Consider the following 53,932-nt stretch of genomic DNA (forward strand, 5'->3'; position numbering starts at 1 on the left):
GGAGGGGACGCCGCCGCGGGCGACGCGGGCGACGAGGCGCCCGTCAACATCAACACGGCCGACGTGGCCGAGCTCGACGAACTGCCGGGGGTGGGGGAGGCCACCGCGGCGGCAATCGTCGAGGACCGGGAGCGCAACGGCCCCTTTGCCGCGCCGGAGGACCTCATGAGGGTCTCGGGCATCGGAGAGAAGAAGTTCGAGAAGCTCGAGGGGCTCATCTGTGTCTGAGGGGGACGTGCGCGCCCGGCGCCCCGACCGCCCCCTGCTGCCGCCGGTCTTCTGGGCGCTCGTGGCCGTGATCGCCTGCACGCGCACGGCGCTGTCGACGGGGGCCGACCCCACCCTGCTCGTCGCGGCCGTGCCGGCCGCGGCCGCCCTCGGCGCCGTCGCGGTGCTCGCGCTCCGCCGCACGCGGCTTGCCGGCCTCATCCCGCTCGCCATGGTCCTGGCCTCCGCCGTCGCGTGCTCCTGTGCGGTCTCCGCCCGCGAGCTCGCGCGGCAGGAGGGGCTTGCGGACGCGCTTGCGTCAAGCTCGGTGCTGAGCTGGGAGCTGCGGCTCGAGGGCGACATGAGCGAAGGGGCGAGCGGGTGGCGCGGCCGCGCGCGGGCGCTGCTCGAGGGGGAGGACCGGGGGGCGGTCTGGATCCTTTCGGATGAGAGGGCGACGGCGGGGGAGACGCTCCGCTGCGTCGGGCGCTTCTCGCCGAACGGGGACGACGACTGGGGCATGTCATCGCGCGCCCAGGGGCTGGCCGGGACCGTGCGCGTGGTGCGCCTGCTCGGGCGCAGGCCGGCCGAGGGGCCGCTCGGGGCGGTGCTCGGGGCGCGGTCTGCGGTGCTCGCCACCTTCGAGGGGGAGGGCTCGGACGCCCGCGCGCTCCTTGCCGGCGCGGTCTGCGGCTCCACGGAGGCGATGGCCTCGCGCGGGCTCGACGAGCTCTTCGCGCGCTGCGGCGTCTCCCACCTCGTGGCGGTCTCCGGCGGGCACCTTGTGCTCGTGGCGGGGGTCGTCGGCGCCGCGCTCTCCCGCGCCCGGCTGCGCCCGGCCGCGCGCGCCGCCGCGCTGCTGGCGGTGACGGGGGCCTTCGTCGTCTTCTGCGGGGCGCCGGCCTCCGCGGTCCGCGCGTGGGCCATGTCGCTCGTCGCGCGGCTCTCCGCCCTTGCGGGCCGCCGCTCGCACCCGCTCTCCGCCGCGAGTGCCGCGGGGCTTGCCATGGCGCTCGCGGACCCCGGCGTGACCGGGCAGCTCGGCTACCTGCTCTCGGTGCTCTGCGTCTGCGGCATCTGCGCCCTCGGCGGCTGGGCGCGCTACGCGGTGCGCACGCTCCTGCCGGGCCCTCCCGCGCCGCGCGGCCGGGCGGGGAGGGCGCTTGCGGGCCTTGCGGACTCCTCCCGGGAGGCGCTCGCGCTCACCCTCGTCTCCCAGCTCGTGACGGCACCCGTCACCTGCGCGACCTTCTCCCAGCTCTCCGTCGTGGCACCGCTCGCCAACGTGGCGCTCGCCCCGCTCTTCTCGCTGCTGCTGGGGGCGGGGCTTCTGGCGGCCGCGCTCGCCTGGGCGCCGGCCGCCCAGGCGGTGGCGCTCACGGCCTGCGACGTGGTCGGGGAGGCGGTCGTGGCGCTCGCCCGCGCGCTCGCCTCGCTGCCGCTCGCGTCGGTCGCGGTGAGCGTGGACGAGGGCGTGGCGCTCGCGGTTCTCGCGGTCCTTCTCGCCGCGTTTCTGCTGTGGTGGCCGGCCGTCTCGCGCCGTGGGCTCGCCGTCGCGCTCGGCCTCGGCTGTGCGTGCGCGCTCGCCTGGGTGCTGCACTGGCGGCTCCTCGCCCCGGCCTGCGTGCGCGTGCTCGACGTGGGCCAGGGGGACGCGATTCTCGTGACGGACGGGGCGTCCGCGGTGCTCATCGACACGGGGCCGGGCGACGCCGTGGTGGGGGCCCTCGCGCGCAGCAACGTCTTCCACCTCGACGCCGTGGTGCTGACGCACCTGCACGACGACCACGCGGGAGGGCTCGCCGAGGCGCTCGCCGTCACGGGCGCGCCGCTCGTGCTCGTGCCGGAGGGGGTCGCCGCCCCCGAGGCGCCGGGCGCGGAGGTGGGCGAGATCTCCCATGGCGACGAGCTGCGCGTAGGGCGCTTCACGCTCCGGGCGGTCTCCCCGACGGGGCCGGTCGACGGGATGGACAACGAGGACTCCCTCGAGCTCCTGCTGTCCTTCGACGACGGGTCGCGCACGCTCACCGGGCTGCTCGCCGGGGACGCCGAGGCGCCCGAGACCGCCTCCGCCATCGCGCGCGGCGAGGTGGGCGACGTCGACTTCCTCAAGGTGGGGCACCACGGGTCCGCCGTCTCGGTCGACGCCGAGGTGGCCGCGACGCTCGACGCCGAGGTGGCCGTGGCGAGCGCGGGGGAGGGCAACCGCTACGGGCACCCCACCCCGGAGTGCGTGGCCGCGCTCGAGGCGGCCGGCTCGACCTTCCTCTGCACCAGGGACGTGGGCGACGTCTGCGTGGAGCCCGGCGCCGAGGGGCCTCGGGTCAGCTGCGCCCGGGGCGCGCCGGGCTGAGTGCTACACTGGGGCCCACGACAGCGGCCCCGGCCGCAGGAAGGTGGGACAATGGCGGACAAGCCGGCGCTGCTTCCGGCCTACCTCATCGTGGGCCCCGACGAGCTCAAGCGCAAGCAGGCGCTCGCGCGGCTCAAGGCCCGCGTGGACGGGCCCTTCGTGGCGTTCAACCTCGAGGAGCTCACGGCTTCGGCAGACCTCGAGCCGGTCTCCGTGCTCGCGTCGCTCAACACCCTGCCCATGGGAGGGGACCGCCGCGTGGTGGTGGTCGAGGCCGCCGAGAAGCTGCCCAAGGCCGTCTCCGAGGCGATCGTCGGCTACCTCGCGAGCCCCAACGAGAGCTGCACGCTCGCCCTGGTGGCGACCACGCTCGCCAAGTCGACGAGGCTCTACAAGGCCGTCGCCAAGGTGGGGCCGCGCACCGTCATCGAGTGCTCCGCCAAGAAAGGGCGCGACCTGCCGCCCTACGTGCAAAAGCTCGCCGCTGCCCACGGCGTCTCCATCGCCGCGGACGCCGCCCGCGAGCTCGTGGCGCGCGTCGGGGAGTCCACCACGATGCTTGACACCCAGGTCGCCACGCTCGCCGCGCTGCTCGGCGGGGTGGGTACCATCACGCGGCCCTTCGTGGAGGCCAACGTGGCCCGCGTGGCCGAGGTCAAGCCCTGGGAGTTCCTCGACCGCCTCTCCGAGCGCGACGCGCACCGCGCCCTCGCGCTCTACCGCCTGCTCGACGGCTCGGCCCTCGGGCTGCTCTCCCTGGTCACGGGACGCCTCCGCGAGCTCGTCTGCGCCCGCTCGCTTACGGCGCGCGGCCAGGCCCACGCGCTCGCGGCCGAGCTCAAGAAGCAGGACTGGCAGGTGAGGAACCACGTCCGCTGGGCGCGCGCCTTCTCCGACGGCGAGCTCGAGCGCCTGCTCGGCCGCTGCGCCGAGGCCGAGCGCGCCCTCAAGAGCGGGGCGGACGCCGACTCGGTGATGGTGGAGCTCGTCGCGCAGGTCTGCGGGGCCGCGTAGCCGCATGGATGCCTTGGTTGTGGCGCGCTTGGAGAATTGGGGTTGGTGCTGCAGCCACGTGCAGGTCGCTCGGATTTTTGCGGTTGTTGCGGTGCCTGGTTGGGCCATTGCTTAGAGAATTCGGGTTGATGCGGCTCCTGTCCGGGTCACTGCTTAGAAACTGAGGGGTAATGCAGGCCCGAGGAGTGCGGATGCTTGCGAAATGAAGCCTCGCGCAGCTCTTCTCTGGCTACGGGCCCGTAATCGCCAGCAATCCCTAAGCGAGTTCCCGCATGGCAGCGCAACAACCTACAATCCCTAAGCGGTCTCTCCATGAAAACGGGCAACAATCTGCAATTCCTAAGCGAGTCTTCGCGCGCCCGAGCAACAGTCCGCAATCCCTAAGCGGATCCCCCACAGCTCGGGGCAACCACCCGTAATCCCAAAGCATCACGAGAAACGCCCATAGAGCACCCCGGCACCGTCGCACAAAACAAAAAAACGGCGCGGGCCCGAACAGCACTTCGGACCCGCGCCGCCTCTGGTATGAGCGTAAAGCTACTTGATGGTGTTCACGAGCTTCTGGACGCCGCTCTTGCGCTGGGAGGCCTGGTTCTTGTGGATGATGCCCTTGGAAGCGGCCTTGTCGAGCAGGCGGCTGGCCGTGTTGGCGGCCTGCTGGGCGGCCTCGGCGTCGCCGGCCTCGACGGCGGCGCGGACCTTCTTGACGTAGGTCTTGAGCTCGGAGCGGACCGCGCGGTTGCGCTGACGCGCCTTCTCAGCGGTGATGATGCGCTTCTTCTGAGACTTGATGTTAGCCACGTGCAGTTCCTTTCGGTTCTTACAATGTCTGAGGCCTCTGTGCTGAGACACGGCGAGGTCAACAATCGGGAAGTATAGCATGTCGGTTCGGACTTCGCTATCATTCACCCTATGTCTACGAACGATACCTCACATATTCGCAACTTCTCGATCGTTGCGCACATCGACCACGGCAAGTCGACCATCTCTGACCGCATCCTGGAGCTCACCCACACGGTGGACGAGCGTGACATGGAGGCGCAGCTGCTCGACACGATGGACATCGAGCGCGAGCGTGGCATCACGATCAAGTCCAACGCCGTCCGCGTGATGTATGACGCCGACGACGGGCAGACCTACCAGTTCAACCTCATCGACACCCCCGGCCACGTGGACTTCACCTACGAGGTCAGCCGGAGCCTCTCGGCCTGCGAGGGCGCGGTGCTGGTGGTGGACGCCACGCAGGGCGTGGAGGCGCAGACCGTCTCCAACGCCAACCTTGCCATGAACGCCAACCTGGACATCGTCCCGGCGATCAACAAGATCGACCTGCCGAGCGCCCACCCCGACGAGGTCAAGGAGGAGATCGAGGAGGACCTGGCCATCCCGGCCGACGACGCGGTGTGCGTCTCCGGCAAGACGGGCGAGGGCATCCACGACCTGCTCGAGGCCATCGTGTTTCTCGTCTCGCCGCCAACGGGCGACTACGACGCCCCGCTCAAGGCCCTCATCCTGGACTCCTACTTCGACGAGTACCGCGGCGTGGTGGCCACGGTGCGCGTCTTTGACGGGCACATCCGCAAGGGCGACACGCTGCTCATGATGCAGGGCGCCACGGAGTTCCTCGTGGACGGCGTCGGCGTGCGGCGGCCGGCCGAGCAGTCGGTCGACGAGCTCGGCGTGGGCGAGGTCGGCTACGTGGTCACCGGCCTCAAGGACCCCGAGGCCGTGCACGTGGGCGACACCCTCACCTACGCCGCGCGCCCCTGCGCCGAGGCGCTGCCGGGCTACCGCGAGGCCAAGCCGATGGTCTACACCGGCCTCTTCCCGGTGGACAACAAGGACTATGAGAACCTGCGCGACGCCCTGGAGAAGCTGCGCGTGAACGACCCCTCGCTCACGTGGAGCCCCGAGACCTCGGTGGCGCTGGGGTTCGGCTTCCGCGTGGGCTTCCTGGGGCTCCTGCACATGGAGGTCGTCAAGGAGCGCCTGGAGCGCGAGTTCTCGCTCTCGCTGATCGCCACCTCGCCCTCGGTGGACTACCACGTCTACAAGACCGACGGCGAGATGGTCTGCGTGCGCAGCCCGCAGGACCTGCCCGACGTCACCCGCATCGAGCGGATCGAGGAGCCCTTCCTCAAGGCCAAGGTCATCGTCCCGCCCGCCTTCACCGGCGCGGTGATGCAGCTTGCCATCGAGCACCGCGGCATAACCCAGGACATGGTCTACCTCTCCGAGAAGTCCGTGGAGATGCACTTCGACATCCCGCTCGCCGAGCTCATCCTCGACTTCTTCGACCAGCTTAAGAGCCGCACCAAGGGCTACGCGAGCCTGGACTACGACTTCTCCGACTACCGTCCGAGCGACCTCGTGAAGCTCGACATCCTGCTCTCCGGCGACGAGGTGGACGCGCTCAGCTTCATCGTCCACCGCGACAAGGCCTACGCCCTGGCCCGCGGCCTCTGCGACAAGCTCAAGGAGATCATCCCGCGACAGCAGTTCGAGGTGCCGATCCAGGGCGCCATCGGCAACAAGATCATCGCGCGCAGTACCGTCAAGGCCGTCCGCAAGGACGTGCTGGCCAAGTGCTACGGCGGCGACATCTCGCGCAAGCGCAAGCTCCTGGAGAAGCAGAAGGAGGGCAAGAAGCGCATGAAGCAGATCGGCTCGGTGGAGGTGCCTCAGGAGGCGTTTCTCGCCGTCCTCAAGGTGGACGACCAGTGAGCTCGGCCCTGACGCCGGCCGAGGTGCTGGCCGCCTACGCCCCGTCTGCCGGGCTCTCCGCCTCCCTCGCCCCGTTCGCGCCCGGCGAGAAGAACCTCCCGCTGGCCGCGCGCCTTGCCGCGCACCCGCTGCTCATGGCTCCCATGGCGGGCGTCTCCGACGCGGCCTACCGTATGATGGCGCGCGCCGGCGGGGCGGACCTCGCCTACTCCGAGATGGTCTCGGTGGCGGGGCTGCACTACGGCGAGAAGAGCTGGGAGCTCGTGGACCCCGCGGACGGCGAGCCGGACCTCGCGGTGCAGCTCTTTGGCTCAAGGCCGGAGCTCTTCCGCGAGGCGGCCGCGCGCGTGGCCGCGCGGCTGGGGGAGCGGCTGGCCCTCATCGACGTCAACATGGCCTGCCCGGTGCCCAAGGTGACGCGCAAGGGCGAGGGGTCGGCCCTGCTGGAGAACCCTGAGCTCGCTGCCCAGATTGTGCGCGCGTGCCGCGAGGGTGCCCCCGGCGTGGACGTGACGGTGAAGATTCGCCGCGGGCGCTACGCGGGCCAGGAGGTGGCCCCGGAGTTCGCGCGCGCAATGGAGGACGCCGGAGCGGCTGCGGTGGCCGTGCACGGGCGCTTTGCCACGCAGATGTACCACGGCACGGCGGACTGGGGCGTCATCGACCGGGTGGCCGACGCCGTGGGGATCCCGGTGGTCGCGTCCGGGGACGTCATGTCGCACGAGGCGGCGCTGCGCGCGCTCACCGAGACGGGCGCCACGGCGGTGATGGTGGCACGCGGGACCTACGGCAACCCGTGGGTCTTCTCGGGGCACGTCCCGAGCCCCGCCGAGAGGATCGCCGCCTTCGAGTGCCACGTGCGCCTGCTCGAGGCCACGGGCGCCCACCTCAAGCGGGCCCGGAGCCTCGCCGGCTGGTACTTCAAGGGGATGCCCGACGCCGCCCGGTGGCGAAACGCGGCCATGGGCTGCGTCACCGCCGAGGAGTTCCTCGCCGTGGCGGACGAGGTCCGCGCGCATGTGTGCGCGTGAGGCGCGAGGGGCGGCCGCGCCCGGCGTGGGCGCCCTCTACCTGCACATACCGTTCTGCGCGCGCAAGTGCGCGTACTGCGACTTCGCCTCGCGCGCCGCGCGCCCGGGCGACCCGCTCGTGGCCGCCTACGTCCGCGCGCTCGAGGCGCAGCTCGAGGAAGCGGCGTCGCTCGGCCTGCTCGAGGGCTGCGAGACGGCCTACGTGGGCGGGGGCACGCCGAGCCTTCTGGGGCCGTCCCTTCTGGGCGGGCTCGTCGAGCGGGTCGTGCGGACGTGCGCGCCGGGGGAGCTCTCCAGCGAGGCAAACCCGGACTCCCTCACCGACGAGGTGATCGACGCCCTGCGCCGCGCCGGCGCCACGCGCCTCTCCGTGGGCGTGCAGAGCCTGGATGACGCTGAGCTCGCCTGCCTCGGGCGGCTGCATGACGCCGCGTCCGCGCGCGAGCGGGTGCGGGCCGCCGTGGCGTCGGGGCTCGACGTGTCCGTGGACCTCATGTGCGCCACGCCGGGGCAGACCGACGCGTCCTGGGCCCGCACGCTCGCGGGCGCCGTTGCGCTCGGCGTGGGTCATGTGAGCGTGTACCCCCTCCAGATCGAGGAGGGCACCGAGTTCGACCGCCGCTACGCCGACGACCCCTGCGCGTTCAACGACCCCGACGTCCAGGCGAACCGCATGACGCAGGCTCAAGCCGTACTTGAGGGTCACGGCCTCGCCCGCTACGAGGTGGCAAGCTACGCCCGCCCCGGCAGAGAGTGCCGTCACAACATCGCGTACTGGACGGGCGTGCCCTACCTGGGACTTGGGACAAAAGCCTCAAGCATGCTCGACGTCAAGCTCTACCTGAGACTTTGCGGCGCCGTCCCGGGGCTCCCGGAGCCGCCGGCGGGCACCGCGCGCGTCCGGCTCACGGTGGAGTCGGGAGCGCGAGCGATCGCCGGGGACCCGCGCCTCTCCGCGTTGTCCCTCTCGACGGAGTTCCTGGGCGCGCGCGAGGCCGCCGCCGAGGACCTCATGCTCGCCATGCGCATGACGCGGGGCGCCGGCCCGGGCCTCCTCGGCCGCGCGCGGGAGGCCATCCCCGCCGAGCGGCTGGAGGGCGCGCTCAGGGAGGCCGTGGACACGGGCCTTGCCGCCTGGTCGGCCGGGCGCCTCGTGCCCACGCAGCGCGGCTGGCTCCTGGGCAACGAGCTCTACGGCCTCATGTGGGACCTCGCCGGCACCTGCTGAGGGCGCGCGTCCGTGCCCCGCCGGCATCCCTCCCGCAGGGTACGTGCACTCTCTCACAGGGTACGTACACTCTCTCACAGGGTACGTACACTCTCTCACAGGGTACGTACACTCTCCGACGTCCTTCTCGCCGGGCCGTCTGACGTTTCCGCAGCTAGATGAGTTGGCGAGAAGAACACTGGGGTTGCGGCGGTGTACGTACCCTACGGCGGGGTGTACGTACCCTATTGGGAGACCCCCGGGGCCGCCGGGCCACGCGGCCGCCGGGGCCGCGTCTTGCCGTCCGAGGTCGGCAACCTCACGCTCAAGAACCGCGTCATGTTCCCGCCGCTCACTACCGGCTACGAGGAGCGCGACGGCTCCATCGGCCCGCGCAGCCTCGCCTTCTACGAGCGCCTCGCCAAGGGCGGCGTGGCCTACATCGTGATCGGCGACGTGGCGCCCGTGAACACCGCGAGCCCCACGCCCAAGCTCTGCGACGACTCCCAGATCGAGAGCTTCGCGCGCCTCGCCGACGCCGTCCACGTCCACGGCGCCAAGCTCGCCCTGCAGATCTTCTACCCCGAGTACGACGTCCCCGGCGTGGGCAGGCTCATCATGGCCTCGCGCATGGCGGCGATGGAGGGGCAGAAGGCCCAGGCGGCCGGCGACCAGGAGACCTTCCAGGCCAAGATGGCGGAGTCCAAGGAGATCGCCAACCAGGCCTACGCCAAGCTCCACCACGACATGCAGCACTTCGTCTCCGAGGCCTCGGTGGAGCAGCTCGCCGAGATCAGGGACGCCATCGCGGCCTGCGCGGCGCGCGCCGAGCGGGCGGGCGTGGACGCCATCGAGGTCCACGGCGGCCGCCTGGTGGGGTCGCTCTGCTCCACGGCCCTCAACCACCGCACGGACGACTACGGCGGCAGCTTTGAGAACCGCACCCGCTACGCGCTCGAGGTCGTGGCGGCCATCAGGGAGGCGGCGCCGGACCTCATGGTGGAGTACAAGCTCCCCGTGGTCACGACCAACCCCGACGGCTCCAAGCGCGGCAAGGGCGGCCTGGAGCCCGACGAGGCGTGCCAGCTCGCGGTCCTTCTGGAGCAGGCCGGCGTCGACATGATCCAGGTGGCTCAGGCCAACCACACCGGTAACATGGGCGACACCATCCCGCCGATGGGCACGATGCCCTACAACTGGACGCTCCCGGTGGCCGCGCGCGTGAAGTCCCTGGTCAAGGTGCCGGTGGCCACGGTGGGCCGCGTCATCACCCCGGAGGCCGCCCGCGTGGCCGCCAAGGGCGGCTATAACGTGACGCTCTACGAGCGCGCCGGGCGCCTCGGCGGGCAGATCGAGCTCGCGGCCGCCCCGCCGCGCAAGTCCGAGATCATGCGCGCGGTGGAGTACTACGAGCACGAGCTGCCCTACCTTGGCGTGGACGTGCGGCTGGGCCACGCCCCGACGACCGACGAGCTCAACGCCGCCGACGCGGTGGTCGTGGCCGTGGGGGCCGAGAACGTGACGCTGCCCGTGCCCGGCGCCGACCGCGACAACGTGGCCTCCGCGTGGGACGTCCTTGCCGGCCGCGTGACGCCGACCGGGCGCGTGTGCGTGATCGGCGGCGGCCTGGTGGGTACCGAGACCGCGGAGTACCTGCTCGCGCACGGCTGCCAGGTGGACATCGTGGAGATGCTGGACAAGATCGCCTCGGGCGAGTCGGGCACCGTCCTGCCCACGATCATGGCCGAGTTTGCCGAGAAGGGCGTGGGCCAGCACGTGGGCACGCGCGTGACCGCCATCACCGACGAGGGGGTCCAGGCGGAGTGCACGGGCGAGACCGTCAGCCTGCCATGCGACTGGGTGGTCATGGCCGTGGGCTCGCGCGCCGTGCCCTTCGACGCGGCCGCCGTCACGGTGCCGGTGAGCTACGTGGGGGACTGCTCCGGCGAGCGCACCGCGGACATCGCGAGCGCCGTGCGCACCGCCTACCGCGTTGCCAACGAGCTCTAGGACGCCTGGCGCGGGGCTTGAGGTTTCAGGGACGCGCCCGCCCGCAGGCCCTTCTCGCCTGCGGGGCGGGCGGCCTTGGGGGACGGGCGTCCGCGGGGGGCGCCGCCGCCTCGGGGCGCGTGGCCCATGGCTTTGACGGGAGGTACGTACATGAGTGACAGACGCAGACTCAGCTTCACGCCCAGGGCCGACGTTCTTGTCGTCGCGCTGGTGCTGATCGCGTGTGCAGGCTACTACGCCGCGCTGCAGCTTGGCCTCGGCACGTGGGCGGTCGAGCACTACGTCTCCTGGCCGATCACGATCTATCAGCTCGTGGTGGGGCCGCTTGCCATTGTGGCGGTCTGCTACCTCATCGGGGCGGTCCTGGGCCGCTGAGCGCAGATCACTTCCGAGGCCGTGCGCCGCGGCCTCGTCGTCTTTGCCGTGCTCGTCGTGGGCATCTACTTCCTGCTCTTCGCCACGGTCGCCACGCTTTCGGGACCGCTCGCGGAGGCCGGCCTGCTGCCTGCCGTGAACGCGCTCGTGACCGAGGTCCTCCCGGCGCTTCTCCCGCCTGCGGGGCTCGTCGCCGAGCTCTCTTCGCGCCGCGCTGCCTGACGGCGGGACCGGCGCACCCGTCGCGCGAGGCGCCGGCGCTGTGGGGTGTGCGTCCGACCCGAGGGTACGTACACCTGCGTTTAGGTTACGTACACTCCCGCACCCTTGCCGTCCTTCTCGCCAGCTCTTCTACCTGCGAAAACGTCGGACGGCCTGGCGAGAAGGACGTCGGAGAGCGTACGTACCCTCAGCGTGGGGTGTACGTACCCTAAGGAGGCGGGCACGTACCCCGGGCGCGCGCCCCGGCGGCGCCCGCCCCGCGCCCCTTGCGCGCCCGCCCCGGTTGCGCGATGCTAGCTGCGTGAAAACCGTACGAAGGGGGCAGCCATGCCAGGCAAGCGCACCGACGTCATCAGCTGGGACGAGTTCTTCATGCGGGCCGCCGTCGCGGCAAGCCTCAGGAGCAAGGACCCTAACACGCAGGTGGGCGCCTGCATCGCAGACACCAACCACCGCATCCTCAGCGTGGGCTACAACGGCACCCCGCGTGGCCTGGAGGACGACGAGTTCCCCTGGGGCACCGCCGAGAACCCGCTCTACGACAAGCACAACTACGTCATCCACGCGGAGGCCAACGCCATCCTCAACTACCGCGGCTCGCTCAAGGACATGGACGGCGCCACGGTCTACGTCACGCTCTTCCCGTGCCACGAGTGCGCCAAGACCCTCGTGCAGGCCGGCATCGGCGAGGTCGTCTACCTGGACGACAAGTACGACGGCACCGAGGACAACCTCATCTCCAAGAACATCCTGGACCGCTGCGGGGTGTCGTGGCGCCAGATGAGCCTCGCCGCCGAGTGACGCAAACGACGCGAGGGGGGCCGTCCCTTCGCGTCACCTGGTTAGAGCGGGGCGGCTGTGGATATAATCATGCCATCTGTGCAACGCCGCCGACCGGAAGAGAGATCCGCCAGATGGCATCGATGAACGACAAGGACTACTACGCCATACTCGGCGTGAGCAAGGACGCCTCCACGGAGGAGATACGCAAGGCGTTCCAGGCAAAGGCGCGCAAGCTCCACCCGGACGTCAACAAGGCCCCGGACGCCGAGGAGAGGTTCAAGGAGGTCTCCGAGGCCTACGCGGTGCTCTCCGACGAGGACAAGCGCAGGCGCTACGACGCCATGCGCTCCGGCTCGCCCTTCGGCGGCGGGTACGGCGCGCCCCCCAACCCGCAGGGCGGCTACGCCGACCCCTTCGGCGGCAGCCCCTTTGGCTGGGGGCCCTTCGGGGCGGGCTTCGGCGGAGCCTCCCGCAGGCGTTCGCGCGCCTACAACCCGCAGGTCGGCGCCGACGTGGTCTACGAGCTCACCGTCAACGCGGACGCGGCTGCCAAGGGCACGCGACGCGGCGTCACCTACCAGCGCTACGCCCCCTGCGACGTCTGCCACGGCTCCGGGTCGGTGGTCTCCGAGCACGCCGAGACCTGCCCGACCTGCGGGGGCCGCGGCCACATCACCGTGGACACCGGGATCTTCGGCGTCGTGGCGATGACCTGCCCGGAGTGCGAGGGCACCGGCAAGGTGGTGGCCGACCCGTGCCGTGCCTGCGGGGGCTCCGGCCGTACCCTCACCGCCAGCGAGGTCGTGGTCGAGGTCCCGGCCGGCAGCCACGACGGCGACGTGGTGCGCGTGGCGGGCATGGGCAACGCCGGCACCAACGGGTCCAAGCCCGGTGACTTCGTGTGCCGGGTCTGCGTGCCGGAGGAGCGCCTCACCCGCGGCCAGGTCACGGGCTTCAACTGCATCGGCTTCGCTGCGCCCTTCCTGGTGCTGGGGCTGATCACGCAGACGCTGGCCTCGCTCGCGCTTCTCGTGGCGGTGCCCGTTGTCGTGGGCGTCTACCTGGTGGCGCGCGACGGGCTGCGGCGCAGCGCGCGCTGGTGGCGCAACGCCGGCGTCGCCGCGGCCAACGGCGCCTCCAACGGCCTCATGATCGCCGTGCTCTTCGTGCTGCTGTTCTCGTGCACCACGGGACTGGGTATGAGAGGCTATATGGGCTACCGCTACTACTAGCGCGCCCCGCGGCCGTCGGCACCCGCGCGCGGGCTCGTCCCGCGCGCTTTTTGCGGGCCGGCCGCGTCAAGGTATCTGAAGTAACGCGTGTCTGGGGAGATTGGGAACGTGGAACCAAAGAGGGACTACTACGAGGTGCTCGAGGTGCCTCGCGACGCCGATGCCAAGACGATCAAGCGCGCCTTCCTGAAGAAGGCTCGCAAGCTCCACCCGGACGTCTCGGACGACCCGGACGCCGAGGAGAAGTTCAAGGAGGTCAACGAGGCGTACACGGTCCTCTCCGACGACCAGAAGCGCGCCAACTACGACCGCTACGGCGATCCCAACGGCCCCGCCGGCTTCGGCTCCGACTACGTCGACGTCTCCGACATCTTCGGGGGCGGCGGCTTCGGCTTCGGCGACATCTTCGACTCCTTCTTCGGGGGCGGCTCCGGCCGCGGCGCCACGGCCCAGCGCACCCGCGGCCGCGACATGGGCATCCGCCTCACGGTCACGCTCGAGGAGGCCGCGCGCGGCTGCACCAAGACCGTCGCCTACACGCGCCTCGCCCCCTGCGAGGACTGCGGCGGCACCGGCGCGGCCGAGGGCGGCCACATGCGCACCTGCGAGCGCTGCCACGGCACGGGCCGCGTGGTGGAGGTGCAGCGCACGATCTTCGGCCAGATGCAGACCCAGACCACCTGCCCGGCCTGCCACGGCCAGGGCCAGGTCATCGACCACCCCTGCGAGACCTGCGAGGGGCAGGGCCGCACGCCCTCGCGCGAGAAGGTCGAGGTGAAGGTCCCCGCCGGCGTGCGCTCCGGCCAGACGATCACCGTCGAGGGCAAGGGCGAGGCCGGCGTGCGCGGCGACGCCTGCGGCAGCCTCGTCGTGAGCATCGAGGTGGCCGACAGCGACCGCTTCGAGCGCCAGGGGGACGACCTCTACTGCACCGTCCAGGTGGACGCCCTGCAGGCCATGGTCGGCACCACGGTGACCATCGACGGCATCATGGAGGGCGAGCGCGTCACGGTGGAGGTGCCCGCCGGCTGCCAGTTCGGCCAGCAGATCGTCGTCGAGCGCCGCGGTATGCCGCGCATGGGCATGATCGCCCGCGGCAACCTCGTGGCGGTGGTGCAGGTTGAGGTCCCGCGCGACCTCACCAAGAAGCAGCTCCTTGACATCGCCGGCATCGTGGCCGAGCGCGCCCTCGACGACGCCGCCGAGGGCGCGGCCGGCGCGGGCGGCCCGGGCGAGAGGGATGGCGACGCGGGCGAGAAGATCCACGATGCCGCCCGCGCCGCGGCCGAGCACTTCTCCAAGGAGCACTGGCGCGCCCCGAAGAACCCGTTCAAGGGGGGCAAGGGCGCGAAGGGCGGCAAGGGCGGCCGCAGGTGAGCGACGCCCGAGCCCGGGGGGACGTCCCGGCGGGGGCGGCGCGCCCCGGGGTGGCCCTCGTCAACCTCGGTTGCCGCGTGAACCGCGCCGAGCTCGACCTCATGGCCTCCGAGCTCGAGCGCGCGGGCGTGCCGATCGTGGGGGAGGACGAGGCGGCCGCCGTGGTGGTCAACACCTGCGCCGTCACCGGCGAGGCCGAGGCCAAGGCGAGGAAGGCTGTCCGCCGCGCCGCCGCGCGCCCGGGCGCGCCGACGGTCGTGGCCTGCGGCTGCGTGGCAAACCTCTTTGCCGGCGAGCTCTCCTCCATAGCCCCCAACGTCGTCGTGGAGCGCGACAAGCGGCGCGTGGCCGCGCGGGTGCTCGAGGCGCTCGGCCTGCCTGAGGGCGGCGTCGACGACGCGGGCGCCCTCGCGCCCACCCCCACGCCCACCGGGCGCACCCGCCCGGGCGTCAAGGTCCAGGACGGCTGCGACAACCGCTGCACCTACTGCATCATCTGGAAGGCCCGCGGCGCCGGGCGCTCGGAGCCCCCCGAGCACGTGGTCTCCGAGGTGCGCGCCGCGGTCGCCCGCGGGGCGCGCGAGGTCGTGCTCACCGGCATCAACGTCGGCAGCTATCGCGCGAGCGACGCCTCCGGGCGCACCCTCGCGCTGCCCGGGCTCATCGAGGTCCTTCTCGCCGAGACGGACGTGGAGCGCCTGAGGGTGGCGTCCATAGAGCCGCCCGACGTCACGCCCGGGCTCTGCCGGGTCATGGCCGCCTCGGGCGGGCGCGTGGCCCCCTTCCTGCACGTGTGCCTGCAGTCCGGCTGCGACGAGACGCTGCGCCGCATGGCCCGCGTCTACCGCACCGACCTCTTCCGGCGCGTCGTGGACACGGCCCGCTCGCTGGTGCCGGGGATTGCCCTGGGCACCGACCTCATCGTGGGCTTTCCCGGCGAGACGGACGAGGAGTTCGAGCGCTCGCTCGCCTTCTGCCGGGAGATGCGCTTTGCCAAGATGCACGTCTTCCGCTACTCGTGCCGTCCCGGCACGCCCGCCGCGACGATGCCCGGCCAGGTTGACCCGCACGTGATGGCCGAGCGCTCCCGGCGCGCCCGCGAGCTGTCGGCCGAGATGCGGCTCGCCGAGGCACGCGCCCTCGTGGGCACCGAGGACCGCGCGCTCGTGCAGTACGTGGGGCGCGCCGTCTCGGGCGGCCTCTTCGACGTGGCGGTCGACCCCGCGCTGCCGCTGGACTCCCTCGTCCCGGTGCGCCTCACGGCCGTCCGCGACGACGCAACGCTCGTGGGGGAGGCCCTCTAGGCGGCCCGCCGGGACGCCCCGGCGCCCGCCCGCCCCGCGCATCGGCTATCATCGAGGGCAGAACACGTCGTTTCAGGAGGAGCATGGAGCCCACCCAGGTTCGCCTTACCATCCCGGACTCGGTCGACCCGACCGCCCTCATGGGGCCGGCAGACTCCCTGCTGCGCCGCGTGGAGGCGGCCTTCGACGCGATGATCTCGGTGCGCGGCAACCAGGTGACGCTCTCGGGCCCCGCCGACGTGGTGGACCAGCTGACCTCGGTCTTCTCGCGCCTGATCCGCCTGGTGGAGGCCGGCGAGACGCCCTCGGCCTCAGACGTCGACCTCGTGGTCGACCACGTCCGCCACGGCGCCGCCCGGCTCGACCTCGGCTCCGACGACATCCTGCTCACCTATCGCGGGCGCGCCCTCAGGCCCAAGACGGCCGGCCAGAAGCGCTACGTGGAGGCCATCCGCGCCAACACTATCACCTTCGGCATCGGCCCCGCGGGTACCGGCAAGACCTACCTCGCCATGGCCATGGCCGTGGCGGCCCTCAAGCGCCGCGAGGTGGGGCGCATCGTGCTCGCGCGCCCGGTGGTCGAGGCCGGCGAGTCCCTGGGATACCTGCCGGGTACGCTGCAGGAGAAGCTCGACCCCTACGTGCGCCCGCTCTACGACGCGCTCTTCGACATGACGGACATGGAGCGCGGCAACGCCCTCATCGAGCAGGGCGTCATCGAGATCGCGCCGCTCGCCTTCATGCGCGGGCGCACCTTCAACGACGCTTTCGTCATCCTCGACGAGGCCCAGAACACCACGCCCGAGCAGATGAAGATGTTCCTCACGCGCCTGGGCTTCTCGTCCAAGTTCGTCGTCACCGGGGACGCCTCGCAGCGCGACCTCCCCGGCGTGGGCGGGCTGGAGTCGGCTCGGCGCGTCCTGCGGGGCATCGACGACGTGGCCTTCGTCGAGCTGGACAGAAACGACATCGTGCGGCACACGCTCGTGGCGCGCATCGTGGACGCCTACGCGCGCGACGCCGCATCGAGGGGGGAGACCCATGCCGAACGCCGAGGCTGATCAGCGCGTCACGCCCGCGCCCGCCCACGAGTACGACCTCGTCTGCGAGGAGGGGGTGTCCGCCCCGCTCACCGAGGGGCAGGTCACGGCCTGCTGCGACCACGTGCTCGCCGAGGAGGGCGTCACGCGGCCGTGCCTGGTGTCCGTCTCCTTCGTGGGGGAGGGCCGCATCCGCGAGCTCAACGCCGAGTGGCGCGGGGTCGACCGCGCCACGGACGTGATCTCGCTCGAGTGCGAGCGCCCGGACGACCCGTCCCTCGCCCCCGGCGAGCCCTGCGAGCTCGGGGACGTGGTCCTCGCGCCGACCTACATCGCCCGCCAGGCGGCCGCCTTCGGGACCACCGAGGCCGACGAGTGCCGGCTGCTGCTCACGCACGGCCTCATGCACCTGCTCGGCTACGACCACCTGGACGAGGACGAGGCCGAGGCGATGGAGGTGCGCGAGGAGGAGCTGCTCTCCGGCATGGGCTGCGACGCCCCCATAGACCGCGTCGTCCTCACGAGGCACCGGGAGGGGATGGACGAGTGATCCCCGGCTCCAACAGCGACCACCCCAGCTTCCGCAAGAGCTTCCTCTTTGCCATCCAGGGCTTCCGCACCGCGGTGTCCACGGAGCGCAACATCAAGGTGATGCTTGCCGTGGGCGCCTGTGCGGTGGCTGCGGGCCTCGTCCTCCAGATCGACCTCGTGAGCTGGGCGATCATCCTTCTGTGCTGCGGCGTGGTCATAACCGCGGAGCTCCTCAACACCGCGGTGGAGACCGTCGTCGACCTGGTCTCGCCGGAGTTCCACCCGCTCGCGGGCCGCGCCAAGGACATCGCGGCCGCCGCCGTGTGGGTGCTCTCGCTGCTGGTGGCCGTGGTGGGCGTCCTCGTCTTCGCCAACGCGATTCTCACCTAGGGCGGGGCCTTCCCGTCCGCGACGTCGGGGCGTGCGGCCCCGGGAGGTACTCATGAGCGACAAGTACGCAGACAGGCGGCCCGAGCGTGCCGAGAGGGACGAGCCCGTCTTCAGGAGCGGCTTCGTGGCCCTGGTGGGCCGCCCCAACGCCGGCAAGTCGACGCTGCTGAACGCCTGCATGGGCGAGAAGGTGGCCATCACGAGCCCGGTGGCGCAGACCACGCGCCGCCGCATGCGGGCCGTCATCAACACAGAGCGCTCGCAGCTCGTGATCATCGACACGCCGGGCCTGCACAAGCCCAAGGACGCCCTCGGCAGCGAGCTCAACCGCGCCGCCCTTGGCGAGCTCGCCGACGCCGACGTGGTGGCCTTCCTCGTGGACGCCACCAAGCCGGTGGGCCGCGGCGACGAGTGGGTGGCCCGCCACGTGGCGTCCGCCGACGCCGACTACAAGCTGCTCGTCCTCACCAAGGCCGACGTCGCCGGCCCCGAGCAGGTCGCCGCGCAGCTCGCCGCGGCCCGCGCCCTCTGTCCCTTTGACGACGAGCTCGTGGTCTCGGCCACCGAGGGCTTCAACGTGGACACATTCGTGGGGCTGGTCTCCGCGCACCTGCCGGAGGGCCCCAAGTGGTTTCCGGACGGCATGGACGTGGACGCCACGCCTGAGGACCTCGTGGCCGAGTTCGTGCGCGAGAAGCTCTTCCTGCACCTGCGCCAGGAGCTGCCGCACTCGGTGGGCGTGCTCTGCGAGGGCATCGAGGTGGCCGCGGACGGACACGCCTCGATCGAGGCCACGATCCTCGTGGAGCGCGAGGGCCAGAAGGCCATCGTGCTCGGCCGCGGCGGCCAGATGATCAAGCGCGTGGGCATCGAGGCGCGCCGCGACATCGAGCGGCTGCTCGACCGCAGGGTCTACCTCGACCTCACCGTACGCGTGGCCCCGCAGTGGTGCCGCGACGAGCGCGAGATCCGCCGCCTCGGCTACGGGGTCGAGGAGGACTAGGCGTGGCGGGGAGGCGCACCTTCCGCACCCGCGCCGTCGTGCTCGACCGCACCAAGCTTGGCGAGACGGACCTCATCCTGACGCTGCTCGCCGCCGACGGTCGCGAGCTGCGTGCCGTGGCCAAGGGCGCGCGCAGGCCGGGCGGCCGGCTCGCGGCGCGCGTCGAGCTCTTCTGCGAGACCGACTTCCTCCTGGCGGCGGGCCGCTCCCTCGACGTGGTGAGCGAGGCCGCGCTCGTGGAGCCGCACGTGGGGCTGCGCGGGGACTACGAGCGCGTGGCAGCCGCGAGCGCCGTGGCCGAGGTGGCACGCCTCACCTGCTACGAGGACGCCCCGGACGGATTTCTCTACCCGATCTGCTCCCGCGCGCTCACGGCCTGCGAGCAGGCGGCGGACCGCGCGCACCTCGACCTCGTGGCCGCGGCCTACGCCTGGAAGGCGCTCGCGCACGGCGGGTGGCGGCCCGAGCTCTCCTGCTGCTGCGCGTGCGGGGACGCGGACGTGACGTACTTCTCGGCGTCCGCGGGCGGCACGCTCTGCGCGAGCTGCGCCCGCGAGGTGGCGGGCGCCCAGGAGCTCTCCGCCACCGAGGTGTCCTGGCTGCGCGCGATGCTCACCTGCACCTTCGACGACCTGCTCGCCGCCGAGGTGCCGGGCGGGACGGCCGCGCTGCTGCTCGCGCTCGCGCACTCCTGGGCGGCCACCCACCTCGACTGCCGCCTGCGCGCGATGGAGTTTCTCGCCGGCGCGTGAGCGCCGAGGGCACCGCCGGGCCCGTCGAGGGGGGCGTCCCGGGCGTCCGCGGGCGGCCCCGCAGAGCGCGCTTTTTTCGGGCTGTGGGCCCGTCCGCGCGCCGCATGCTGCATAATGGGCGCCCGACCGCGCCCGCACCGATCCCTGGGAGGGAACCCCCATGTCAGATCTGCCCGTCATCGGCGTCACGCCGCTCGTCGACCACGAGCGCAGGAGCCTGTGGATGCTGCCCGGCTACTTCGACGCCGTGGCCGAGGCGGGCGGCGTCCCCGTCATGCTGCCGCTGACCGCCGACCCCGCCCTGCTCGCCCGCGCGCTCGACGCGGTCGACGGCGTCGTGCTGACCGGCGGCCAGGACGTCGACCCGGCCCGCTACGGCGAGAGGGACCCCGCGGCCGCCGCTCTCTGCGGGGAGCTCTGCCTCGCGCGCGACGCGATGGAGTCCGTGCTCGTGCCCGCCCTCGTGACGCGCGACGTGCCCACGCTCGGCATCTGCCGCGGCATCCAGTCGCTGAACGTCGCGCTTGGCGGGACGCTCTGGCAGGACCTGCCCCGGCAGCGGCCGTCTGCGGTGGAACACCACGGCAAGCCGCCCTACGAGGAGCCCGTCCACACGGTGGAGGTCCTCCCGGCCACCCCGCTCGCCGCGTGCGTGGGCGCCGGCGAGCTCGCCGTCAACAGCTACCACCACCAGGCCCTCCGTGAGGTGGCGCCCGACCTCAGGGTCATGGCCGAGGCGCCCGACGGCGTGGTCGAGGCCGTGTGGCGGCCGGCGTCGCGCTTCCTCTGGGCGGTGCAGTGGCACCCCGAGTTCGCCCACAGGGTCGACGAGCCGAGCCGCAAGATCTTCTCGGCCCTCGTGGCGGCGGCCCGCGGGTAGGCGCGGGCCCGAGGGGGTCGCGCGCCCCCGTCGTGCTTCTCGCCCGCTCGTGGAGAAGCCGCGCAGGACGCGCGCCCGCCCGCCCCGGCGCCACCTTGTGCTACACTGCGCTAGGTCAGTACCCCGTACCTGGAGGCCCGCCGCTGCCAGACGGCCATCCCAGTTCGGGGCGAATCTATGTGAAGGGAGCTTTACCATGGCAGTCACCAAGGAGCGCAAGGCCGAGCTCGTGGCCACCTACGGCAAGGACGAGAAGGACTCCGGCTCCGCCGACGTCCAGGTCGCCCTGCTCACCGAGCGCATCAAGGGCCTCACCGAGCACATGAAGACGCACCCCAAGGACTTCCACACCCGCCGCGGCCTGCTGATGCTCGTCGGCAAGCGCCGCCGCCTGCTGTCCTACATCAAGGCGCGTGACATCGAGCAGTACCGTTCGCTCATCAAGAGTCTCGGCATCCGCGACAACATCCAGTAAGTGGGTACTTCGAAGGGCGCCTGCGGGCGCCCTTCTCTGTGCGCCCGAGACCAGCGGAGGCGCACCGCGGGCATCCGGCCCGCACGGCGGCCGCGGGAGGCCGCCACGACGGCCCGCCTGCAACGGGGCAGGCGGAGATAAGGGAAAAGGGAAATGGCAAAGGTTACACACGAGTTCGACCTCTACGGCAAGCACTACGCCCTCGAGACCGGCGAGCTGGCCAAGCAGGCCACCGGCTCCTGCCTCGTCAAGGCGGGCGACTCCACGGTGCTGCTCACCGCGGTGGTCTCCAAGGAGCGCAAGGACTACGACTTCTTCCCGCTGACGGTCGACTTCATCGAGAAGATGTACGCCGTGGGCCGCATCCCCGGCGGCTACCTCAAGCGCGAGGCGCGCCCGTCCGAGAAGGCCACCCTCACGGCCCGCATGATCGACCGCCCGCTGCGCCCGAGCTTCCCGGCCGGCTTCCGCAACGAGGTGCAGGTCGTGGCCACCACGCTCGTGGCCGACCAGGTCAACCCCGTGGACACCATCTGCGTGATGGCGGCCTCCGCGGCCCTCACCGTGGGCGGCGTGCCCTTCGAGGGCCCGCTCGCGTGCGTGCGCATCGGCCGCGACCGCGACACCCACGAGTTCATCGTCAACCCCACCTACGAGGAGCGCGACAACTCCGACCTCGACCTCGAGCTCGGCGGCTCGGCCGACTTCATCTCCATGCTCGAGGCCGGCGCCGAGGAGATCTCCGAGGAGGACATGCTCGCCGCCATGGCCTTTGGCCAGGAGGCCATCGCCGCGTTCTGCGCCGAGCAGGAGAAGTTCTTCGCCAAGTGCCGCGAGGTCAACGGCGAGTTCCCCGTGCGCGAGTACGTCCTCGACGAGCCCGTGCCCGAGGTCCACGACCGCGTCTTCGCCCACTACGACGAGATGTCCGCCGCCCTCAAGGACGCCGACAAGCAGAGCCGCATCGGCAAGGTCGAGGCCCTCAAGGACGCCATCAGGGCCGAGTTCACCGAGGAGGAGCAGGCCCAGTGGGGCCGCGCGATCCCCGTGGAGCTCAAGGCCCTCGAGAAGCACGCGATGCGCCTCATGGTCGTGGAGACCGGCGAGCGCGTCGACGGCCGCACCCCCACCGAGGTGCGCCCGCTCATGATCAAGGGCGACTACCTGCCCCGCGTCCACGGCTCCGGCCTCTTCCAGCGCGGCCAGACCCAGGTGCTCTCCGTCTGCACCCTCGGCATGCTCAACGAGTGGCAGCGCCTCGACACCATCGAGCCCGTCGATGGCAAGCGCTACATCCACCACTACAACTTCCCGCCGTACTGCACCGGCGAGACCGGCCGCATGGGCAGCCCCAAGCGCCGCGAGATCGGCCACGGCAACCTCGCCGAGCGCGCCCTGCTGCCGGTGATCCCGTCCGAGGACGAGTTCCCCTACACCATCCGCGTGGTCTCCGAGGTCATGGAGTCCAACGGCTCCTCCTCGATGGCCTCCACCTGCGGCTCCACGCTCGCCCTCATGGACGCCGGCGTGCCGCTCAAGCGCCCGGTCTCCGGCGTGGCCATGGGGCTGATCCAGGAGGAGGGCAAGACCGTCGTCCTGACCGACATCCAGGGCCTCGAGGACTTCCTCGGCGACATGGACTTCAAGGTCACCGGCACACCTAAGGGCATCACGGCCATGCAGATGGACAACAAGGCCACCGGTCTCACGCCCGAGATCCTGCGCTCCGCGCTCATGCAGGCGCACGAGGGCCGCATGTTCATCCTCGACGCCATGCTCGACGCCGTGCCCGGCGTGCGCTCCCAGACCAAGGAGTCCGCGCCCAAGATCCTCACGCTCTCCATCCCCGCCGACAAGATCTCCGACGTGATCGGCAAGGGCGGCAAGGTCATCCGCAGCATCCAGGACGACACCGGCACCTCCATCGACATCCAGGAGGACGGCACCGTCTTCGTTGCCGGCGTCGGCGGGTCCGCCGAGGCCGCGGCCGAGCGCATCAGGGCCATCGTCAAGGTGCCCGAGGTGGGCGAGGAGTTCACCGGCCGCGTCGTGGGCATCCAGTCCTTCGGCGCCTTCGTCGAGCTCGTGCCCGGCAAGGACGGCCTGCTGCACATCTCCCGCGTGGCGAAGGGCCGCGTGGACAAGGTTGAGGACGTCCTCAACATCGGCGACGAGGTCAAGGTCCGCGTCCTCGAGGTCGACGAGAAGGGCAAGATCAGCCTCGACCGCATCGACAAGCCCGAGGCCCCGGCCGGCTCCGGCCACGGCCGCGGCAACGGTGGCGAGAAGGACCGCCCGCGCCGCGAGCACCGCGGGCCGCGCCGTCACCCCGGCGACCGCGGCGAGGCGGGCGGCACCGACAAGCCGCGCCCGCGCCGCCACCACGGGGCGTAGGCGCCGGCACCCCAGGCGACCCCGCACCTGAGGCAGTCTCGCACCCCAGGCGCCCCGAGCGCCCCGAGGCGTTCCTCCGAGAAGCACGCACGCGATGCTCTCTCGCAGGCGCCCCGGGGCGCTTTCCATGCCCGGCGAGAAGGGCCCTGGCGAGAAGGGCGTGACATCGAGCGAGTCTCGTGGGCCCAACTCGTCCAAAGTCATGCTTCTCGCCCATGGAGCGTGACATCGAGCGAGCCGCGTGGGCCCAACTCGTCCAATGTCACGCTTCAGGCGAGAAGAACGTGACTTTCAACGTGTCAAGAGCGCCTGTGGCGTGGCAGGGCCATGAGTCGAGCGCGCAGACAGGCCACAGTCAACCATCTCCCCGGATTACGCCACGACTCCCGCGTGAAACTCTCGTGGGGCGCGGCGGGCGCGCGTCCTTCTCGTCTACAATACAAGCCGTATGCGCAAAGGCTGCGGCCGGGCGTGTCAGCGACGCCCGGCCGTCTTATATGAAAAGTCAGGCTCTGCGAAAGGAACCACCCAGGAATGCCAAAGAAGGACATAGCGCTCAAGATCATCCCCCTCGGGGGCCTTGACGGCATCGGCAAGAACATGACGGCCTTCGAGTACGGGGACGACATGATCCTCGTGGACGCCGGCCTGATGTTCCCCGACGAGGGCCAGCCCGGCATCGACCTCATCCTGCCCGACTACACCTACGTGCTGGAGAACGAGGAGAAGCTGCGCGGCATCATCATCACCCACGGTCACGAGGACCACACCGGGGCCCTGCCGTACCTGCTGCAGGACCTCACGCGCAAGGTGCCCATCTACTCGAGTAAGCTCACCCTCGGGATCATCCAGGGGAAGTTTGACGAGCACAACATAAAGAACCCCAAGACCCGCGAGGTCCATGACGGCTCCCAGGTCACCCTCGGCGCCTTCAACGTCACGTTCTTCTCGATGACGCACTCCATCCCGGCGGCCTTCGGCATCTTCATCCAGACGCCGGCGGGCACCGTCATGCACACCGGCGACTTCAAGTTCGACCAGACGCCGATCGACGGGCGCCGCCCGAACTTCCATGCCATCAACAAGTTCGGCTCCCAGGGGGTCGACCTGCTGCTGTCCGACTCCACCAACGCCACCCGGCCGGGCTTCACCCCCTCCGAGGCGGCCGTGGGGCGCGACCTGCGCCACGTCATCAAGAACGCGCCGGGGCGCGTCTTCGTGGCGGCGTTCTCCAGCCACATCCACCGCCTCCAGCAGATCTGCGACGCCTCGGTTGCGGTGGGCCGCAAGGTCGTGGTGACGGGCCGCTCGATGGTCACCAACACCAAGGTGGCCCGCGACCTCGGCTACCTCAAGATCGACGACGAGAACATCATCGACGCCTACGACGTCGACCGCATCCCCGACGACAAGATCGTGGTGCTGTGCACCGGCAGCCAGGGGGAGCCGCTCTCGGCGCTGGCGCGCATGGCGACCGGCGAGCACAAGTCGCTCTCCATCCACGAGTCCGACACGGTGATCATCTCCGCCACGCCGATTCCGGGCAACGAGAAGAGCGTGCAGTCGATCATCAACTCGCTCTCCAAGATTGGCTGCGAGATCTACGACAAGTCCAAGGGCACCGTGCACGTCTCGGGCCACGCGAGCCAGGAGGAGCTCAAGCTCATGCTCGCCATGGCCAAGCCGCGCAACTTCATGCCCGTCCACGGCGAGGCGCAGCACCTGCGCGCCCACGCCGACCTCGCGCGCCAGATGGGCGTTCCGGAGAACCGCATCTTCGTGCTGGACAACGGCGACTCGCTCGAGATGGTGCGCCACAAGGTGCGGCGCGGCCGTGCCGTGGAGTCCGGCGTGGTCTACGTGGACGGCGGCACGGTCACCGAGGCCAACCCGACGGTCCTGCGCGACCGCCAGAAGCTCGGCGCCGACGGCGTGGTCACCTGCACCGTGGTGGTCTCCAAGCGCAACCGCCGCGTGGAGGCCGTGGAGGTCTCCGGGCGCGGCGTCTCGTCCTCGACCGACGAGCTGCTGCTCTCCGACGCCGCCGACGCGGTGCGCGCGCAGGTGGGCAAGCTCGCCTCCGGGGACGGCGCGAGCATCGACGCGCTCAGGCGCGGCGTCCGCAACGCCCTCTCCAACCTGCTCTGGAACAAGACGCACACGCGGCCGATGATCATTCCGGTGGTGATGGAGGTCTAGATGCCGGCCAAACGCACCTCAAACGCAGCAAAACGGCCCAAGTCCAAGGCCCGCGGCGCATCGCCGCGCGGGCGCCAGGCGGCCGCGGCGAGCCTCGTCGGCACCGCGCAGGGGGACATCCTCGGCGTGGTGGTGGCGGTGGTGGCCGTGGCGCTTCTCGCCGCGCTCCTGTTCCCCACCCAGGCGGTGCTGACGAGCGCGGTCCACGACTTCCTGGCGCTCTCCTTCGGCGCCGCGGCACCGCTCGTGCCGGTGGCGCTCTTCGCCTTTGCCATGACCTTCTTCCTCGGCGGCGACGAGCCGGTCTCCGGGCGCGTGGCGCTGGGGCTCTCCCTCATCGTGCTGGCCGTGCTCGCCATGGTCTCGCTCAACCTCCCGGGTGCCGAGGCCGACCCCGCGTCGGTCTTCGCCGTGGCGGCCGCCGAGCGCGCGGGCGGCTACGTGGGCGGGGCCGTCGCGTACGCCCTGCTCGAGCTCGTGGGCCCGGTCGTGGGCAACGTGGTGCTCGTCGGCGTCATCGTCGCGGGCGTCGTCGTCTGCGGGTTCTCCGTCTCCGGCGTGGTGGCGAGCGCCCGCGCGCGCATCACCGCGGCGGCCCAGGCCCACGAGGAGCGCTCGCGCGAGCGCCGTGACCAGCGCATCATTGACGCCGTGGCAGACGACGGGCCGGAGCCTCCCGCCCAGGGCTCGCTCTTCGACGAGGACGGCGCCGCCCAGACGAGCTTCATCGGCAACCGCAAGACGTCGGTTCTGCGGCGCGGCTCGCGCAGCCGTGGCGCAGCGGTGGGGGAGACCAGGGCCACCCTGCTTGACGCCACGGACGCCGAGGCCAAGACCACCCTGCTCGACCGCACCGCGCACGGCGAGAAGAACGACGCCGGCGCGGGCTCCGTCCCGTCCTTCCTGTCCGGCGCCGACAAGGGCGGCGCGGCTCGCGCGGGCAGGGCCGGCCGCGCGCCCAAGGGGGAGAGCCGTGCCGCGTCTGCCGCCCCGAAGACGATCCACCGCCCCGGCGATGACGACGAGAGCTACGAGCTGCCGCCCCTCTCGATCCTGCGCGTGAACCCCGACGCCTCCGGCTCCTACGCCAACGAGGACGAGCTCACCTCGACGGCCGCGAAGCTCCAGGCGACGCTCGAGGAGTTCGGCCTCACGTCGCGGGTGGAGGGCTGGATCGCCGGGCCCTCGGTCACCACGTTCAAGATCTCGATGGGCGAGGGCGAGCGCGTGAGCAAGATCGTCAACCTGGAGGACGACATCGCGCTCTCGCTCGCGGCCAAGTCCGTGCGCATCTTCGCGCCCATCCCGGGCACCTCGCTCGTGGGCATCGAGATCCCCAACGAGAAGCCCCAGCCGGTCTTTCTCTCGGACGTCCTGCCCTACGCCACGGGCGGCCCGCTCGACTGCGCCTTCGGGCGCGACTCCGAGGGCCGGCCCATCGTGGTTGACCTCGCGGGCCTGCCGCACCTGCTCGTGGCCGGCACCACCGGCTCGGGCAAGTCGGTGCTGCTCAACGCGATCATCATGTCCATGCTCATGCGCGCCACCCCCGAGCAGGTGCGCCTGATCATGGTGGACCCCAAGCGCGTCGAGTTCACCGGCTATGCCGGCCTGCCGCACCTCTACGTCCCGGTGGTCACCGAGCCGCGCCAGGCGGCCTCGGCCCTGCAGTGGGGCGTGACCGAGATGGAGCGCCGCCTCAAGGTCTTCGAGCACTACAAGGTGCGCGACATCAAGACCTACAACGGCAACGTGGACGGTGGCAAGTACGCCGACATGGAGAACCCGCCGAAGCACATGCCCTACTTCGTCATCGTGATCGACGAGCTCGCCGACCTCATGATGGTTGCCGGAAAGGACGTCGAGTCCTCCATCGTGCGCATCGCCCAGCTCGGCCGCGCCGCCGGCATCCACCTCATCGTGGCCACCCAGCGCCCCTCGGCCGACGTCGTCACCGGCCTCATCCGCGCCAACATTGACAACCGCGTGGCGCTCTCGGTGGACAACTCCATCAACTCGCGCATCATCCTCGACCAGAAGGGCGCCGAGCAGCTCCTGGGCAAGGGAGACATGCTCGTCAAGCTGCGCGGCAAGAAGCCGCGGCGCGCCCAGGGCTGCTGGGTCTCCGACGAGGAGATCGAGCAGACGGTGAAGTTCATCTGCGGGCAGGTGGCCGCCGACTACCACGAGGACATCCTCACCGCCGTGGTGCCCACCGCCCCCGGCTCGGGGGACCCCGCGGCCGCCCGGGACGACGACCCCCTCGTCTGGGAGGCGGCACGGATCGTGGTGGACTCCCAGCTGGGCTCCACCTCGGGCCTGCAGCGCGCCCTCTCGGTGGGCTACGCGCGCGCCGGGCGCATCATGGACATGCTCGAGGCGAAGGGCGTCGTGGGTCCGGCCAACGGCTCGAAGCCGCGCGAGGTCCTTCTCGACAAGGAGGGCCTCGAGGACCTGCAGGCGGCAGAGGCCGCCTATCGGGAGGTGGAGTGACATGGCTCGTCCGCGGTTCAGCGAGGCGCTCGTGGCGCGTCGTCACGAGCTCGGGCTCTCTGTCTCGCAGGCCTCGCGCATCCTCAAGCTGCGCGAGGACGTGCTCATAGCCTTCGAGGAGGGCGACTACGACCACATGCCCCAGAGCGGCTACGCCCAGGGCATGCTCTCGAGCTACGCACGCTACCTCGGCCTCAACGCGCGAGAGATCGTGGACCTCTTCCAGGAGGAAATCTACCAGTACCGCCACGGCACCTCGTCCCACGAGCTCAGGCGCCGCACGCGCCAGACGCAGTCCGGCCGGGGCGTCTCCGGCTACGACCTCGTGAACGAGGCCGGCTCGCGCCCGAAGGCCTACGTGGAGTACCGGCCGCTGCTGCCCACCTCGGGCGGCCCCGCCGGCGACATGGGCGACTTCGCCACCACGGCGCCCGCCCGTCCGCGCACGTCGGTCCCGCTCGCCGGCGTGGGGTCCGCGGCCCCGGGCACCCGGGGCGCCTACGGGTCCTACGCCTCGTCCGCCCCCTACGGCCACGTGGCCCGCGAGCGCGTCGACGGGCACCCCTACAACACCGGGGCCCCGTCCGACCACGCCCCCGCGAGCACCGCCCGCCGCCGTGCCGCAAACCGCCGCAGGCGCCCCAACGACCAGGCGAGCCGCCTGCTCAACGAGGGCCAGCAGCACTCCTACCCCGAGGAGCGCGACGGCGGGCGCAGCCGGGCGAGGACCGGCCGCCTCTACCGGCGCGACGACGTGAGCACCCGTCGCGTCGGCTCCGGCGAGTACACCGACGACCTGCGCTACGACGACCACGCAAGCCCCTATGCGCCCGCCTCGACCCTCTCTGGGCGACGCTCCTCGCGCAACATCGCGCGCGTGGAGCGTCCCAACGTGCAGCGCCGGGCGGCCCGCTCCCGCTCCGGGGCCCCCGTCGGCCGCGGGCGCCAGCGCTCCGGGGTTGCCGGCGTCCTCGACGCGTTCCTCTCGGACCCGCGCCGCGCCCTTCTCGCCCTCATCCTGCTGCTGGCCGCGGTGCTCACGGCCATCCTCGTCTTCTCGGTGAGCTCGTGCGTGAACCGAGGGGGCCAGGAGGCCCAGCCCGGCCACGTCGTCCAGGTGAACACCACCGGGACCTCCGACGACGCGGGAGGGGAGGCGGACCCCGACGCCCAGGGGGCGGGCTCGGACGCCGAGACGGGCGACGAGCCCGGCACGGGCGCCGCGGACGCGGAGGCCGGCTCCGACGCCGACGCCGACGCGGACGCGCAGGGCGTCGCCGAGCCCGAGGAGACTGTCGTCGAGGTCTCCGTGGCGAGCGGCGAGGTCTCCTGGGTTGAGGTCACCTGCGACGGCGTCTCGGAGGTCGCCGACAGCCTGACCGGGCCGTGGAGCGCCTCCTACACGGTGCACGACTCCATCACGGTGCAGGTGACGAACCCCGCCGCCGTCACGGTGACGGAGAACGGCGAGCGGCGCGACTTCTCCTCGCACGCCGGCGGGCGCGCGGCGCTCACCATCGAGGGGACGCCGCTTCCCGAGGACGCGACGGACCCCGAGTCCGGTGCGGAGGCTGCCGCGGGAGGCGCGGGGGCCGGCGCGTAGACCCCGCCCACAAGGTTCGGCGCCATGGGCGCCACGGAAAGGAGATGGCATGGCCAAGGAATCGAGCTTCGACGTCGTGTCCGTGGTGGACATGCAGGAGGTCGACAACGCCTACCAGCAGGCTGCGCGCGAGCTCACGCAGCGCTACGACCTCAAGGGCACGGGCGCCACGCTCGAGCTCTCCAAGAAGGAGGGGTCCTTCAAGATAGAGGCCCCCTCCGAGTTCGTCGCCGGCCAGGTGCGCGACGTGCTCGCGACCAAGCTGACGCGCCGCGGCATCGACCTCACGGCCGTGCGGTGGGCCGACCCGCAGGGCGCCTCGGGCATGACGGTGCGCCAGGTGGGCACCATCGTCCAGGGCATCGACGCCGACACCGCCAAGAGGATCGCCAAGGACGTCCGCGACCTCAAGGTAAAGGCCAAGGCCGCCATCGAGGGGGACAAGCTCCGCGTGAGCTCCGCCTCCAGGGACGTCCTCCAGTCCGTGATCGCGTCGCTCAAGGAGCGTGACTATGGCCAGCCCCTGCAGTTCGTCAACTACCGCTAGCGCCCGCGCGCCGCGCGTCCTGTTCGTGACGCTCGGCTGCGCCAAGAACGAGGTCGACACCGACCGCATGCGCGCCCTGCTGCTCGCCGACGGGTTCTTGGAGGCCGACGGCGCCGAGGACGCCGACGTGGCGGTCATCAACACGTGCTCGTTTCTTGCCAGCGCCACCGAAGAGTCCGTCGAGGCCACCCTCGAGCTCGCCGAGCAGGTCGCGGGAGGCGTCCGCGCGTGCCCGATCGTGATGTGCGGCTGCGTGCCCTCGCGCTACGGCGACGCCCTCGCCAGCGAGCTGCCCGAGGTCGCCGCCTTCGTGCGCGCCGAGGACGAGGACGGCATCACGGGCGTGGTGCGCGAGGTGCTCGGCATGCCGGCCTCCGCCGGCCAGGCGGGGACGGCGGGCACGCTGCGCACCGTCGACGGGGCGAGCGCCTTCGTGAAGATCTCCGAGGGCTGCGACCGCTTCTGCACCTTCTGCGCGATCCCCTACATCCGCGGGCGCTACCACTCCCGCACGGCCGAGGACGTGGTGGCCGAGGTCTCCGCTCTCATGGAGGGCGGCGTCCGCGAGGTCGTGCTCATCGGCCAGGACACCGGCGTGTGGGGGTGCGACCTTGGCGAGGGCCAGACGCTCGCCTCGCTCCTGCGGAGGGTCGCCGAGGCGGTGCGCCCCTACCACGGCTGGGTGCGCGTGCTCTATCTGCAGCCCGAGGGCATGACCGACGAGCTCGTCGCCACGATCCGCGACGTGCCCGAGGTCCTGCCCTACATCGACATCCCCATCCAGCACTGCTCCGCGCGCGTGCTCAAGGCGATGGGCCGCTCCGGGTCGCCCGAGGAGCTCCGCGAGCTCTTCGCGCGCCTGCGCTCCGAGATCCCCGGCATGGTGCTGCGCACCACCGGCATGGCGGGGTTCCCCGGCGAGACGGACGAGGAGGCCGACGAGCTCTACGACTTCATCGCCGAGGAGGAGTTCGACTACTGCTCCGTCTTCGCCTACTCCCAGGAGGAGGGCACCGCGGCCGCCCGCATGGCCGATCAGGTTCCCGAGGACGTGAAGCTCGAGCGCACGCAGCACCTCGTGGACCTCACCGAGCAGCTCGGCTTTGCCGCCACGGCCTCCCACGTCGGAGAGCGCGTGCATGTGATCGTCGACGGCGTCGAGGAGGGCGACGACGGCCCCGAGCTCATCGGCCACGCCTGGTTCCAGGCGCCCGACAGCGACGGCGCGGTCCACATCGCCTCCGGCGAGGCCGCCGTGGGCGACATCGTGTGCGTGGACCTCGTCGACTCGTTCTGCTACGAGCTCGTCGGCGAGCTCGTGAGGGAGGAGGCGTAGCCGTGGGCGCCCCCAACGCACCCGCCCCCCGGGGCATCTGGACGCCCGCCAACGTGGTGACCTGCGTCCGCATCGCCTTCATCCCGGTCTTCATGCTCGTCGCGCAGGCGGCGGGCGGCGCTGACTCGGCGCCGCTCGCCCTCGCCGCCTTCGTGCTCTACGTCGCCCTCTCGCTCACCGACAAGGTCGACGGCTACCTCGCGCGCTCGCGCGACGAGATCACGGACTTCGGCAAGTTCCTCGACCCCATCGCCGACAAGCTCCTGGTCTTCTCGGCGCTGCTGCTGCTCCTTGAGCGCGGCGCGGTCTCGGTGTGGGTCGTCTTCGTCATCCTGCTGCGCGAGTTCCTCGTGAGCGCGCTGCGCATGGTGGCCGCCGGGAAGGGCGACGTCATCGCCGCCGACAGCCTCGGCAAGGCCAAGACCGCGGTCACGATGGTGGCGCTCTGCGGCTACTATCTCTCCTACGCCCTCTCCGCCCTCGCAGTGGACGACCTCGGCCTCGTCGGTCTCGTCTCCTGGGCGCTCATGGTCGCCGCGGTGGTGCTCACCGTGGTCTCGGGCGCGCAGTACTTCTGGGACGCCCGGCACGTCGTGTTCCGGGCCTAGGGAAGGTGGTCGCTATGTCTGACGCCCCCACGGCCGGCGCCGCCGGCCGCCCCGGCGAGAAGGGCCGGGACAAGGTCATCCTCGCCCATGACGAGGGCCTCTTCGACGCCTGTGCGGCGCTCGTCGCCGACGCCGTGCGGGCGGGGGTGACGCTTGGCACGGCGGAGTCGTGCACGGGCGGCCTCGTCGCCGGCTGCCTCACCGCGGTCCCGGGCTCCTCCGCCGTGGTCCGCGGCGGGGTGGTGAGCTACGCCGTCCCCGTCAAGCAGGCGCTTCTCGGCGTCACCGACGAGGTGGTCCAGACGCCGGGGTTGGGCGTGGTCTCGGGCGAGTGCGCCGAGCAGATGGCCCGCGGCGCGCGGCGCGCGCTCGGCTGCGACGTCGCGGTCTCGCTCACCGGTATCGCCGGCCCGGGCGGGGAGGAGCCGGGCAAGCCCGTGGGTACCGTCTGGCTGGGACTCTCCACCCCGGCGGGGACCCGTGCCGAGAGGGGCCTGTTCCCCGGGGACCGGGCTGAGGTCCGCCATGCCGCCGTGCGCCGCGCGGTCGAGCTTCTCCGTGAAGGTGTTGTGGAGGCGGGCAACCTTGCACGCTCGGCTGCGGGGGAGGTCACGGACGGCGCGAACGCCTGAGGAGGACGAAGGGCGCCCCTGGGGGCTCCGCGTCATGTAGGCGGCGGGCCGCGCAAGCCTCCCGTCGGAACCCCGCAAGCCCCCGTCCCTATGCTCTTGCCGTCCGCCTTGACGTAGAACGGGTGTTCGTCTACCATGTCTGCGACGAACCTGAGCAAGGGAGAGAGCATGGCCAAGAGCAAGGGCATCACCAAGGAGATTCACCCCCGGACCACCGGCGAGGAGCGGGACAGGGTTCTCGAGGAGACCACCAAGGAGATTGAGAAGAAGTTCGGCAAGGGCGCCATCATGAGGTTCGGTGACGACGGCCCCAGCATGGAGGTCGAGGCAATCCCCACCGGCTCCATCGCCCTTGACGCGGCGCTCGGCATCGGGGGCGTCCCGCGCGGCCGCATCGTGGAGATCTACGGCCCGGAGTCCTCGGGCAAGACCACCCTCTCCCTCGAGATTCTCGCCGAGGCCCAGGCCATGGGCGGCGTGGTGGCCTTCATCGACGCGGAGCACGCACTTGACCCGGGCTATGCGGCCCGCATCGGCGTGGACATCGACGAGGTGCTCATCTCCCAGCCGGACACCGGCGAGCAGGCCCTTGAGATCTGTGACATGCTCGTGCGCTCCGGCGCCATAGACGTCGTGGTCGTGGACTCGGTCGCCGCCCTCACCCCGCGCGCGGAGATCGAGGGGGAGATTGGTGACTCCACGGTGGGCCTGCAGGCGCGCCTCATGAGCCAGGCCCTCCGCAAGCTTGCGGGCTCGCTCTCCAAGTCAAACACCACCTGCATCTTCATCAACCAGCTTCGCGAGAAGATCGGCGTCATGTTCGGCAACCCGGAGACCACGCCGGGCGGCCGCGCGCTCAAGTTCTTCGCCTCGGTGCGCATGGACATCCGCCGCATAGACACCATCAAGGTCAACGGGGAGGCGGTGGGCAGCCGCGTTCGCGTCAAGGTGGTCAAGAACAAGGTTGCGCCGCCGTTCAAGCAGGCCGAGTTTGACATCATGTACGGGCAGGGCATCTCCAAGGAGGGCTCGATCCTGGACATGGCGGTTGACTATGACGTGGTGAACAAGTCCGGCTCCTGGTTCACCTATGAGTCCGAGCGCCTCGGCCAGGGTCGCGAGGCGGCCAAGGAGTTCCTCGCCTCCAACCCCGACCTGCGTGACGAGATCGACCACAAGGTTCGCGTGGCCTGTGGGCTCGAGCTGGGCGACGAGCGCGTGGGTGAGGTCGTCGAGGGCGCTGACGTGGACCCCGAGGGCCCTGAGCTGTGAGCGACCCAACGCTCAGCTGGGACGTCGAGCTTCCCGCCCGCACCGCCCGCTCGCTTGCCGGCCGCCCGCCACGCGCCACGCTGAGCGTGGCCACCTCGGAGCGGGGAGACGAGCAGTGGTCGCTCCCCGTAGCGGTGGGACGCCGCCTCGTCCGCGTCCGCGACGGGGAGGGAACGTCTCCCTCCTCCCGTGCGGAGCTGCTCCACCTTGTGGGCGAGCTCTCGCGCTCCTGCGGGCGCGAGCGCGTTGAGGCGCTCGTCGGGCGCCGTGACTACTCCACCCACGAGCTTGCCGTGCGCCTCGCGCGCGATGGCTACCGGAGGGCTCTCGTCGACGAGCTCGTGGAGCGCGCCCGCTCGTGCGGCCTGGTCGACGACGCGCGCTACGCATCGGTGTTCATACGCTCGAAGGTGGCCGCCGGCTGGGGGAGGTCCAAGATAGCCCGCGAGCTCTCGCGTCGCGGCATAGAGGTCGGCGAGGTCGAGGGCTGGCCTGAGGAGTACTTCGACGCCGACGAGGAGCACGCCCGTGCGCTCTCGCTCGCGTCGCGCCGCCGCCTTACCGGCAAGAACGACTTCGAGCGCATCGTGCGCTTCCTCTGCGGGAGGGGCTTTGCCTACGCCCTTGCCTCCGAGGTTGCCCGCGAGGTCACGGACGGACGAAACTAGACCGTCTACCACGGGCGCGTTGACACGGCGCTTACCTTAACGCTACGATTGTTTAGCTATTGGAGCGCACTTCTCGCTGGCCTGCCAGCTGATGTCCATATCTGTTTGTCATGTCACGTTAGCTGTCGATCACGCACCACCCTCGGCATAGGCGCCACGACTGCATCTCCGATGGCGGGTTCCATGGCGCATGGCGCCATGGTCTCCAGAACCACAGCAGGAACGCATCATCACATCTGAGGAGCAGCCATGGAATTGATAATCGTTGGGGCGGTCTGCCTGATCGTTGGAGCGGCCGTCGTGTACTTCGTCCTCGCGGGGCAGAGCGATTCCCGCCTCAAGGAGGCCGAGTCCCACCTCGAGTCCGCCAGGAGCGAGGCCGAGCGTATCTCGGCCGAGGCCGCCCGCCAGGCCGAGAGCACCAAGAAGGAGGCCATCCTCGAGGCCAAGGAGGAGATCCTCCAGCTCAAACAGAACTCCGAGGCCGAGGAGAAGAAGCGCAAGCAGGAGCTCCAGAACATGGAGAACCGCATCATGCAGCGCGAGGAGTCCCTCGACCACCGCAACGACGCGCTCGACCGCCGCGAGCACCAGCTCTCGAGCCTCCAGGGCCAGCTCGACCGCCGCAAGAACGACCTCGACGAGATGACCGCCCGCCAGACCACCGAGCTCGAGCGCATCGCCGGCCTCTCGCGCGACGAGGCCCACGACGAGCTGCTCGCCCGCGTGCGCGCAGACTCCGTGCGCGAGGAGGCCCAGATCCTGCGCGAGTCCGAGCAGTCGGTGCGCGCCCAGGCGGACAAGACGGCTCGCGAGATCATCTCCACGGCCATCCAGCGCTGCGCCGCCGACCAGGCCGGCGAGATCACGGTGACCTCCGTCCACATCCCCTCCGACGACCTCAAGGGCCGCATCATCGGCCGCGAGGGCCGCAACATCCGCACCTTCGAGCAGGTCTCCGGCGTCTCCCTCGTCATCGATGACACCCCTGAGACGGTGGTCCTCTCGAGCTTCGACCCCGTTCGTCGCGAGACGGCGCGCGTGGCGCTCGAGAACCTCATCGCCGACGGCCGCATCCACCCGGCTCGCATCGAGGAGCTCTACAAGAAGGCCGAGGCGCTCGTTGCCGAGCGCGTCCGCGAGGCCGGCGAGCAGGCCGCCTTCGACGCCGGCATCCACGACCTGCACCCCGAGCTCGTCAAGACGCTGGGCGCCCTGCGCTACCGCACCTCCTTCGGCCAGAACGTCCTCTCCCACTCCGTCCAGGTCTCTGCCCTCTGCGGCATCATGGCCTCCGAGCTCGGGCTTGACGAGGCTCCCGCCAAGCGCGCGGGCCTCCTCCACGACCTTGGCAAGGCCATCGACCACGAGGTCGAGGGCCCGCATGCCGTGATCGGCGCCGACCTCGCCCGCCGCTACGGCGAGCGCCCGGAGATCGTCCACGCCATCGAGGCCCACCACGCCGACGTTGACCCGGACACCGTGCTCGACGTGCTCGTCCAGGCAGCCGACGCCATCTCCGCCGCACGTCCCGGCGCCCGTCGCGAGTCCGCCGAGAACTACATCAAGCGCCTCGAGAAGCTCGAGGAGATCTCGAACGCTCACGAGGGCGTCGAGCGCACCTACGCCATGCAGGCCGGCCGCGAGCTCCACGTGATGGTCGAGCCCGAGAAGATCTCCGACGCCCAGGCCACCGTGCTCGCGCACGACATCGCCAAGCAGATCGAGGACGAGATGGAGTATCCCGGCCAGGTGCGCGTCGTGGTGATCCGCGAGTCGCGCGCCGTCGACGTGGCCAAGTAGCGGAGGGGCCATGCCCGCCGGCAACGACCTCGTCAGCTTCGTCTCCACCATGGGTGGCGAGCGCGCCCTGCGCGTCGAGGAGAACCTCGGCGAGGGCTACGTACGCCTCCGCGTCGCGGAGGCGGAGCGCCGCCAGGCCAAGCACGACATCCGCTGCGTGGAGGACGCGGTCATCGAGATGCTGCGCAACGCCCGCGACGCCGGCGCACGCCACATCTACGTGGCGACGGCCCGCGAGGGCGACCTGCGCACCACCACGATGCTCGACGACGGCTCGGGCGTCCCGGCGGACATGCAGGAGCGCATCTTCGAGGCCCGTGTGACCTCCAAGCTCGACAGCGTGCACATGGACCGCTGGGGCATCCACGGCCGTGGCATGGCGCTCTTCTCGGTGAGGGAGAACGCGGTGAGCGCCGAGGTCGTCTCCTCGGCCCCGGGCAAGGGGACCTCGATCCGCGTGGTGACCGACGCCCGCGCGCTGCCCGAGCGTGCCGACCAGTCAAGCTGGCCGACCGTGGAGGCGGGGGAGGACGGTGCGCTCGCCTGCGTGCGCGGGCCGCACAACATCGTTCGGACGTGCTGTGAGTTCGCGCTCGAGGAACGCGCGTCCTGCGAGGTCTACCTCGGCTCGCCCGCCGAGATCGCCGCCACGGCCCGGGCACGCGCCGCCCAGTCCGTGGACGGCTCCGAGCTCCTCTTCATCGACTCGCTCGAGGACCTCCCGGTCCTGGAGCGCCTACGCGCCGCGGCGGACGCCTCGGAGCTGCGCGAGCAGGCCGCGGCGCTCGGTCTGGAGATGTCCGAGCGCACCGCGCACCGCATCGTCTCCGGCCAGATCAGGCCGCTGCGCAGCGTGGTCGCCCGCCTCACGCACCGGGCCTCCCCGCACGCCGGCGCCCCTCGCGAGGTCGACCTCGCGCGCGACCGGCGCGGGCTCAGGGTCTCCTCCGAGGACCTCGACGAGTTCTCTCGCGCCATGGAGCGCGACTTCTCCCTGCTCGCCGACCGTTACTACCTCTCCCTCTCCGCAGACCCCAAGGTTCGGGTGGGGCGCGGCAAGATCACCGTCACCTTCGACCTCGAGGAGCGAGACTAGCGCCCTGACGTGGTCGCGCTTCTCAAAACCGCAGTTTGCCAGTAGAATGCATCCGGAACTCACGAACCATATTCGCAACAGCTCACGTTACGTGCAGCAGGAGACATGACATGGACTATCTGAAGGTGTCGAGCAAGTCGTCGCCGGCGTCGGTCGCTGGCGCCATAGCGGGTCTCGTCAAGGACGGGGTGCCCGTCAACATCCAGTGCGTCGGTGCGGGCGCGGTCAACCAGGCCGTCAAGGCCATCGCCATCGCCCGCGGCTTTCTGATCCCCACCGGAGTCGACATCTCCTGTGCGCCAACGTTCTCCGACATCGAGATCTCCGGCGAGAGCCGAACGGCGATCCGCATCGCCGTCTACGTCCACCGCATCCCCGCCCCGACCACCACGTCCGGCGTCGATGCCGATTCCCCGAGGCAGGCATGACGATGTCCCATCCCCCCGTCCTTGTTGGAAAGACCTACTGCGTGCGCACCTTCGGGTGCCAGATGAACCTGCACGACTCCGAGCGCGTGGCCGGCCTCCTCGACGAGTGCGGCTGCATCTGCGTGGCCGAGCCTGAGGACGCCGACATCGTCGTCTTCATGACCTGCTGCGTTCGGGAGAACGCCGACCAGCGCCTCTACGGCCAGGCCTCGGCCATGGTCTCGGCCCCGACGCCCCCCTCCGGCCGGCGCGTGGTGGCCATCGGGGGCTGCATCGCCCAGCGCGACGGCGAGAAGATCCGCGAGCACATCGCCTGCGCGGACGTGGTGTTCGGTACGAGCGCGCTCGCAAGTCTGCCCGAGCTTCTCGCCGAGGCGTACGAGGACGACGGGCACGCCGTGGAGGTCGACACCGTCGAGGAGGGGCGCCCCTTCTCCACCGACCTCCCGAGCCGCCGGGAGAGCCCCTTCCACGCCTGGGTCCCGATCATGACCGGCTGCAACAACTTCTGCACCTACTGCATCGTGCCCTACGTTCGCGGGCGCGAGAAGAGCCGCACCATGGAGAGCGTCGTCTCCGAGGTGGAGCGCCTCGTCGCCGACGGCGTGCACGAGGTCACCCTGCTCGGGCAGAACGTCAACTCCTACGGCCGTAACATCTACGGCGAGCCGCGCTTCGCCGAGCTGCTGCGCGCCGTCTCGGCCACGGGCGTGGAGCGCATCCGCTTTACCTCGTCCAACCCCAAGGACCTCTCTGACGAGACCATCGCGGCAATGGCGGAGCTGCCCAACGTGATGCCGCACCTGCACCTTGCGGTCCAGAGCGGCTCCACGCGCGTCCTGAGGGCGATGAACCGCAGCTACACGCGGGAGGAGTACCTCGACCTCGTGAGGCGCCTGCGCGCCGCCCTGCCGGACATCGCGCTCTCCACCGACATCATCGTCGGCTTTCCCGGCGAGACCGAGGAGGACTTCCAGGACACGCTCTCGCTCGTCCGCGAGGCTGCCTTCTCGTCCGCCTACACCTTCATCTACTCGCGTCGGCCGGGGACGCCCGCGGCCAAGATGCCCGACGACACCCCGCACGAGGTGATCCAGGACCGCTTCGACCGTCTCGCCGCCCTCGTGGCCGAGCAGGCCCACGACGCCAACCAGGCCGACCTCGGCAAGCTCGTGAGCGTGCTCGTCGAGGGGACGTCCAAGCGCGACGACTCCGTCATGGTGGGCCACAGCGAGAAGAACCAGACGGTGCACTTCCCCCTGCCCGAGGGGCGCACCGCCGACGAGCTCGTCGGCACGGTCTGCGACGTGCGCGTCGAGGAGGCGCGCACGTGGTACCTGCGGGGGAGCCTGGAGGGCGAGCCCCGATGAGCGCGCCGGGCCCCGTCGTCTGCGTGGTCGGGCCCACGGCCTCGGGCAAGAGCGCCCTGGCCGAGCTCGTGGCCGAGCGCCTTGGCAGCGCGGTCGTCTCGGTCGACGCCATGCAGGTCTACCGGGGCATGGACGTCGGCACGGCCAAGACGCCCGCCGCCGAGCGGCGCGTGCCGCTGCTCATGGTCGACGTGGCGGACCCCACCGAGGACTACTCGGTCCAGCGCTTTCAGGAGGCGGCGCGCTCCTGTGTGGACGCCCTGCTCGCCGAGGGCCGCACGCCGGTGCTCTGCGGCGGGACGGGGCTCTACCTCAACGCGGTCGTCGACGAGATGGCGTTTCCGGCGGGGGAGCGCGGGGGCGGAAGCCGCGCGTCCTACGAGGAGCTGGCGCACGAGCGCGGCGCCGCGGCCCTGCACGCCCTTCTCGCCGAGCGCGACCCCAGAAGCGCCGAGCTCATCCACCCCAACAACGTCCGGCGCGTGGTGCGCGCCCTCGAGATGCTCGACGAGGGGGTCTCCTACGCCACGCAGCACGAGGGCCTGCACGAGCGCGCCGCGCACTACGACGCGCGGGTCTGGGGCCTCACGATGGCACGCGAGCGGCTCTACGAGCGCATCGACGAGCGGGTGGACGCGATGGTGGCCTCCGGGCTCTTCGACGAGGTCCGCGCCCTGGCGGGGCGGGGCCTCACCGCGGACTCCACCGCCGGCCAGGCCATCGGGTACAAGGAGGTGCTCGGCGCGCTTGCCGGGGAGACCTCCGCGGAGGAGGCCGTCGAGCTCGTGAAGCGCCGGACGAGGCGCTACGCCAAGCGTCAGCTCTCGTGGTTTCGCCACGACGGCCGGGTCCGCTGGATAGACCTTGACGAGGCGAGCCTTGCGCAGGCCGCCGACCTCGTCTGCGCCGAGCTCGGGGAGGGGGCGGGCGATGGGTCGCTTTAGGCCGCAGTCCACCGCGCCGGTCCCGGAGCGGGCGATCCTCGTGGGCGTCGACCTCGGGCGCTCCGAGTGGGGCGTGGAGGAGTCTCTCGCCGAGCTCGCGCGGCTTGCCGAGACGGACGGCGCCGAGGTGGTCCTCACGATGACGCAGCGCCTTGACGCGCCCGTGCCCAAGACCTTCATCGGCAAGGGGAAGGTGGAGGAGCTCTGCTCCTACGTGCGCAACCTCGACGCCGACGTGGTGATCTTCGACGACGAGCTCACGCCCTCCCAGCAGGCGAACCTCGAGAAGATCGTCGGCGAGCCGGTCAAGATCATCGACCGCACGGCGCTCATCCTGGACATCTTCGGCGTCCACGCCAAGACGCACGAGGGCCGGCTCCAGGTGCAGCTGGCCCAGCTCCAGTACGTGCTGCCACGACTGCGCGGCATGTGGAGCCACCTCGTGGGCGAGCAGACGCGCGGCGGCATCGGAAGCCGCTTCGGCCAGGGCGAGAGCCAGCTCGAGGTTGACCGAAGGCTCGTGCGCTCGCGCATCTCGACGCTGCGACGCGAGCTCGAGCGGCTCGAGCGCAGGCGAGGCGTGCAGAGCAAGGCGCGCTGGGACTCCGGCGTCTGGCGCGTGGCGCTCGTCGGCTACACCAACGCCGGCAAGTCGACCCTCTTGAACCGCCTGACCGGGGCGGACGTCTACGTGCGCGACGAGCTCTTCGCCACACTCGACCCCACCACGCGCGCCCTCGAGCTCGAGGAGGGGCGCAAGATCACCCTCACCGACACGGTCGGCTTCATCCAGAAGCTGCCGACGATGCTCGTGGAGTCCTTCAAGTCGACGCTCGCCGAGGTGCGCGCCGCCGACCTCATCCTGCTGGTGGTGGACGCCTCCGACCCGCATCGCGAGCTGGAGATCGAGGCGGTCCGCTCGGTGCTCGCCGACATCGACGCCGCCGAGATCCGCTGCGTGACCGTGCTCAACAAGGCGGACCTGCTCGACGAGGAGGAGCTGCGCGCGGCGACGCTGGCCCACCCGGACGCGCAGGTCATCTCAGCGCGAGAGGGCACGGGCATCCGTGGCCTGCTCTATCGCGTGGCCCGCGAGGCGGCGAGCGGCAGCGTCACCGTGACGGTGCTCGTGCCCTACGAGAAGGGCCTGCTCATGAAGATGGTGCACGAACGCTGCCAGGTGATGCGGGAGCGCTACGTCCAGGAGGGTCTGCTCGCAACCGTGAAGGCCGACGAGCGCATGGCCCGCACGCTCGCCCCCTACGCGGTGGGTGGGCAGGAATCAGGCGAGGAGCATGGTGAGGGCCAGCAGGACGGGCTGGTGGACCACGTAGACCACGAGGGCGTGGCGCCCGACGAATGAGAGGGGCGCCACGTGCGCCTCACGTGCCCAGGCGGGGTAGCCCCTCTGCCCCCACCGCGCCCCGAGCGCGGCGCCGGCAAGGTACATGAAGAGGTAGGGGAGGAGCGGGTAGTAGTCCCCCGAGGAAAAGCCTCCCCCGGGAAGCCCGAGCCAGGCGAGCCACGGCGTCTCGTAGAGGGCGGGGGGCAGCTCCACGGAGAGCGGGCCGAGCCCCACGGTGCCGCGCGAGATGCCCTGAAGGGCGAGAAACGCCACAAAGAGGACGAGGGCGGCCACGCGCCCGCGCGGAAGCGCGCCGACGCGCGAGAGGGCCCAGGACACGAGCGTGCAGGCGGCCATGCAGTAGATGATGCCGAACGAGATGGGCGTGTCGACGGCGGCAACGGTCGTGACGACCCAGATGGCGAGCGCGACGGCGGCGTAGGAGAGCCCGCGCCTCAGGTTGCTGCGCGAGAGCGGGCACATGCAGCCGGCCACGAAGAGGAACGTCCACGAGATGCTCGCCCGCCAGACGTCCTGCAGGGGTGGGGCGAACCACGCCAGCGGAACGCCGGCGAGGAAGCGCAGGTCGTAGCAGAGGTGAAAGAGCACCATCGAGACGACCGAGAAGCCGCGCACGACGTCGAAGACGCCGATGCGCCCATGCGTCCGCGCCGCCTCGCCCCCAGACTTTCCCATGACGCTACGAGACGGAGCGGATGAGCGCCGTGACCCGGCCGAGGATGGTGGGGTTGTCCGCGTAGATGGGCTCCATGGTGTCGTTTTCCGGCTGCAGGCGGATGCGGCCCTGCTCGCGGTAGAAGGTCTTGACGGTGGCCGAGTCATCGATCAGCGCCACGACAATCTCCCCGTCATGGGCGTCGTGCTGCTCCTTCACGACGATGTAGTCCCCGTCGAAGATGCCGGCGTTGATCATGGACTCCCCGCGCACCCGGAGGATGAAGGAGCTCGAGTCCCCCACGATGGAGGTGGGCAGGGTGAGCGTGTCCTCGATGTTCTGCTCGGCCAGGATGGGGGTTCCGGCGGCCACGCGTCCGACGAGCGGCAGCGTGATCGAGTTGCGGTTGACGTCCTGCGAGACGCTTGCGAGCCCGGGGTCCGTGGCGGGGGCGCCCTGGCCTCCCATAACCTCGATGGTGCGGGGCTTCTTTGAGTCTCGCTTGATGAGGCCCTGCTCCTCCAGCACCTTGAGGTGCATGTGGACGGTGGAGGGGGAGGCGAGCCCGACCGCGGCGCCAATCTCGCGCACCGAGGGCGGATAGCCGTGCTCGGCGGAGTAGGCACGGATGAAGTCGTAGATTGCGAGCTGCCGCTTACCGAGCTTTCCTTTTGCCATGGTGCCTCCTTCTCTCTGTGAGCCCATGATACGACAGTTTCTGCGTTTCTGCAAACATCTGTTCGTTTTCTCTTGACACGAACAAGCGTACTATCATAATAAGGTACAGACGTTCTGTTTCGAACGAGAATTTCTGTCCGGTCGCCTCGATATAACCGTCCCAGCACAGTCAAGCGAAAGGGGACAGCGATGAACAACCTCACCACGCCAGCCGGCCTCCCGGCCTTTGACGGCACCGCCGCGCTCAGCGCCCGCTCCCGCAGGCCCCGGCTCGTCCTCATCGAGGGCGGGCGCACGGCCGAGGGCGCGTCCGACGTCGCCCGGCGGCCTCAGGAGCTCTCGCTGCGCCAGTCCGCCCTGTTCGTCGCCTGCGGCGTCGCGCTCGTCTGCGCCCTCGCCCTGGCCTCCGTCGTCTCAGACGCCCTGCGCGCGCAGGGTGGAGCCGCATCCCTGAGCGCGCTTCCCACCGAGACTGTCGTCGTTCAGGAGGGTGACTCCCTCTGGGGCATCGCCGAGGGACGCATCCCGCAGGGCGTCAGCACGGCCGAGCTCGTCTCCTGGATCCAGGAGCGCAACGGTCTCACGGGCGGTCTCGTCACGCCCGGCCAGCGCCTGCAGGTCCCCGTGGCCTCGCTCGGCTAGGCTCGCCCTCTTTTCCGCCCTGTTTCACGGTGCGCGGCCCTTTCCAGTTGGTTTCGAGTCGGCGCCGGGTGGCGAGATTTGAACGTTTTGTGATACCTTCTCTGTTGCGTTCCAACAAGGAGGTTAGATGCGCTGTCCCAAATGCGGTTGCGATGAGTCGAAGGTCGTCGACTCGAGGCCCTCGGAGAGCAACGATGCCATTCGTCGTCGTCGCGAGTGCACGAGCTGCGGCTTTCGGTTCACGACCTACGAGCGCTGCGAGGAGGTCCCCCTCGTCGTCATCAAGCGCGACGGGCACAAGGAGCCCTTCGACCGTCAGAAGCTGATGCGCGGCCTCGTCACGGCCACGGTCAAGCGTGACGTCCCCATGTCAGCCCTTTCTGGCCTCATTGACGACATCGAGTCGGCGCTGCGCGACGGCGGCCGCACGGAGGTCTCGTCGGTTGACCTGGGGAGCATGGTGCTCAAGCGGCTCGTCTCCATCGACAAGGTCGCCTACGTACGCTTTGCCTCCGTCTACCGTGACTTCAAGGACGTGGACGAGTTCAGCGAGGAGCTGAGGAGCCTGAATGACTGACGAGCGCATCGACCTTCCCATCAAGCGCCTTGACCCCTCCGTCGAGCTGCCCAGCTACGCCTATGCCGGTGATGCCGGGCTTGACCTGCGTGCCAACGAGGACGTAACCCTGGCCCCGCACGAGCGCCGCCTGGTCTCCACGGGGCTAGCCGTCGCCATTCCCGAGGGCTTTGCCGGCTTCGTGCAGCCCCGAAGCGGACTCGCCCTCAATCAGGGCCTCTCCATGGCGAACACGCCGGGCCTCGTGGACTCCCACTATCGCGGCGAGCTCAAGGTCTGTGCCGTCAACCTCGATGACGAGAAGCCCATCACCATCGAGCGCGGCGAGCGCATCGCCCAGCTCGTCATCCAGCGCGTCCCCACGGTCACGCTCGTCGAGGTTGACGAGCTCGACGAGACCGACCGCGGCGCGGGAGGATTTGGCTCAAGCGGCGTCTGATCGTTTCCCTGACGTCGTCGGAGTGCGGTCCCGGAGGGGCCGCGTATTGTTTTCGGCAATTTGAGAAGAGGTAACCAGAAGCATGGACAAGTTCTTCCATCTCACCGAGAGGGGGACGTCTGCCGGGACGGAGCTTCGCGCCGGCCTGACGACGTTCCTGGCGATGGCCTACATCATCATCGTCAACCCCTCCATCCTCAGCGCCGCGATGCCCGACGTGCCCTACGGCGCCATCGTCACGGGTACCTGCGTGGGCGCCGCCGTCATGACCGTCCTGATGGGCCTCATCGCCAACAGGCCGCTCGCCTGCGCCTCGGGCCTCGGCGTCAACTCCATGATCGCCGTCGCCGCCACCGGTGCCTGCGGCGGTGACTGGCACGCCGCCATGGGCATCATCTTCGTCGAGGGCGTCGCCATCCTCATCCTGGTGCTCTGCGGCCTGCGCGAGGCGATCATGGACGCCATCCCCGTCTCGCTGCGTCACGCCATCTCCGTCGGCCTCGGCCTCTTCATCGCGATGATCGGCCTCTCCAACGCCGGCATCATCGTCAACGACGCCGGCACCCTGCTCGCCCTCGGTGACGTGACCAACGCCGCCTTCATCGTCGGCATCATCTCCATCATCGTCACCATCGTGCTCGAGGCCTTCCACGTGAAGGGCTCCATCCTGCTCGGCATCGTGATCGCCGTCATCTGCGGCATCCCCCTCGGCGTCACCCAGGCGCCCGCCGGCATCGTCTCCACGCTCGACTTCACCACCTTCGCCGCCCCGTTCCAGTCCGACGCCAACGGCGTCATGGGCATCGCCAAGGTCGTCACCAACCCGACGCTGCTCGTGCTTGCCTTCTCGCTCATGATGTCCGACTTCTTCGACACCATGGGCACCGCGATGGCCGTGGCCAAGCAGGGCGACTTCCTGACCGAGGACGGCAACGTCGAGAACATCCGTGAGATCTTGATCGTCGACTCCGCCGCGGCCGCGGTCGGCGGCCTCTTCGGCGCCTCCTCGATCACCACCTTCGTCGAGTCCACCTCCGGCGCCGCCGACGGCGGCCGCTCGGGCCTGACCTCCATCACCACCGGCGTGCTCTTCCTGCTCGCCGCGTTCTTCTCGCCGCTCATCGCGTGCGTGAGCTCTGCCGCCACCTGCGGCGCGCTCGTGTACGTCGGCTACCTCATGATGGGCGACGTCAAGGGCATCGACTGGTCCGACCTGCTCGAGGGCTTCCCGGCGTTCATGATCGTCGCGAGCATCTGCATGACCTACTCGATCTCCTCCGGCATCGGCCTGGGCTTCATCGCCTACGTGATCACCGCCGTCGTGACCGGCCAAGTCAAGAAGGTCCGCCCGCTCATGTGGGTTGCGGCTATCGCCTTCCTGATCTACTTCCTGGTGGCGTAGCGCACGCCGCCTGCCGGGCCCGGGCGCAGCGTGCGCCCGGGCCCTTTTTTCTACCCCAGCCCTGGCCCCAGGAGAAGGGAGCTCCCATGAGCGCACGCGAGCGCGAGCTCATCGGCGTCGACGACCGGGTCTCGGTCGGGCGCGCCATCCCGCTCGGCATCCAGCACATGATGTCGATGTTCGGCTCCACGGTGCTTGTCCCCGTCCTCACGGGGCTCGACCCCAACGTCGCCATCATGTGCTCGGGCATCGGCACGATCTGCTACCTGCTCGTCACCGGCAACAAGATCCCGAGCTACCTGGGTAGCTCCTTCGCCTTCATCAGCCCCATCCTCGCGGTGGGCGCCACGCGCGGGCTCGCGGCAGCAATGTCGGGCGTCATCGTCGCCGGCCTGGTGTTTCTCGCCGTGGCGGGCATCATCAAGCTCGTCGGCACCGGCTGGCTCGACCGGCTGCTCCCCCCGGTGCTCGTCGCCTCTGTCATGGTCGTGATCGGCGTCGGCCTCTCCGCCACGGCGGCCGAGATGGCCTTCACCACCACGGCCGCGGACGGCACTGTCGCCTTCTCCGGCGTCGGCGCCGTCGTGGCCGCCGTCACGCTCCTTGCGGCGGTGGTCTTCTCGAGCATGGGCGGCATCATCGGGACGGTGCCGGTGCTCCTGGCGATCATCGTGGGCTACGTCATCTCGCTCGCGCTCGGCCTCGTTGACTTTGCGCCCGTGGCCGAGGCCGCCTGGGTCGGCCTCCCGCACGTCTCCATGCCTGTCTTCGACCCCGGCGCGATCGCGCTCGTGGCGCCCGTCGCCGTGGTCGTGGTCATCGAGCACATCGGCCACCTGCTCGCCGTCGGTGAGATCGTGGGCAAGGACTACCGCCCCATGCTGCCGCGCTCCCTTGCCGGCGACGGCATCTCCACCTGCATCTCCGGCTTCCTCGGCGGCCCTCCCACGACCACCTACGCCGAGAACATCGGCGTCATGAGCGTCACGCGCGTCTACTCCACGCAGATCTTCTGGTACGCGGCCGCATTCGCCCTTGTGGTGGGTGGGTTCTGCCCCAAGCTCGCCGCGCTCATCCAGTCCATCCCGAGTCCGGTCATGGGCGGCGTGAGCCTGCTGCTCTTCGGCCTCATCGCCTCCAACGGTCTGCGCATGCTTGTCTCGAACCGCGTCGACTTCGACGTCAACCGCAACCTGATGATTGCCTCCGTCGTCATCATCCTCGGCGTCGGCATGGAGACCTCGGGAATCTCCATCCCCATAGGTGACTATACGCTGCCCGGCATGGCCACCTCCACGCTCGTCGGCATACTGCTGAACCTCATCCTCCCGCAGGCGCCTGCCGACGCCTCGGCCGAGAACTCGGCTACCGGGGAGGGCAAAGACTAGGTCTTCCCCAGCAGCAGACACGGGCATGGCATCCCGGCGTACCGCAAGGCGACACGCCGGGTTTGCCGTCAAAATGTTGGTGACGTACTTTCATTTTGGCGTTAGGGAAGGGGAGAGCGGGGTATCTCTCAACAAAGGAAACTCTGAAAGGGGACTGACATGGCTCAGAGCACGGTCAAGGACCTCGTCATCGTCGGCGGCGGCCCAGCGGGACTCACAGCGGCCCTCTACGCGCAGCGCTCGCTGCTCGACGCGGTGACGCTCGAGCGCGAGGCGTTCGGCGGCCAGGTGATCCTCACGAGCGAGATCGACAACTATCCCGGCGTCCCGCACGCCGACGGCTTCTCGCTCGTCGACGCCATGCGGTCCCAGGCGGCCGACCTCGGCGCCGAGGTCGTCATGGACCCGGTTGAATCCCTGGAGCGCGACCCTGCAACCGGGCGCTTTACGGTGCGTGCGGCCTCGGCGAGCTATGACGCCGCCGCGGTCATCGTGGCGGCGGGAGCCCAGCCGCGCCACGCCGGGTTTATCGGCGAGGATCGCTTCGCGGGCCACGGCGTCTCGTACTGCGCCACCTGTGACGGCATGTTCTATCGTGGCAAACAGGTGTTCGTGGTCGGGGGAGGAAACTCTGCCGCCGAGGAGGCGCTGTTCCTCACGCGCTTTGCGAGCAAGGTGACGCTGCTCGTCCGCAAGGACCACCTCAGGGCCCAAGCGGCGCTCGTCGAGGAGCTCGAGAGGCACGAGAAGGTCGAGGTGCGCCTGCTCACGAGCCTCGTGGCCCTTGACGGCGGCGAGCTGCCCACGACGCTGACCCTGCGTGACAACGGGACCGGTGAGACCTACGAGGAGGCCTACGACGAGGGCTCGTTCGGCGTCTTCGTCCTTGTGGGCCGGGTCCCGGAGACCGGGCTCGTGGACGGGCTCGTGGAGCTTGACGAGGCGGGCTACGTGGTGACCGACGACCGGATGGCCACGGGCACGCCGGGGCTCTTCGTGGCCGGCGACGTCCGGGCCAAGCCGCTGCGCCAGATCGTGACCGCCGCGGCTGACGGTGCCATAGCCGCCACGAGCGCGGCGGCCTATCTCGGCCGTCCTATCGAGGGGTAGCGCTGGGGCGTCCAGACCGGCGCCACCCCGATCCTGCGCTCCCCTCTGAATCCGTGATAATATATCTTATGTAAAGTAGAGAGTTCTGCCCAATCAGGGAGGCGGGACGTCCCTCTGGACCCCAGGCGGTCGCTCCCCTCACGTCCGCGCACGCGGCGCGCCCATAACGTGGAGCTTCAGCCGAGCGTCGGCTGCCGCGCCCGCGTCGACTATGAACAGGAGCTCGTCGAGGGCCTCGAGTCGCGTGGCGCCCGTCGGCGCGATCTCGCGGCCCGCACGGTCGACCGTAAGCAGGCGCACGCCGTCCGGCCACGGGACGTCACGAACGAGCATCCCCTCGAGCCGGCTGCCGGCGCCAACCCTGACGGTCCCCAGGTCTTTCTCGCCGTGCGAGAGGCTTCCGCCGCGCGCCTCGTCCGCCCCCTCGGGGCCCACGAGAGCTGCGAGGAGGTGCTCGTAGAACGCATCGGTCCGCGTGAGGCTCGAGGTGACGTAGGCCACGATGGAGACGATGCACACGGAGAGCAGCGCGTCGAGCGAGCCAGTGAGCTCGAAGACAAGCACCACGGCGGTCACGGGGGCTCGCACCACGCCCGAGAAGAGCCCGGCCACGCCAAGCGCCACGAAGTTGGCAAAGTAGGTCGGTGCGAGACCGGCCACGCTTGCGAAGGCCCCGCCCACGAGCCCTCCCATGACGACGAGCGGAAAGAGCGTCCCCCCGGGCGCCCCGGAGCCAAAGCAGAGGGCGGTGAAGAGGTACTTGCCAGCCAGCAGCGCGAGCACGGCCCCCAGCGCGGGCGCGCCCGGCGCGAGCAGGTCCTCCAGGATGGCGTCTCCCCCGCACATGAGCTCGGGCCACACGAAGGCGGCGACGCCGGCGAGCAGGAAGGGCAGCGCGAGGCGGGCCTCGGGCAGGTGGGTGCGCACGCGTGCGAAGAGGTCCTGGGCCGCGAACATGCCGCGGTTGTGGAGGGCGCCGAGCACCCCGCAGACGAGCCCCAGGACGATGACGAACGGGTAGTCGGGGTGCGGGAGGTCGGCCGAGAAGGCAAGCGCCATCACGGGCTGGATGCCGAGCGCCTGCGACACCACGAGGTCGGAGACGACTGCCGAGCACATGACGGAGATGATGAGGGGCGCGGTGAACTCGCGGTGAATCTCCTCGAGGGCAAAGAGGACGCCGGTGAAGGGGGCGTGGAAGGCGGCCGACATGCCCGCGGCGGCTCCGCAGGTGACAAGCAGCCGCTCCTCTCCCCTCCTGCGGCCGAGCGCACGGGAGACGGCCTTGCCGGACATGCCGCCGAGCTGGACGGACGGGCCCTCGCGCCCCAGGGAGAGCCCGGCGAGCGAGCAGAGCGCACCCTCGGCGAACTTGGCCGGTAGCACGCGTGCCCACGGGGCGTCGTAGCGCCCGGCGACCTCGGCGTCGACCTGCGGGATGCCCGAGCCCGATGTGGCGGGCTCCCAGCGCACGAGCCGTCCCACCACGGCGAGAAGGACGGCGAGCACGGCAAACCAGCCCGCCATGGCGAGCGGGCTGTCCGAGGCAAGCCCCGTGACGTGCCTGAGCACGTCCTCGGCGCCGGAGAGCGCCATGCGGTAGAGGGTGACCACGGCCCCGGCGGCTAGGCCCACGAGGGCGCCCTCGCCGACGAGGGCCACTTGAAAGCGCCTTGAGAGGCGCCGAGCGACCTGGCTCCGCGCGCCTGACCCTGACTCGCCCACCGTGGCGTACGCCCCCGCTAGTAGTAGGAGCCGCCGCCGATGAAGCTGTAGACCGAGGCGAGCACGACGCCCGTGGCGGGGTTGGCGGCGTGAATCATCATGCCGTTGCCCACGTAGATGCCAACGTGACCCGTCGTGGGGAACACGAGGTCGCCGACGGCGAGCTGGCTCATGTCCGTCTTCCAGTCGCCGGAGGCCTGCAGCGAGGAGATCATGGCGGTGGTGGTGCGGCCGCGGGCGTAGCCGAAGCAGTAGCACACGAGGCCAGAGCAGTCAAAGGCGTCAGGGCCCGTGGCGCCGTAGACGTAGGGCTTGCCGATCTGGGCGTAGGCCGTGGCCACGCCCTGCCCGGCGGGTACGGAGCTGCCGCCGGTAGACCCCCCGCCACCGTTGCCGCCGTCCGAGGGGGGCTGCTCGGCCTGGCCGCCGCCGTTGCCTCCCGTGGGCTGGTCTGCCGCGGGCGGCTCCTGCTGCTCGGGCGCCGACCCCCCGCCGCCGTTGCCGCCCTGCTGCCCCTGGGCGGCCTGCTGCTCCTGGCTGGTCTCGACGGCGTTCACGACGGTCGAGATGTTGGCGTTTGACTCCTGCTCAGCGACGAGCTGCGCGCGCACCTGCTCGTCGAGGGAGTCGTAGTAGCTCGTGGCGTCGGCGACGCGCGCCTGGTACGCGTCGACCTGTGCCTGGAGGTCGCTCACCTGCTGCTGCTGGGAGCTCTGGCGCTCCTCGAGCTCGGACATCTCACGGTCGAGCTGGTCCGCGAGGCTGCGCACCTCCTGGATGTTCGCCGCCTGCTGCTCGGAGACCTTGTCGAGGTAGTAGATGCGGCTCACGAGCTCCTCGGCGCTCGTGGAGCCGAGGATGAACTCGAGAAGCCCCCCGCTGCCCGACTTGTAGGAGCTGCTCATGCTCGCCCCGAGCTCAGCGCGCTTCTGCTCGAGCTCCTGGGAGGTCTGCTCGATCTGCGTCTGCTTCTCGGCGATCTCGACGTCGGTGTCCTCCAGGCTGGTGGTGGCGGAGGCAAGCTGGTCCTGGTAGTCGGAGAGCTCGGCGCCCAGGGCGTCGAGCTCAGCCGCAGCGGCCTCGAGGTCGGACTGCGGGTCTGCCAGGGCCACGTCTGCGGGCGCAAGCGCGATGGTAGCGGGGCCGGCGACGAGAAGCGCCATGAGCCCCGCGGATACGACTCTATGTCTCAGTGTCATGCGAAAAGGTCCTTTCGAAAGCCTCTGTCCATTTTAGGCGGCGTCTGCTGGCTTCGTGGGACGTCCATAGTATGGCCATGATACCAAGGCGCCACCATGAGCGGGGTACCACGCGCCCCTCCGGTGAGGGCGGGTTGACGCCGGGCGCCGGGCCGCGCCCGTCCGTCCGTCGGGGCGGGCGCGGCCCGGGGCCTATTCAACCTTGACGAGGGTGAAGACCTCCTGTGGGCACTCCTTGGAGATGACCTCGCGTGGTTTCAGGAAGGCGAGCTCGAGGATGAAGCCGAAGCCGGCCACCTCGGCGCCGGACTGCTCGACGAGGTGGGCGGTGGCAACGGCGGTGCCTCCGGTCGCCACCAGGTCGTCGACGATGAGCACGCGGTCCTCCGGGGTCAGCGCGTCGCGATGGATCTGGAGCTCGTCGGTGCCGTACTCCAGCGAGTAGGTCTCGGAGTAGACCTCGCGCGGGAGCTTCCCGGGCTTGCGTGCGGGCACGAACCCGCAGCCCAGGGCGTACGCGACGGGCACGCCGACCATGAAGCCGCGTGCCTCGGCGCCCACGACCTTGGTGATGCCCCTGTCGCGGAAGTGGTCGGCCAGCGCGTCGATCACGGCGTGCAGCGCCTCGGCGTCGTCGAAGAGGGGCGTGATGTCCTTGAAGACCACGCCGGGCTCGGGGTAGTCGGGGATGTCGACGATGCGGCTCTCGAAGTCGAAGCTGGACATGAGCGGTCACTTCACTTTCTGTGTGCGGTGCCCTGCGGGCCCGTCTTGTCGTCGCTGCTGTTGAAGGGCTCCTTCACGCGGCGTGCGATGAGCTCGTCGCGGACGGCGTTGGTGAGGCTGAGCATGCGGGAGAATGCCTGGTCGAAGCGCTGGCGCGCGGCCTCGGTGTCCTCGATCTCCACGCCGCCGCCCTTGCGGGCGAAGACCACGAGCGCCTGCTCGAACATCGAGGACTCGCGGTTGGCGGCGATGACGTACTGGCGAAGGTTCTTTGGGCCGATGCCAAAGTGGCGCAGCTCGTCGCAGACGCGGATGAGCGGGAAGTCTCGCCCGTCCACGAGGTCGCGCCCGTGCGGGGAGCGCGTGAGCGTGATGACGCCGGCCTCGGAGAGCTGTCGGACGAAGCTCACGGAGGCGCCTACGAGCTCGGGCATCCGGTCGATGGGGTGCAGCTTGCCGGCCGTCTCCTCGTCGTCGGCGGGCAGCGTCACCGTCTCAACCCCCAGCCCGCCACGCACCGCCTCGAGCGGCGCCTGGCCGGAGTCGGCGCGCTCGAGCTCCTCCTTGATGACGGAGAGCGGCAGGAAGCGCGTCTTCTGCAGGTAGAGAATCGTCTCGAGGCGCCGCACGTCCTTCTGCGAGTAGAGGCGATAGCCGCTCGGCGTGCGGGACGGGTTGAGCAGGCCCTCGTCCTGGAGGTAGCGCACCTTGGAGATGGAGAGGTCGGGGTACTGCTGCTGCAGCTTCTTGACGACCTTGCCGATGGTCAGGTATCCGGCATCGGCCATGGCCTACGCCTCGGTGTCGATTCGACGCGGCCGCTGGTTGGTGTGGAAGACCATGCGGAAGGTGCCGATCTGGACGGTGGACCCGTCCTTGAGGCTCGCGCGCGAGGCGATGGCGCCGTCCACCCACGTGCCGTTGAGCGAGCCGAGGTCCTCGATCGTGGCCATGCCGGCGGCGATTCCGGAGAGGTCCATGCGCGCGTGATGGCGAGAGACGGTCATGTCGTTCAGGAAGACGCTGTTCCTTGGGTCGCGGCCCAGCGTGATCTCGGGCGTGTCAAGCTCGAAGGTCTCCCCTATCTGCGGGCCCTTCACGATGGTGAGCGTGGGCCGGGCCGGGCGCACGGCACCCATGAGGTCGGGGACCGTGGAGTCGGCGGCGGGCATCCGGAAGATCTCGGTGGCTCCGGAACCGGTGTTGGGATTAGGCATGTCTCTCCCCTCGTCTTCGCTTGGCACACATAAGATAATAGCGCGCCTCAGCGGCACGCGACGCAGTCCATCTCAACGAGGGCGCCGAGTGGCAGCTCGGAGACGCCCACCACCGCGCGGGCGGGCGCCGGCGTGGTGAAGCGGCGGGCGTACACCTCGTTCATGGCGTCCATGTCGTCGAGGCTCGCAAGGTAGACGGTCGTCTGGGCCACGTCGGCGAGCGTGCAGTCCACCTCGGAGAGGATCGACTCGATGATGTCGATGACCCGCTCGGTCTGCTCGGCGATCCCCCCGTCCACGAGCGCGCGGCTGTCCTCGGCGGATATGGGGAGCTGCCCCGAGGCAAAGACGAGCCGACCCGCCGTGGTTCCCTGGGAATAGGGGCCAAACGCCTCCGGAGCCCCCTTTGCGTTGATCGAGTACTTCATCGTCTCCCCTCTCTCGGGCGCGTCCAGCCAGCCGGCGAGAAGAACGCCCGTCCCTATCCGCGCCCCGCGACCCCACG

General features: G+C 70.4%; 51 protein-coding genes. 42 read left to right on the plus strand and 9 right to left on the minus strand.

The window, feature by feature from the left end:
• The 3 genes from H9X80_RS06765 to holA all read left to right on the plus strand — a co-directional run.
• Positions 1-228 (plus strand): ComEA family DNA-binding protein (locus H9X80_RS06765; RefSeq protein ID WP_204793587.1); only part of this gene is annotated, 228 nt, incomplete at its 5' end.
• The gene (locus tag H9X80_RS06770; protein WP_204793588.1) at positions 221-2,560 is read left to right on the plus strand and encodes a ComEC/Rec2 family competence protein; all 2,340 of its coding nucleotides are present in this window, start codon (positions 221-223) and stop codon (positions 2,558-2,560) included. The genes H9X80_RS06765 and H9X80_RS06770, both read left to right, overlap by 8 nt.
• 51 nt (positions 2,561-2,611) lie before the next feature.
• Complete coding sequence (gene holA / locus H9X80_RS06775; RefSeq protein WP_204793589.1) at positions 2,612-3,574, plus strand: DNA polymerase III subunit delta; 963 nt, start codon at positions 2,612-2,614, stop codon at positions 3,572-3,574.
• Positions 3,575-4,111: 537 nt separating this feature from the next.
• On the opposite strand, the gene rpsT is transcribed toward holA, so the two are convergent.
• Positions 4,112-4,375 carry a 30S ribosomal protein S20 gene (rpsT, locus tag H9X80_RS06780; RefSeq protein WP_204793590.1) on the minus strand — a complete coding sequence of 88 codons (264 nt, stop codon included), beginning with the start codon at positions 4,373-4,375 and terminating at the stop codon, positions 4,112-4,114.
• A 111-nt stretch (positions 4,376-4,486) separates the two neighbouring features.
• Here rpsT and lepA point away from each other — a divergent pair, with 111 nt between their 5' ends.
• The 33 genes from lepA (at position 4,487) to hflX (ending at position 41,666) form a co-directional block, all read left to right on the plus strand.
• Positions 4,487-6,298 (plus strand): translation elongation factor 4, encoded by a 1,812-nt coding sequence (lepA, locus tag H9X80_RS06785; protein ID WP_204793591.1) that lies wholly within the window; start codon positions 4,487-4,489, stop codon positions 6,296-6,298.
• A complete protein-coding gene (locus tag H9X80_RS06790; RefSeq protein WP_342590886.1) occupies positions 6,295-7,329 on the plus strand; it encodes a tRNA-dihydrouridine synthase in 1,035 nt (344 codons plus the stop codon). The genes lepA and H9X80_RS06790 overlap by 4 nt, the downstream gene beginning before the upstream one ends.
• Entirely contained in the window at positions 7,316-8,557 is a 1,242-nt protein-coding gene (locus H9X80_RS06795) for a coproporphyrinogen-III oxidase family protein (protein ID WP_204793592.1), read from the plus strand. Before H9X80_RS06790 ends, H9X80_RS06795 begins: the two co-directional genes overlap by 14 nt.
• A 276-nt stretch (positions 8,558-8,833) precedes the next feature.
• Positions 8,834-10,546 (plus strand): FAD-dependent oxidoreductase, encoded by a 1,713-nt coding sequence (locus tag H9X80_RS06800; RefSeq protein WP_239471757.1) that lies wholly within the window; start codon positions 8,834-8,836, stop codon positions 10,544-10,546.
• 150 nt (positions 10,547-10,696) lie between these two features.
• Positions 10,697-10,921 carry a hypothetical protein gene (locus tag H9X80_RS06805; protein WP_204793593.1) on the plus strand — a complete coding sequence of 75 codons (225 nt, stop codon included), beginning with the start codon at positions 10,697-10,699 and terminating at the stop codon, positions 10,919-10,921.
• Between the two features lie 21 nt (positions 10,922-10,942).
• On the plus strand, positions 10,943-11,143 hold the full coding sequence (locus H9X80_RS06810) for a hypothetical protein (RefSeq protein WP_204793594.1): 201 nt from the start codon (positions 10,943-10,945) through the stop codon (positions 11,141-11,143).
• 327 nt (positions 11,144-11,470) lie between these two features.
• On the plus strand, positions 11,471-11,944 hold the full coding sequence (locus H9X80_RS06815) for a deoxycytidylate deaminase (protein ID WP_204793595.1): 474 nt from the start codon (positions 11,471-11,473) through the stop codon (positions 11,942-11,944).
• A 113-nt stretch (positions 11,945-12,057) separates the two neighbouring features.
• Entirely contained in the window at positions 12,058-13,158 is a 1,101-nt protein-coding gene (locus H9X80_RS06820) for a DnaJ domain-containing protein (protein WP_204793596.1), read from the plus strand.
• A gap of 108 nt (positions 13,159-13,266) precedes the next feature.
• Entirely contained in the window at positions 13,267-14,535 is a 1,269-nt protein-coding gene (gene dnaJ, locus H9X80_RS06825; protein WP_204793597.1) for a molecular chaperone DnaJ, read from the plus strand.
• The gene (locus H9X80_RS06830; protein WP_204793598.1) at positions 14,532-15,839 is read left to right on the plus strand and encodes a MiaB/RimO family radical SAM methylthiotransferase; all 1,308 of its coding nucleotides are present in this window, start codon (positions 14,532-14,534) and stop codon (positions 15,837-15,839) included. Before dnaJ ends, H9X80_RS06830 begins: the two co-directional genes overlap by 4 nt.
• Positions 15,840-15,922: 83 nt before the next feature.
• A complete protein-coding gene (locus tag H9X80_RS06835; RefSeq protein ID WP_204793599.1) occupies positions 15,923-16,900 on the plus strand; it encodes a PhoH family protein in 978 nt (325 codons plus the stop codon).
• A complete protein-coding gene (gene ybeY / locus H9X80_RS06840; protein ID WP_204793600.1) occupies positions 16,881-17,429 on the plus strand; it encodes an rRNA maturation RNase YbeY in 549 nt (182 codons plus the stop codon). Before H9X80_RS06835 ends, ybeY begins: the two co-directional genes overlap by 20 nt.
• Positions 17,426-17,800 (plus strand): diacylglycerol kinase, encoded by a 375-nt coding sequence (locus H9X80_RS06845; RefSeq protein ID WP_204793601.1) that lies wholly within the window; start codon positions 17,426-17,428, stop codon positions 17,798-17,800. The genes ybeY and H9X80_RS06845 overlap by 4 nt, the downstream gene beginning before the upstream one ends.
• Positions 17,801-17,852: 52 nt before the next feature.
• Entirely contained in the window at positions 17,853-18,803 is a 951-nt protein-coding gene (gene era, locus H9X80_RS06850; protein ID WP_204793602.1) for a GTPase Era, read from the plus strand.
• Between the two features lie 2 nt (positions 18,804-18,805).
• Positions 18,806-19,555, plus strand: a complete 750-nt coding sequence (gene recO / locus H9X80_RS06855; protein WP_204793603.1) for a DNA repair protein RecO — start codon at positions 18,806-18,808, stop codon at positions 19,553-19,555.
• Positions 19,556-19,715: 160 nt separating this feature from the next.
• A complete protein-coding gene (locus H9X80_RS06860; protein ID WP_204793604.1) occupies positions 19,716-20,435 on the plus strand; it encodes a gamma-glutamyl-gamma-aminobutyrate hydrolase family protein in 720 nt (239 codons plus the stop codon).
• Positions 20,436-20,631: 196 nt separating this feature from the next.
• Positions 20,632-20,910, plus strand: coding sequence for a 30S ribosomal protein S15 (rpsO, locus tag H9X80_RS06865; RefSeq protein WP_204793605.1), 279 nt, complete (start codon positions 20,632-20,634; stop codon positions 20,908-20,910).
• Between the two features lie 153 nt (positions 20,911-21,063).
• Positions 21,064-23,304 carry a polyribonucleotide nucleotidyltransferase gene (locus H9X80_RS06870; protein ID WP_204793606.1) on the plus strand — a complete coding sequence of 747 codons (2,241 nt, stop codon included), beginning with the start codon at positions 21,064-21,066 and terminating at the stop codon, positions 23,302-23,304.
• A gap of 534 nt (positions 23,305-23,838) precedes the next feature.
• Positions 23,839-25,503 (plus strand): ribonuclease J, encoded by a 1,665-nt coding sequence (locus H9X80_RS06875; RefSeq protein WP_204793607.1) that lies wholly within the window; start codon positions 23,839-23,841, stop codon positions 25,501-25,503.
• A complete protein-coding gene (locus tag H9X80_RS06880) occupies positions 25,504-27,996 on the plus strand; it encodes an FtsK/SpoIIIE family DNA translocase (RefSeq protein ID WP_204793608.1) in 2,493 nt (830 codons plus the stop codon).
• Position 27,997: 1 nt separating this feature from the next.
• Positions 27,998-29,599 carry a helix-turn-helix domain-containing protein gene (locus H9X80_RS06885; protein WP_204793609.1) on the plus strand — a complete coding sequence of 534 codons (1,602 nt, stop codon included), beginning with the start codon at positions 27,998-28,000 and terminating at the stop codon, positions 29,597-29,599.
• A 49-nt stretch (positions 29,600-29,648) separates the two neighbouring features.
• The gene (locus tag H9X80_RS06890; RefSeq protein ID WP_204793610.1) at positions 29,649-30,146 is read left to right on the plus strand and encodes a YajQ family cyclic di-GMP-binding protein; all 498 of its coding nucleotides are present in this window, start codon (positions 29,649-29,651) and stop codon (positions 30,144-30,146) included.
• Positions 30,112-31,482, plus strand: coding sequence for a 30S ribosomal protein S12 methylthiotransferase RimO (gene rimO, locus H9X80_RS06895; protein ID WP_204793611.1), 1,371 nt, complete (start codon positions 30,112-30,114; stop codon positions 31,480-31,482). Before H9X80_RS06890 ends, rimO begins: the two co-directional genes overlap by 35 nt.
• Positions 31,483-31,484: 2 nt before the next feature.
• Positions 31,485-32,090, plus strand: coding sequence for a CDP-diacylglycerol--glycerol-3-phosphate 3-phosphatidyltransferase (gene pgsA, locus H9X80_RS06900; RefSeq protein ID WP_342590887.1), 606 nt, complete (start codon positions 31,485-31,487; stop codon positions 32,088-32,090).
• Between the two features lie 14 nt (positions 32,091-32,104).
• Positions 32,105-32,722, plus strand: coding sequence for a CinA family protein (locus H9X80_RS06905; protein ID WP_204793612.1), 618 nt, complete (start codon positions 32,105-32,107; stop codon positions 32,720-32,722).
• Positions 32,723-32,890: 168 nt separating this feature from the next.
• Entirely contained in the window at positions 32,891-33,994 is a 1,104-nt protein-coding gene (gene recA, locus H9X80_RS06910; protein WP_204793613.1) for a recombinase RecA, read from the plus strand.
• The gene (locus tag H9X80_RS06915) at positions 33,991-34,662 is read left to right on the plus strand and encodes a RecX family transcriptional regulator (protein ID WP_204793614.1); all 672 of its coding nucleotides are present in this window, start codon (positions 33,991-33,993) and stop codon (positions 34,660-34,662) included. The genes recA and H9X80_RS06915 overlap by 4 nt, the downstream gene beginning before the upstream one ends.
• A 249-nt stretch (positions 34,663-34,911) precedes the next feature.
• Positions 34,912-36,465 carry a ribonuclease Y gene (gene rny / locus H9X80_RS06920; protein WP_204793615.1) on the plus strand — a complete coding sequence of 518 codons (1,554 nt, stop codon included), beginning with the start codon at positions 34,912-34,914 and terminating at the stop codon, positions 36,463-36,465.
• 10 nt (positions 36,466-36,475) lie between these two features.
• Complete coding sequence (locus H9X80_RS06925; protein WP_204793616.1) at positions 36,476-37,561, plus strand: ATP-binding protein; 1,086 nt, start codon at positions 36,476-36,478, stop codon at positions 37,559-37,561.
• Positions 37,562-37,671: 110 nt separating this feature from the next.
• Positions 37,672-37,989: a stage V sporulation protein S gene (locus H9X80_RS06930; RefSeq protein WP_204793617.1), complete on the plus strand. Its 318-nt coding sequence runs from the start codon at positions 37,672-37,674 to the stop codon at positions 37,987-37,989.
• A 2-nt stretch (positions 37,990-37,991) separates the two neighbouring features.
• Positions 37,992-39,359 carry a tRNA (N6-isopentenyl adenosine(37)-C2)-methylthiotransferase MiaB gene (miaB, locus tag H9X80_RS06935; RefSeq protein ID WP_204793618.1) on the plus strand — a complete coding sequence of 456 codons (1,368 nt, stop codon included), beginning with the start codon at positions 37,992-37,994 and terminating at the stop codon, positions 39,357-39,359.
• Positions 39,356-40,303 (plus strand): tRNA (adenosine(37)-N6)-dimethylallyltransferase MiaA, encoded by a 948-nt coding sequence (gene miaA / locus H9X80_RS06940; protein ID WP_204793619.1) that lies wholly within the window; start codon positions 39,356-39,358, stop codon positions 40,301-40,303. The genes miaB and miaA overlap by 4 nt, the downstream gene beginning before the upstream one ends.
• Positions 40,290-41,666, plus strand: a complete 1,377-nt coding sequence (gene hflX / locus H9X80_RS06945) for a GTPase HflX (RefSeq protein WP_204793620.1) — start codon at positions 40,290-40,292, stop codon at positions 41,664-41,666. The genes miaA and hflX overlap by 14 nt, the downstream gene beginning before the upstream one ends.
• Here the strand turns inward: hflX and H9X80_RS06950 are convergent.
• Together H9X80_RS06950 and lexA are read right to left on the minus strand one after the other, a co-directional pair.
• The gene (locus tag H9X80_RS06950) at positions 41,586-42,344 is read right to left on the minus strand and encodes a heparan-alpha-glucosaminide N-acetyltransferase (protein ID WP_239471759.1); all 759 of its coding nucleotides are present in this window, start codon (positions 42,342-42,344) and stop codon (positions 41,586-41,588) included. The two genes, hflX and H9X80_RS06950, sit on opposite strands and share 81 nt — an antisense overlap.
• A gap of 4 nt (positions 42,345-42,348) precedes the next feature.
• Positions 42,349-43,002 carry a transcriptional repressor LexA gene (gene lexA / locus H9X80_RS06955; protein WP_204793621.1) on the minus strand — a complete coding sequence of 218 codons (654 nt, stop codon included), beginning with the start codon at positions 43,000-43,002 and terminating at the stop codon, positions 42,349-42,351.
• A gap of 189 nt (positions 43,003-43,191) precedes the next feature.
• Here lexA and H9X80_RS06960 point away from each other — a divergent pair, with 189 nt between their 5' ends.
• The 6 genes from H9X80_RS06960 to H9X80_RS06985 all read left to right on the plus strand — a co-directional run bounded on the left by H9X80_RS06960 (position 43,192) and on the right by H9X80_RS06985 (position 48,560).
• A complete protein-coding gene (locus H9X80_RS06960; protein ID WP_204793622.1) occupies positions 43,192-43,644 on the plus strand; it encodes a LysM peptidoglycan-binding domain-containing protein in 453 nt (150 codons plus the stop codon).
• 127 nt (positions 43,645-43,771) lie between these two features.
• On the plus strand, positions 43,772-44,221 hold the full coding sequence (gene nrdR, locus H9X80_RS06965; protein ID WP_204793623.1) for a transcriptional regulator NrdR: 450 nt from the start codon (positions 43,772-43,774) through the stop codon (positions 44,219-44,221).
• Positions 44,214-44,660, plus strand: a complete 447-nt coding sequence (dut, locus tag H9X80_RS06970) for a dUTP diphosphatase (RefSeq protein WP_204793624.1) — start codon at positions 44,214-44,216, stop codon at positions 44,658-44,660. Before nrdR ends, dut begins: the two co-directional genes overlap by 8 nt.
• A gap of 82 nt (positions 44,661-44,742) precedes the next feature.
• Positions 44,743-46,062, plus strand: coding sequence for an NCS2 family permease (locus H9X80_RS06975; protein ID WP_204793625.1), 1,320 nt, complete (start codon positions 44,743-44,745; stop codon positions 46,060-46,062).
• Positions 46,063-46,148: 86 nt separating this feature from the next.
• Positions 46,149-47,450 carry a uracil-xanthine permease family protein gene (locus H9X80_RS06980; protein ID WP_204793626.1) on the plus strand — a complete coding sequence of 434 codons (1,302 nt, stop codon included), beginning with the start codon at positions 46,149-46,151 and terminating at the stop codon, positions 47,448-47,450.
• Between the two features lie 159 nt (positions 47,451-47,609).
• A complete protein-coding gene (locus H9X80_RS06985) occupies positions 47,610-48,560 on the plus strand; it encodes an NAD(P)/FAD-dependent oxidoreductase (RefSeq protein WP_204793627.1) in 951 nt (316 codons plus the stop codon).
• 138 nt (positions 48,561-48,698) lie between these two features.
• On the opposite strand, the gene H9X80_RS06990 is transcribed toward H9X80_RS06985, so the two are convergent.
• The 6 genes from H9X80_RS06990 to H9X80_RS07015 form a co-directional block, all read right to left on the minus strand.
• Positions 48,699-50,222: a ClC family H(+)/Cl(-) exchange transporter gene (locus tag H9X80_RS06990; protein WP_342590888.1), complete on the minus strand. Its 1,524-nt coding sequence runs from the start codon at positions 50,220-50,222 to the stop codon at positions 48,699-48,701.
• Positions 50,223-50,302: 80 nt separating this feature from the next.
• Positions 50,303-51,484, minus strand: coding sequence for a C40 family peptidase (locus H9X80_RS06995; RefSeq protein ID WP_204793629.1), 1,182 nt, complete (start codon positions 51,482-51,484; stop codon positions 50,303-50,305).
• Between the two features lie 192 nt (positions 51,485-51,676).
• Positions 51,677-52,210, minus strand: coding sequence for an adenine phosphoribosyltransferase (locus H9X80_RS07000; RefSeq protein WP_204793630.1), 534 nt, complete (start codon positions 52,208-52,210; stop codon positions 51,677-51,679).
• 11 nt (positions 52,211-52,221) lie between these two features.
• Positions 52,222-52,998 (minus strand): MerR family transcriptional regulator, encoded by a 777-nt coding sequence (locus H9X80_RS07005; protein WP_204793631.1) that lies wholly within the window; start codon positions 52,996-52,998, stop codon positions 52,222-52,224.
• A 3-nt stretch (positions 52,999-53,001) separates the two neighbouring features.
• Positions 53,002-53,427, minus strand: a complete 426-nt coding sequence (locus tag H9X80_RS07010; RefSeq protein WP_204793632.1) for an FHA domain-containing protein — start codon at positions 53,425-53,427, stop codon at positions 53,002-53,004.
• 47 nt (positions 53,428-53,474) lie between these two features.
• Positions 53,475-53,932 (minus strand): RidA family protein (locus tag H9X80_RS07015; RefSeq protein WP_239471761.1); only part of this gene is annotated, 458 nt, incomplete at its 5' end.

Origin of the sequence: Olsenella profusa (assembly GCF_016900315.1) — a bacterium.
Taxonomy (GTDB): domain Bacteria; phylum Actinomycetota; class Coriobacteriia; order Coriobacteriales; family Atopobiaceae; genus Thermophilibacter; species Thermophilibacter profusus_A.

Excerpts from the sequence above, each read along its gene's own strand:
- holA (WP_204793589.1), top strand. The coding sequence starts at position 2,612 with ATGGCGGACAAGCCGGCGCTGCTTCCGGCCTACCTCATCGTGGGCCCC.
- lepA (WP_204793591.1), top strand. The coding sequence starts at position 4,487 with ATGTCTACGAACGATACCTCACATATTCGCAACTTCTCGATCGTTGCG.
- H9X80_RS06795 (WP_204793592.1), top strand. The coding sequence starts at position 7,316 with ATGTGTGCGCGTGAGGCGCGAGGGGCGGCCGCGCCCGGCGTGGGCGCC.
- H9X80_RS06805 (WP_204793593.1), top strand. The coding sequence starts at position 10,697 with ATGAGTGACAGACGCAGACTCAGCTTCACGCCCAGGGCCGACGTTCTT.
- H9X80_RS06815 (WP_204793595.1), top strand. The coding sequence starts at position 11,471 with ATGCCAGGCAAGCGCACCGACGTCATCAGCTGGGACGAGTTCTTCATG.
- H9X80_RS06820 (WP_204793596.1), top strand. The coding sequence starts at position 12,058 with ATGGCATCGATGAACGACAAGGACTACTACGCCATACTCGGCGTGAGC.
- H9X80_RS06835 (WP_204793599.1), top strand. The coding sequence starts at position 15,923 with ATGGAGCCCACCCAGGTTCGCCTTACCATCCCGGACTCGGTCGACCCG.
- ybeY (WP_204793600.1), top strand. The coding sequence starts at position 16,881 with ATGCCGAACGCCGAGGCTGATCAGCGCGTCACGCCCGCGCCCGCCCAC.
- era (WP_204793602.1), top strand. The coding sequence starts at position 17,853 with ATGAGCGACAAGTACGCAGACAGGCGGCCCGAGCGTGCCGAGAGGGAC.
- H9X80_RS06860 (WP_204793604.1), top strand. The coding sequence starts at position 19,716 with ATGTCAGATCTGCCCGTCATCGGCGTCACGCCGCTCGTCGACCACGAG.
- rpsO (WP_204793605.1), top strand. The coding sequence starts at position 20,632 with ATGGCAGTCACCAAGGAGCGCAAGGCCGAGCTCGTGGCCACCTACGGC.
- H9X80_RS06870 (WP_204793606.1), top strand. The coding sequence starts at position 21,064 with ATGGCAAAGGTTACACACGAGTTCGACCTCTACGGCAAGCACTACGCC.
- H9X80_RS06875 (WP_204793607.1), top strand. The coding sequence starts at position 23,839 with ATGCCAAAGAAGGACATAGCGCTCAAGATCATCCCCCTCGGGGGCCTT.
- H9X80_RS06880 (WP_204793608.1), top strand. The coding sequence starts at position 25,504 with ATGCCGGCCAAACGCACCTCAAACGCAGCAAAACGGCCCAAGTCCAAG.
- H9X80_RS06885 (WP_204793609.1), top strand. The coding sequence starts at position 27,998 with ATGGCTCGTCCGCGGTTCAGCGAGGCGCTCGTGGCGCGTCGTCACGAG.
- H9X80_RS06890 (WP_204793610.1), top strand. The coding sequence starts at position 29,649 with ATGGCCAAGGAATCGAGCTTCGACGTCGTGTCCGTGGTGGACATGCAG.
- rimO (WP_204793611.1), top strand. The coding sequence starts at position 30,112 with ATGGCCAGCCCCTGCAGTTCGTCAACTACCGCTAGCGCCCGCGCGCCG.
- H9X80_RS06905 (WP_204793612.1), top strand. The coding sequence starts at position 32,105 with ATGTCTGACGCCCCCACGGCCGGCGCCGCCGGCCGCCCCGGCGAGAAG.
- recA (WP_204793613.1), top strand. The coding sequence starts at position 32,891 with ATGGCCAAGAGCAAGGGCATCACCAAGGAGATTCACCCCCGGACCACC.
- rny (WP_204793615.1), top strand. The coding sequence starts at position 34,912 with ATGGAATTGATAATCGTTGGGGCGGTCTGCCTGATCGTTGGAGCGGCC.
- H9X80_RS06925 (WP_204793616.1), top strand. The coding sequence starts at position 36,476 with ATGCCCGCCGGCAACGACCTCGTCAGCTTCGTCTCCACCATGGGTGGC.
- H9X80_RS06930 (WP_204793617.1), top strand. The coding sequence starts at position 37,672 with ATGGACTATCTGAAGGTGTCGAGCAAGTCGTCGCCGGCGTCGGTCGCT.
- miaB (WP_204793618.1), top strand. The coding sequence starts at position 37,992 with ATGTCCCATCCCCCCGTCCTTGTTGGAAAGACCTACTGCGTGCGCACC.
- miaA (WP_204793619.1), top strand. The coding sequence starts at position 39,356 with ATGAGCGCGCCGGGCCCCGTCGTCTGCGTGGTCGGGCCCACGGCCTCG.
- hflX (WP_204793620.1), top strand. The coding sequence starts at position 40,290 with ATGGGTCGCTTTAGGCCGCAGTCCACCGCGCCGGTCCCGGAGCGGGCG.
- H9X80_RS06950 (WP_239471759.1), bottom strand. The coding sequence starts at position 42,344 with ATGGGAAAGTCTGGGGGCGAGGCGGCGCGGACGCATGGGCGCATCGGC.
- lexA (WP_204793621.1), bottom strand. The coding sequence starts at position 43,002 with ATGGCAAAAGGAAAGCTCGGTAAGCGGCAGCTCGCAATCTACGACTTC.
- H9X80_RS06960 (WP_204793622.1), top strand. The coding sequence starts at position 43,192 with ATGAACAACCTCACCACGCCAGCCGGCCTCCCGGCCTTTGACGGCACC.
- nrdR (WP_204793623.1), top strand. The coding sequence starts at position 43,772 with ATGCGCTGTCCCAAATGCGGTTGCGATGAGTCGAAGGTCGTCGACTCG.
- dut (WP_204793624.1), top strand. The coding sequence starts at position 44,214 with ATGACTGACGAGCGCATCGACCTTCCCATCAAGCGCCTTGACCCCTCC.
- H9X80_RS06975 (WP_204793625.1), top strand. The coding sequence starts at position 44,743 with ATGGACAAGTTCTTCCATCTCACCGAGAGGGGGACGTCTGCCGGGACG.
- H9X80_RS06980 (WP_204793626.1), top strand. The coding sequence starts at position 46,149 with ATGAGCGCACGCGAGCGCGAGCTCATCGGCGTCGACGACCGGGTCTCG.
- H9X80_RS06985 (WP_204793627.1), top strand. The coding sequence starts at position 47,610 with ATGGCTCAGAGCACGGTCAAGGACCTCGTCATCGTCGGCGGCGGCCCA.
- H9X80_RS06995 (WP_204793629.1), bottom strand. The coding sequence starts at position 51,484 with ATGACACTGAGACATAGAGTCGTATCCGCGGGGCTCATGGCGCTTCTC.
- H9X80_RS07000 (WP_204793630.1), bottom strand. The coding sequence starts at position 52,210 with ATGTCCAGCTTCGACTTCGAGAGCCGCATCGTCGACATCCCCGACTAC.
- H9X80_RS07005 (WP_204793631.1), bottom strand. The coding sequence starts at position 52,998 with ATGGCCGATGCCGGATACCTGACCATCGGCAAGGTCGTCAAGAAGCTG.
- H9X80_RS07010 (WP_204793632.1), bottom strand. The coding sequence starts at position 53,427 with ATGCCTAATCCCAACACCGGTTCCGGAGCCACCGAGATCTTCCGGATG.